Genomic DNA, 57671 nt, shown 5'->3' on the forward strand with positions numbered 1-57671 from the left:
AGCAGGACCGCCTTACCGTCGGCGTTGACCATGGTCTCGCCGTCGCGGTTGGGCAGGGTCGAACCGAGCAGACCGGTCAGCTCCTCCTCGCGGGCGCCATCGAACACCGGGGTGGCGATGTTGGTGTCGGCTTCCTGACCCCACATCTCCTCCGGCAGCGCCTGCGCCCACTCGGGCATGCTGTCCGTATCGGAGCCCTCGACATGCCAGCCGGCCTTGGCGATCCAACCCAGATGGGTTTCGAGCACCTGGCCGATGTTCATACGACGCGGCACACCGTGCGTGTTCAGGATGATGTCGACCGGAGTCCCGTCGGGCAGGAACGGCATGTCCTCCTTCGGCAGGATCTTGCCGATGACGCCCTTGTTACCGTGCCGACCCGCCAGCTTGTCGCCGTCCTGGATCTTGCGCTTCTGCGCCACGTACACGCGCACCAGCTCGTTCACACCGGGAGGCAGATCGTCGTCGTCATCACGCGAGAACACCCGGATACCGATGACCTTGCCGGACTCACCGTGCGGCACCTTCAGCGAGGTGTCGCGCACCTCGCGCGCCTTCTCACCGAAGATCGCACGCAGCAGCCGCTCCTCCGGAGTCAGCTCGGTCTCACCCTTCGGAGTGACCTTGCCGACCAGGATGTCACCGTCACGAACCTCCGCACCGATACGCACGATGCCACGCTCGTCGAGATCGGCCAGGACCTCGTCGGAGACGTTCGGGATGTCGCGGGTGATCTCCTCCGCACCGAGCTTGGTGTCGCGGGCATCGATCTCGTGCTCCTCGATGTGGATCGAGGTCAGGACGTCCTCTTCCACGAGGCGCTGCGACAGGATGATCGCGTCCTCGTAGTTGTGGCCTTCCCACGGCATGATCGCGACGAGCAGGTTCTTGCCCAGCGCCATCTCACCGTTCTCGGTGCAGGGGCCGTCGGCCAGGACCTGGCCGTGCTCCACCCGCTGACCCTCGTCCACGATCGGACGCTGGTTGGAGCAGGTGCCCTGGTTGGAACGGTTGAACTTGCGCATCCGGTAGCTGCGGCGAGTGCCGTCATCGTGCATCACGGTGACGTAGTCGGCCGAAACCTCTTCCACCACACCGGGCTTCTCGTTCACCACGACGTCGCCGGCGTCCACCGCGGCGCGCAGCTCCATACCGGTGCCGACCAGCGGCGACTCGGAACGGATCAGCGGCACGGCCTGGCGCTGCATGTTCGCGCCCATGAGGGCACGGTTGGCGTCGTCGTGCTCGAGGAACGGAATCATGGCGGTCGCGACCGACACCATCTGGCGCGGCGAGACGTCCATGTACGTGACCTCGGTCGGGGCCACGTACTCCATCTCCTCGTTGCCGCGGCGCGCGAGCACCCGGTCCTCGAGGAAGGTGCCGTCGGCGGCGACCGGCGAGTTGGCCTGGGCGCGGACCTCACGGTCCTCCTCGTCGGCGGTGAGGTACTTGACCTCATCGGTGACGCGGCCGTCCTCGACCTTGCGGTACGGGGTCTCGATGAAACCGAACGGGTTGACCCGCGCGTACACCGACAGCGAACCGATCAGGCCGATGTTCGGGCCTTCCGGGGTCTCGATCGGGCACATGCGGCCGTAGTGCGAGGGGTGCACGTCGCGCACTTCCAGGCCGGCGCGCTCACGGGACAGACCACCCGGGCCCAGCGCCGAGAGACGACGCTTGTGGGTCAGACCCGAGAGCGGGTTGTTCTGGTCCATGAACTGCGACAGCTGCGAAGTGCCGAAGAACTCCTTGATCGCCGCCACGACCGGGCGGATGTTGATCAGGGTCTGCGGGGTGATCGCCTCGACGTCCTGAGTGGTCATGCGCTCGCGCACGACGCGCTCCATACGCGAGAGGCCGACCCGGATCTGGTTCTGGATCAGCTCGCCCACGGTACGCAGACGACGGTTGCCGAAGTGGTCGATATCGTCCACGTTCACCGGGACCTCGGCACCCTGCGGGGCCGTCATCGTCCGATCGCCCTGGTGCAGGCGCACCAGGTACTCGATGGTGGCGACAATGTCTTCCCTGGTCAGCGTCGAGCCGGTGACCGGGACATCCAGGTTCAGGCCCAGCTTCTTGTTGATCTTGTAGCGACCCACACGAGCCAGGTCGTAGCGCTTGTCCTTGAAGAACAGGTTCTCCAGCAGGGTCTGCGCCGACTCCTTGGTCGGCGGCTCGCCCGGACGCAGCTTGCGGTAGATGTCCAGCAGCGCCTCGTCCTGACCGGCGGTGTTGTCCTTCTCCAGGGTGGACATCATGATCTCGGAGAAACCGAAACGCTCGGTGATCTCCTCGGCGGTGAGTCCCAACGCCTTGAGCAGCACGGTGACCGGCTGACGACGCTTGCGATCGATGCGGACACCGACGGTGTCGCGCTTGTCGACGTCGAACTCCAGCCACGCGCCACGGCTCGGGATGACGCGCACGCTGTGCAGCGTCTTCTCGGTGGTTTTGTCGATGGACTCGTCGAAGTACACGCCCGGTGAACGCACCAGCTGCGAGACGACCACACGCTCGGTGCCGTTGATGATGAACGTGCCCTTGTCGGTCATCATCGGGAAGTCACCCATGAAGACCGTCTGGGACTTGATCTCACCGGTGTTGTTGTTGATGAACTCCGCGGTGACGAACAGCGGCGCCGCGTAGGTCATGTCCTTGTCCTTGCACTCCTCGATGGAGGCCTTGACCTCTTCGAAGCGCGGATCGGAGAAGGAAAGGGACATGGATCCGGAGAAGTCCTCGATCGGCGAGAGCTCCTCGAGCACCTCCTCGAGCCCGCCATACGGGGTGACCTCACCACGGGCGATCGCCTTCTCCCGCCACTGCGGGGAGCCGACCAACCAGGCGAACGAATCGGTTTGTAGATCGAGAAGCCCCGGAACCTCGAGAGGCTCGCGGATCTTCGCGAAAGACACCCGCTTCGGGGCTCCGGGGATACCGGCCTTGGTCTGGGTGGAGACTGCCAAGATGCGTCCTTCCAGCACCTCACGCGAGTCGCACGGTGGGCCTGCGACCGTCGCTTGTCTGCTTCGTTGTGTGAGATTCCCGCTGGTCACAACCCGAACGAGCCCCATACAGCAGACAACGGAAGTAACACCTGACGGTGGAACTTTCGTAGTGTGCGATCAAAGGTGTGGACAGGAGGCAGCCAGCGCAAAGTCCAAACGTACACCCCCGAAGCAGGGGTGTCAAAGTACCACCAAGGCCCAGCTTCGGCGTATCGGCGCGCCGTACCCGTATTCGCTGGCTGCGTCAGGGTCGGCGGCTGCCTGCACACTCCGAGTCCTGGACCCTGTGACAGCTGCCGCTGTTGTGAATAGCGTGACGGTTCGGACGTAACTCGTCAAGTGGCGGGGCCGCCCCGGTACCCGCGAGATCCACTGGGGCGCTGGACCTTCACGCGATCAGGACAACGTTCGACATCGATAATCCGGCCCTGAACAGCGGTTCCTCGATTCGGGAAGACTCAGCGGTCGGCGATTTCGCTGGCCAGCCAGTGCCCGTTGATCTTCTGCATGCGCAGCACGATCGGACCCGAGGCACTCTCCTGCGGCACGCCGCTCTTGGTCGCGGCCACTGTGAGATCTACCAAAAGCTCGGCGCGATCATCGGTGAGCAAAGTCACACCGATCGGATCGGGCGTCGCCGTGGCGGTCGACTGGGCCTGTTTCACCGCCGTGACGGTGGTGTCGGCGAACTTGTCGAAATCGCCCAGCATCTTTCCGGTGACCACCTTGTGGACCGTGTCCTTGTAGCCGTCGATGTTCTTGACGTCGTAGGAGTAGATCGTCTTGAGCGCGTTGTCGGCGGCGGCGGTGACCTGCTGGGTGGCCGCGGTGTCCACGAACGCCGCGTTCCCGTCGTCCACGCCCGGCCGCAGGAACGCGACCACGGCGAACGCGGTCAGCACGACCGCGCCCACCAGCATGCCGACGCCCATTCCCCAGCCCGTCGCGCGCAAGCGCGGCAGTGAAGGCAGCGTGACCCGCGGCAGCCGGAACGAGGGCCCCGCATCGGCCGCGGATCCGGCGGCCCGGCCGCCGGCGACCTTCGCTTTGGACGCCTTGCTCGCAGCGTTACCCGCAGACGAATCGGGCCGCGACGAACCGGCCGTGACGCGGGAGGTCCGCTTGCGGGTGGTGTTCTCCGCGGCACGTGCCGCGGGCCGCATCCGCGAGGAGATCTTGTTGACGGGACGACGTGAAGTCATTGACGGGTACCTCCTACGAACCCGGTTGGCTCTGCGGCGCGGGTGCGGGAGTACCGCTCGGTGCGGGGGCCGGCGTGGCCGGACCCGGTTGGGCCGAGGGCGCGGCCTGCTGCGGCGACGCGGTCGAACCTGCGTTGTCCAGCGGAACCAGCTGTCCCAGCGAGTTGGCCTGATCGGTCTTCCACAGGCCGCCGACCTTCGACAGGTCCAGGGTCCAGGTGGCCCGGAACGACTGCACCGGCACATTCGGCGCGGTCTGCGTCTGCTGCACGACCACGATCGCCGCGGCCTTGTCCCGCTCGCTGTCCAGCGAGGTCAGCGAGGCACCGAGGATCTTGGCGTCCAGCCTGGTCTTGGACTCTTGCGCGGTCTGCTTGATGCGGTCGTGGTTCTGGTTGAACTCGTCGAGCATCTGCCCGGTCATCGAGGACTGCATCAGCTTGATCGAGCCCTCGACGTCGTCGGGATTCATCGAGCTCAGGTTCAGCGCCGCCTGCCGCGCGGCGTCCAGCGCGCTGTCGCGGGCCTGGGCGCGGGGCGCGTCGGTGAAGAATCCGGCGCGCACCCACCCGACGCCGAACCAGGCCGCCGCCACCACCGCCGCGACCAGCCAGACGGCGGCCACACAGGTCACCACCGTCCGGAGCGGAAATATCTGGGCGGTTACCTCGTACGAGCCGTCAGCAACCTTCGAGTCGGCCTCTTCCGACGGCGTCTGCGCAGCTTCCGGCGCGGCGTTGGACAGATCAGTACTCACAGCGACACCCTAGCGTCGTTATTTTCCCGGACTCGCCACCCCTGCTCGGCCATCACCGCTTCGGGGTCACCCCGATGAGAGTGGCCAGCTGGGTGGCGACCGGGTTCAGGTTCAACTTGTCCGGATCGGTCTTGGGCTTGTTGTCCCACGGCTGTGGAACACTCGGATCGGCCAGTTCGGCTCGGGCTCCGCCCCGCACGTCCGTCGGATTACCTTGCGGCACAGCGCATTTCGCGTCCTTGTTGAACGGGAAATCGTCGCGGGTGTCATCGAAGTTCGGATTCTTCGCCTTCATCTGCGCGAGAATCTTCTGCGTGCCCTCGTACCCGAGAGTACAGGCCGGCGGATTGTTGGTTTCCAGCACCAGCCCGAAGTGCGTGGTCCCGTCTCCCGGCGCGGTGGCCGAACCGCCGATCGACAACAGCGGCAACATCTGCAGCAGTGGTTTGAGCCCGAAGTACTTCGGCGAGACCGCCAGCAGTACCGTCCGCAGATTCGCCAGATCCTTGGTCAGCGGATCACCGCTCTCCTGCAGCAGTTTGCCGATCGAGTTACCGGCGTCGGCGCCGGTGCCGATCAAGCGGCGGATATCGGGATCGTTGGCGCGCAGCTGGGCGGCCACCTTGTCCAGGCCATCGCTGAACTGCCGGATATCCCCACCCTGATCGACCTGGGTCTGCAGGACCGTCTGCGCGTCCTTGATCAGATCCACCGTCTGCGGCAGTGCGTCCAGCCCGGTCACGGAGAACTTGTTCAGCGAATCGATCAGGATGCGCAGATTGTCGCCCTGCCCGTCGAACGCCTTGCCCAGTTCGGTGACCGTCGTGCTCAACGCCTTCAGATCCGTGGTGCTGGCCAGGGTGTTCACACTCGCCAACAGGTCCTGCACCGGAAGCGGCGTCTGGCCGCCGACGATGATCGAACCGTCCCGCAGATACGGGCCCCCCTCACTGGAGGGCACCAGATCCACGTACTGCTCACCGATCGCCGACCGGTTGGCCACGACCGCCTTCGCGTTCGCGGGCACCTTCGGTTTACCCGAATCCAGCTGCAGGTAGATGACCACACCGTCCGGAGTGATGTCCTGCTCGCCGACGGTGCCGACCGGAACACCGCGATAGGTGACCTCCGATCCCTTTGACACATCACCGGTGGTCTGCATCTTCAACTTCACCTGGTACTGGCCGAAACCCAGCATGTGGTCCAGGTGAACGTATTTCGCACCGACGAACACCACGCCGAGCACGGCGATCAGGCCGAACGCGATCAGCTGATAGCGGACGAGTTTGCTCATCTCGGCTTCACTCCCAACTGATTCAGAATCGAGCCGATCGGATCACCCGGCTTGGCGTTGGCGGGAGCCACCACGGTCGGCGGCAGCGGAAGCAGCGAGACCGTGGGCCAGCCCGGCCTCGGGCCGTTGCCGTTGTAATAGGGGTTGGTCGGATCGACCGGCACCGGACGACCCCACTTCGGCGGGATGTACACCGGATTGGGCTCACCCACACCCAGGCCCTTCAACATGGTGCCGATCTGCAGATCCACCGACAGCCAGGTGTTCACCGAGCCGCCGAATTCGGATTTGATCGCCTCGTCGGGGAACGGATAGGTCGGGATCAGCGGGAACGCGGTCACCAGATCCGGTGCGGAGCGACCCAATTCCTGCAGGGTCGGGCGCAGTGCGACCAGATCGTTGATCAGGTTGTCCTTGGACTTGTCCAGCACCGAGATACCGGCTTGCCCGACCCGGTTCAGCTGCTTCAACAGCCCGATCAGCTCGGGACGCTGCTGGTCCAGGATGTGGATACCCGCGGGCAGCTCGTCCAGGATCTTGGCGATCTGATCGTTCTGCTGCCCCACCCGCTCGGACAACGTGCCGAGTCCGTCCAGCGCGTGCTGGATATCGCCGACCTGGTCGTTCAGCCCCTTGATCAGGGTGTCGGTCTGGTTCAGCAGCGAGCGGACCTTGTCCTCACGACCACCGAGGGTCTTGTTCAACTCGGTGACGATCGGCTGCAACTGCGCGACGCCACCACCGTTGAGCAGCAACGACAATGCGCCCAGCACCTGCTCCACCTCGGTGGCGTGCTGGGTGTTCTGCACCGGGATGACCTCGCCGTCGTGCAGCGGCTTGTCGGACGCGCCCGACGGCGGCGAAGTCAGTTCGATGAACTTCTCACCCAGCAGATTCGTCTGCTTCACCTCGGCATGTGCGTTCGAGGGCAGTTTCACCGAATTGTTCACCACGGCACGCACACTCGCGGTCCAGCCGTCGGGTGCGACCTCGATCTTGTCGACGCGGCCGACGGGGATGCCGTCCACCTTCACCGCGGACTGCGGCACCAGGTCCAGCACGTCGTCGAACCGGATGTCCAGATGCAACGGATGATCGCCGACGTTCGCGCCGCCGGGCAGCGGAACGCTGTAGATCCCCGCCGAACCACAGGAACTCACCAGCAGCGTCGTGACGCCCAGAACCGTTGCGGCACAGGCCATCTTGAGCGGCTTCACTTCTGGCCTCCCGGCTTCTGCGAGGGCGGCTGCTGATTCGACGGCGTCCCGGGCACGGTGCCCGGCACCGGCGCGCGCTGCAGGTTCTCACCGCTCAGGATGCCGAACGGCAGGTTCAGCGTCGGCGTCGTCACACCCGATTTGATCTGGTCGGTGATGGTCTTGCACTTGTCCAGGATCGGCCGCAGCTGACGGCTGATCGCGTCGAACTTCGGATCACCCGGACGCAGCTGCCCCAGATCGAGCATCTTGCAGATCGTGCCGAACGGATTCTGCAGATCGGTGAAGTTGGCCCGCATGTCCAGGGTGCCGGTCTCACCGTTGTGCACGTTGATCAGGTTGCTCAGCGCCAGCGGCAGCACCGGCAGCAGATTGGCCACGTCGTTGCGCTGATCGGCCAGGGTCTGGGTCAGCTTGGTCAGCGACGCGGCGTTGCTCGCGACCAGTTCCCGGTTGTCGTCGATGAACCGGGCCACGTCCCCGAGCGCCACCGACAGCAGATTCAGCGCCTGCCCCAGATCGTGCCGCTCCCCCGAGAGGAATCCGGCCAGATCCGCGAGCTGCGTATTGAACTGCCGGACCTGCGCATCGTTCACCGCCAGAGTGTGCACGAAGATCTGCAGATTCTTGATCGTGCCGAAGATGTCACCGCGCGCATCGGACAGATAACTGGCCGCGTGCGAGAGCTGGGTGAGGCTGTTGGACAGCGCGTCACCGTTACCGGCCAGATTCTTCGCACCCGTCTCGACCAGCTGGTTGACCGCGCCGTTCTTGTTGGCGCCGTTGGGCCCCAGTTCGTCGGACAGTTGCGCGATGGACTTGTAGAGCCGGTCCACCTCGACCGGGGTCGCGGTGCGCTCCTTGGGGATGGTCGCTTCGCGGGCCATCTTCGGCCCGCCCTTGTAGACCGGGCTGAGCTGGATGTAGCGGTCCGAGACCACCGAGGGGGTGATCTGCGCGGCCGAGGCGTCCGCCGGGATGTCGTACTTCCGGTCGACCGACATGACGACCTTCACCCGATCGCCCATCGGGGTGATCGAATCCACCTTGCCCACCGGCACACCCAGGATGCGCACGTCCGAACCCTGGTAGATGCCGATCGACTTGTCGAAGTACGCGGTGATCCGGGTGGTGTCGAAACTGTTGAACAGCCACCACACCACCCCGGCCAGCACGACCGCCACCACGGTTACCAGGGAGATGAGAATCTTGGTGGGACGGCCGGATTCGCGCAGGGTGGTCAGCGGATCACGATGACGCCCACCGCCGGATCCGCTGCCGCCCGACGACGCGGCAGCCCCGGAGGACCCACCCGACGCCGCGCTCGTGGCACCGGCGGCAGCCCCGGAGGATCCGGCTGCCTTCGACGACGCGGCCTCGGACGACCCGCGTCCAGCCCCACCGGCTTCAGTCGCCGAAGCCTCCGACGACTGAACCGGAATCTGCTCGGTCGGGGAATCCCCTTCGTTCACAGCATCTTTCGCCGCGGGCTTCTGCACGGGCAGCTGCTCGGTCGGCGAATCGCCGCCTCCCGCAACCTGTTTCCCCTCCGGCTTCTGCGCGGGGAACTTCTCGGTCGGGGAATCGTTCCCGAACTCGGGTTCCATCAGCGGCCTCCCATGTTCCGGATGGGCGGACGGTTGCCCGGGACGTCCGGCAGCGCCGGGGGAATCAGGTTGACGATGACCGCGTCGAACCAGCGGCCGTTACCCAGAACGTTGGAGTAGAGCCCGTAGAACGGCGCGGCCAACGTCAGCGTCTTGGAGATGTTCTGCTGGTTGTCGTTGAGCATGTCGATGGACTTCTGCAGGTTGGTCAGCGCCGGGCCGATCTGTTGCTCGTTGTCGTGCACCAGCGTGGTCAGTTCCGCCGCAATGGTTTTCGCGCCGGTCAACAGCTGTGCGATCGCCTGCTGGCGAACGTTCAGCTCGGCCAGCAGTTGACCGCCGTTGGCGAGCAGCCGTTCGAACTGGACATTGCGGTCGGCGAGCACCTTGGTGGTCTTGTTGGTGGCCGCGAACAGCTGCTTGAGCTGCTCGTCGCGTTTGGCGAGGGTCTCGGACAGTCGCGCGACGCCGTCGATCGAGCTGCGGATATCCGGCGGGGTCTCGGAGAACGCGTCCGAGAGCACCTGCATGCTCTTGGCCAGCTGCGCGGTATCGGTCTGCTCGAGACTCTTCCCGGCGTCCTGGAACGCCTCGGTCACGTCGTAGGGAGAAACCGTGCGCGACAACGGAATCCGCTTGGACGGATTCGCCGGATGGGTGCCCTTGGGATCCAGGGCCAGATATTTCTGCCCGAGCACCGTCTTGATCTGGATCGACGCGGTGGTGTCGTCCCCGATCCAGGCGTCCTTGGTGCGGAAGGAGACCAGAACTCGATCGCCGTCCAGCCCGACGTCGGTCACATCACCGACCTTGACCCCAGCGATGCGCACCTCGTTCCCCTTCTTCAGCCCGGCGGCCTCGGAGAATTCGGCGGTGTACTTGGTGCCCGCGCCGATGATCGGCAACCGGTCCAGGTAGAACGTCGATACCGCGATCAACAGCACCAGGAAAAGTCCGAGCGCACCCATGAACGCGGGGCTGCGCTGGCCCAGGAGCTTGCGCTCATCCATCAGCGACCACCCTTCCCATGGCACCGCGGCGCGGGATTGGTGTAGACCGGCTGATTCACCGTCGGCATATTCGCCGGGAGGTTCAGATTCTGACCGTCCTTCATCCCCGGACCCGCGACGATGTCGATACCGCACAGATAGAACTGGAACCAGGAGCCGTAACTCGCGGCGCGACCCAGTTTCTCCATCTTGATCGGCAGATTCGTCAGCGCCTCGTTCACCTCGGGCGATCGGTCGTTCAGTGTGCCGGTGAGCTGGTTCAATCCCGCGATCGAACCCTGCAGCGTCGGCACCGTCGGCACCAGCAGATCCGCCGTGGCCGAGGCCAGGTTGCCCAGCGAGCTGACCGCCGAGCCGATCGTGCCGCGTTCGGCGTTCAGTCCGCTCACCAGCGCCTCGGTGTTGACGATCAGATCGTTGAGCGCGCCGTCCTTCTTGTTCACCGAATCCAGAATCGCGTTGAGGTTCTTGACGATCTGACCGATCACCGCGTCCTTGTCGGCGATCTTGTTGGTCAGGCTGGCGGTATTGCTCACCAGATCGCTGATGGTGCCCTTCTCACCCTGGAACACCTGGATGATCTCGTAGGACAACTTGTTCACATCATCCGCGGTCAACGTCTGGAACAGCGGGCGGAACCCGTTGAACAGCGTCGTCAGATTCAGCGCCGGACGCGTGTGGTCCAGGCCGATCGTGCCGCCCGCGTTCAGCTTCCGACCCTGCAGGCCGGTGCCCTGCTCGAGCGAAATGTACCGCTGCCCGACCAGATTCCGGTAACGGATGGTCGCGGTCACCGAGGCGGGCAGCCAATCGCGGTCGGTCAGTTCGAAATTCACCATCGCCTGGTCGTGATCCACGACCGACACCTTGGTGACCTTGCCCACGCGCACACCCGCGATGCGCACCTCGTCGCCCGGATTGAGCGAGGTCACATCGCTGAAACGCGCCTTGAACCCGGTGCCGCCGCCGGAATAGTTGGCGATGGTCAACCCGAGCACGATCGTCAGCAGAACGGTGACCACGACGAAGATGAGAAGTTTGGTCAGCGGCCCACCCAGTCCGCGCAGTGCGGCCTTCACTTCACACTCACCTCACTTCCACGCAGCGCGGGCGCGCCGATGCGGCTCACCCAGCTGGGCACCTGGTCCGGCGAAACCCCGTTCGCCGCGCCGTAGATCGCGCCCAGCGCATGCTCCTCGGACGGCGAACCTGCCAGCGAGGTCGACTGCGCGCCGAAGACCGAGAACTGCGCCGGCGGCAGTTGGCCGATGTTCTGCTTGCCCGGATTGCGGGTCGGCGGCTGATACGAACCGTCGTTGGCCGAACCGGTCGGATACTGACCAGCGTCGGTGCCCAGCGGATACTCCGGGAAACACACCGGCGGACGGGTGTCGAACCAGCGCGGCTCGTCCTGATTCGGCAGGTACCGGCCGCGCGGATTGACCAGTTTGATCGACACCCGCGAGCCGGGCAGATCGGTTCCCTTACCGAAGATCTGGTCGATCCGCGGCTTCTGCTGCGCGAAATTCCGCATGGTGCAGGCATATTCGGGGGAATAGGTGGCCAGCAGTTGCAACGCCTCTCGCGAATCCGCGGCCACGTCGATGATGTTGTCGTGGTTGGCCACCAGGAAATTGGCCAGCCGCGAGGAGGTCGGGGTCAGCACCGAGTACAGCGTGTCGATCTGCGAACGCTTCTGCACGATCGTCGCATTGAGCGTGCGCAGATCGTTGAACGTGTCGACCAGCTGCGGCAGCGCGTCGGCATAGGTGTCCGCGACCGTGGCGAAGTTGTGGATGTCGTCCTGCAGGGTCGGCATGACGCCGTTGAGCCCGCGGAAGACCGTGTCCAGCCGGTCCACCGTATGCCCGAGCTCCTCGCCCTGTCCGCCGAGGGCCTGCGACAGCGCACCCAGCGTGGAGGCCAGATACTGCGGCGGAATCGCCTGCAGCAGCGGCAGCACGCTGTCCAGCAGCTGGCTGACCTCGATGGCGTTACCGCTGGCGTCCTGGTGCAAGGTCTGTCCCGCGGTCAGATGCCCGCTCGGATCCTGCGGCCAGACCAGATCTACGTACCGCTCACCGAACAACGTCTTGGGCAGCAGCCGCGCGGTGACGTTGGACGGAATCTCCTTCGCCTTGCCCGGATCCAGCGCCAGATGCAGAGTGACCTTGCTGCCCTGCGGCTGGCTCGACCGGACCTCGCCGACGGTGATGCCGCGCACCTTCACATCGGCGTTGCGCGTCAAGGCGTTTCCGACGGTGTCGGTGATCAGATCGACCTTCACCACTGGGGTGAACGTCTTGTTGTACATAGCGATCGTCGTGCCCAGGAACAGGGCCATCACCACGAAGAACAGCACACCGAGCGTGCGCGTGCGCAATTTCTCCGTAGACCGCCAGAACTGAATTCCGGCCGCGCTCATCCGGCTACTCGCACTGTGGTCGTCGTCCCCCAGATGGCCAGACTCAGAAAGAAATCGAGAATGTTGATCAACACGATCGAGGCGCGGACCGCGCGGCCCACCGCCACGCCCACGCCCGCCGGGCCGCCGGAGGCGTTGAACCCGTAGTAGCAGTGGATCAGGATGATCACGAACGCGAATATCAGCACCTTGAGGAACGAATACAACACGTCCTGAGGTGGCAGGAACAAATTGAAATAGTGGTCGTAGGAGCCTGTTGATTGCCCCTCGAACCACACGCTGATCTGCCGTGAGGCCACGAATGTGCCCAGCAGACCGACGATGTAGAGCGGAATCACCGCGACGAATCCGGCGATCACGCGCGTGGTGACCAGGAACGGCACCCCCGGCACCGCCATCACCTCGAGCGCGTCGATCTCCTCGGAGATCCGCATCGCACCCAATTGCGCGGTGAAACCACACCCGACCGTCGCGGACAACGCCAGCGCCGCGACCAGCGGGGCCAACTCGCGGGTGTTGATGTAACCGGTGAGGAATCCGGTGAGCACCGAGGACCCCAGGGCGTCGAGGGCTTTGTAGCCCTGTAGGCCGACCACCACACCGACCGAGGCCGACATCATCACGACAACGCCGATGGTTCCGCCGATGACCGCCAGCGCACCCGAACCGAAGGTCACCTCGGCCAACAGCCGCATGACCTCCTTGCGGTAGTGCACGACGGTGCGCGGAATCCAGGCGATCGCCTTGGAATAGAAGGACATCTGGTCGCCGGCGCGGTCGATGACAGCGACGGGACCCCGTAGGGCACCGCCGATCCGGCGTAAATTCTTGGAGGATCGCTGCGAAACAACCATGGTCAGGATCCCTTGGCGGGAACGATCTGCAGGTACACCAACGTCAGCAGGAGATTGACGAAGAAGAGCACCAGGAAGGTGATCACCACGGATTGATTCACCGCGTCACCCACTCCTTTCGGTCCCCCCTTCGGACTCAACCCCTTGTACGCGGCGATGACACCCGCGAGCAGGCCGAACAACAACGCCTTGATCTCACCGATCCACAGGTCCGGCAGCTGTGCCAGCGCGGAGAACGATGCCAGATACGCGCCCGGCGTACCGCCCTGCAACATCACGTTGAAGAAATAGCCACCACAGATGCCGACGACCGAAACCAGGCCGTTGAGCAGCAGGGCGACCAGCATCATGCCCAGCACACGAGGAACCACCAGGCGCTGTACCGGGTCGATGCCCAGCACCTCCATGGCGTCGATCTCCTCGCGGATGGTCCGCGAGCCCAGATCCGCGGCGACGGCCGAACCCGCCGCACCGGCGATGATGAGCGCGGTGACGACGGGCGCGGCCTGTTGGACGGTGGCCAGCACACTGGTTGCGCCGGTGAAGGACTCAGCGCCGAGTTGCTTGATCAGTGAACCGGTCTGCAACGCCACGACGGCACCGAACGGGATTGCCACCAGGGACGCGGGCAGGATCGACACACTCGCGATGAACCACGACTGTTCGATGAACTCGCGCCACTGGAACGGCCGGACGAATGTCTTACGCGCAACGCTGATGAGCAGCGCAAAGATATTGCCCGCCTGAGCAAAACCCGACTCGACCGGGGTGCGCAGCCGCGTCAGGGTTAGATTCACGGGAGCGTATGTTACCCGTTGGTTGGGTTTTGTCGCGCGGTGGTGTCGTACGCGTTGCCTGGGTAATCCTGAGGGTTACCCGAATAGGCCGGGAGAACTTGTGTATCACCGTTCTCCTGCATCGATTCCTGGATCGCCACCTGGGCCTGATGCGGCAGGGTGTGCATGATCTCCAGAACGCGACGACGGCGGCGTTCCACGGCCTGGCGCACGGGCATACCGGGCGTGGCCTTCATCTGCGGGATGATGCCCTCGACCTCTTCGGTGCCGTTGTCGTAGTGACCGGCCTCCGCGAGCGCCTGCTCGCGAGCCATCTGCGCCTCGTCCTTCTCCTCGGACATACCGATCGGACCGACCATGCGGCCGTTGAGGAACTGCTTCACCACCGGCTCCTCCGACGTCAGCAGCACCTCGCGCGGGCCGAACATGACCAGCTGGCGGCGGAACAGCATGCCGATGTTGTCCGGCACGGTACGGGCCAGGTTGATGTTGTGCGTGACGATCAGGATCGTCGCGTCGATCTGCGCGTTGATATCGATCAGCAGCTGCGACAGATAGGTGGTGCGGACCGGGTCCAGACCCGAGTCCGGCTCGTCCACGAGGATGATCTGCGGATCCAGCACCAGAGCGCGAGCCAGACCGGCGCGCTTGCGCATACCACCGGAGATCTCGCCGGGCAGCTTGGATTCCGCGCCGAGCAGACCCGTGAGCTCGAGCTTCTCCATGACGATCTTCTTGATCTCGGATTCGCTCTTCTTGGTGTGCTCCCGCAGCGGGAACGCGGTGTTGTCGAACAGGTTCATCGACCCGAACAACGCGCCGTCCTGGAACAGGACGCCGAACAGCTTACGGATCTCGTACAGCTCCTTGTTGGAGCAAGTGGTGATGTCCGTGCCGTCGATGAAGATCGAACCACGCTCCGGGCGCAGCAAACCGATCAACGACTTCAGGAATACGGACTTACCGGTACCGGAGGGGCCGAGCAGCGCGCTGACTTCCCCCGTGGGCAGAGTCAGTGTGACATCCTGCCAAATACGCTGAGAGCCGAAGGATTTGGTGACACCTTCGGTCCGGACCTCGACGCCCACGCCAACCTCCACATAATTCTTTGCAACGAGCGGTCCCGTGCCGTGTCACTGCTCGGCCGAAACCGCTCCAGCGCTGGGCCGATACAACACAGCACGATGTGACGCGTCACACTGGGTGCGGCCACTGTATCGCATGTAAACCGGCATTCCCATCCCTCCCTACCGGAGAGTAAGAAGTAATACGTTCCGGTTTATTCCGGCAAACTTCCCCACCTGGGAAAACCGCTTTCCGGTCCAATGCCCCACCCCGGGCGCGCCGCGGCTCGCCCGGGGTGGGGCCGGACGGAAAGCAGAGCGGGCGGTTCCCCCTCGGGGAACCGCCCGCTCGACGCGTCAGTAACTGAATTACTTGACGGAGACCTTGGCGCCGGCCTCTTCCAGCTTGGCCTTGGCGGCCTCGGCGGCGTCCTTGGCGACCTTCTCCAGGATCGGCTTCGGCGCGGACTCGACGAGGTCCTTGGCCTCCTTCAGGCCCAGGCCCGAGACGATCTCACGCACGACCTTGATGACCTGGATCTTCTTGTCACCGGCGCCCTCGAGCACGACGTCGAACTCGTCCTGCTCCTCGGCGGCCTCGGCCGGGGCAGCACCGCCGGCAACGGCGGCCACGGCGACCGGAGCAGCAGCGGTGACCTCGAACTTCTCCTCGAACTTCTTGACGAAGTCCGACAGCTCGAGCAGGGTCATGCCGCCGATGGTCTCCAGCAGCTCGTCAACGTTGGCCATGATGGCCTCCTTTCAGTGGGGTCTCCCCGCACAGGCGGGAAAAGTGTTGGGGTGGTTGGTTATTCGGCAGCATCGGCCGGAGCCGATTCGCCACCGGCGGCACGCTGCTTGTCCTCGAGCGCGGCGAACAGGCGCGCGACCTGTCCGGCGGGCGCGGCGAACAGGCCCGCGGCCTTGGTGAGGTTGCCCTTCATGGCACCGGCCAGCTTGGCCAGCAGCACCTCGCGGGACTCCAGGTCGGCGATCTTCTCGACCTCGGTCACGGACAGCGGCGCGCCGTCCATGTACCCGCCCTTGATGACCAGCGCCTTGTTGTCCTTGGCGAAGGTCTTCAGCGCCTTGGCGGCGTCGACCGGCTCACCGTGGATGAAGGTGATCGCGGTCGGCCCGACGAACAGCTCGTCCAGGCCCTCGACGCCCGCGTCGGCGGCAGCGCGCTTGACGAGGGTGTTCTTGGCGACGGAGTACGTGGCGTTGTCGCCGAGGGCACGCCGCAGCTCGGTGAGCTTACCGACGGACAGGCCACGGTATTCCGTGATCACGGTGGCGGTCGCGTCCTGGAACTGCTTGGTGATCTCTTCGACCTGGTCGTGCTTCCACTGGATTGCCATACTTCGCCTCCTCTCAGGGGTATCGGTTCGTAAATGAACGACCGAACACCGCGAGGGCCGGCGATAAAACAAACGCCCCGGACGCAGAGCGTTCCGGGGCGCACAAGAAACATCGCGAATCCCTGGGGACTCACGGCTTCCCGACCTCGGCTCTCCCTGCGTGGGCCGCCGGCAATATCGCCGGACCTTCAGCTACCTGCACTCGAACGAGCACCGACAGCGACCAACGGTCTTCGGTAGAACGATTGGGGGTGATCACTGAACTGGTCAGCGACCGTCGACCAGCGTAGCAGAGACCTGCCCACCAGCCAAAACGCCAACGGCCGGTACGGAAATCCGTACCGGCCGTTGATGATTCAGCGTGCTACTACGCGTCCTCTTCGGTGAGGTTGCGGGTGCGGTTCGGATCCACCGGGATGCCCGGACCGGTGTTCGTCGAAATCGTCACCTTCTTGACGTAGCGGCCCTTCGCGGTCGAGGGCTTCACACGCAGGATCTCCTCGAGCGCGGCGCCGTAGTTCTCCACCAGCTTGGCGTCGTCGAAGGACGCTTTGCCGATCACGAAGTGCAGGTTGGCCTGCTTGTCGACGCGGAAGTTGATCTTGCCGCCCTTGATGTCGTTGACGGCCTTGGTCACATCGGGGGTGACCGTGCCCGTCTTCGGGTTCGGCATCAGACCACGCGGACCCAGGACACGCGCGATGCGGCCGACCTTGGCCATCTGGTCCGGGGTGGCGATCGCGGCGTCGAAGTCCAGCCAGCCGCCCTGGATGCGCTCGATCAGATCCTCGGCGCCCACGGCGTCCGCACCGGCGGCCTCGGCCTCGGCGGCCTTGTCGCCGACCGCGAACACGATGACGCGAGCGGTCTTACCGGTGCCGTGCGGCAGGTTGACGGTGCCGCGGACCATCTGGTCGGCCTTGCGCGGGTCGACACCCAGGCGCACGGCGACCTCGACGGTGGCGTCGGTCTTCTTGGTGGAGGTCTCCTTCGCCAGCCGCGCGGCGGTCAGCGGGGAGTACAGCGCGGAGCGGTCGACCTTGGCGGCCGCCTCGAGATATGCCTTGCTTCGTTTTGCCATGATTATCTGTCCTGTTCTGGAGTCAGAAGTGGTAGCGGGACTGGCCATCCCTCCCACTGCGCGAGCGCCGCGACTAGTCCGAGACGGTGATCCCCATCGAACGGGCGGTGCCCGCGATGATCTTCGCCGCGGCGTCGATGTCGTTGGCGTTCAGGTCTTCCTGCTTGGTCTTGGCGATCTCACGGATCTGGTCCATGGAGACCGTGGCGACCTTGTTACGGTGCGGCTCGGGCGAACCCTTCTGCACACCGGCGGCCTTGAGCAGCAGCTTGGCGGCAGGCGGGGTCTTCAGCTTGAAGTCGAACGAGCGGTCTTCGTAGACCGTGATCTCGACCGGGATGACGTTGCCGCGCTGCGACTCGGTCGCCGCGTTGTACGCCTTGCAGAACTCCATGATGTTGACGCCGTGCTGACCCAGCGCGGGACCGACCGGCGGCGCGGGGTTGGCCGCACCGGCCTGGATCTGGAGCTTGATGAGCCCGGCGACCTTCTTCTTCTTGGGGGGCATCTTTCTTCCTTGGTTAGGGTTCCTACGGATTCCCGTAAGCCTTCTCCGGATGACGCCCCGGAAGAATCGACCGCACGACGAAATACGGTCGGCCGGGGCGCAACCCGGCAAGTGTAGTCGAACGCCGTCGGGGGCCCGAAATCGCCCCCGGCCGACTCAGATCTTCGCGACCTGCGTGAACGCGAGCTCGACCGGAGTTTCGCGACCGAAGATCGACACCAGCACCTTGAGCTTCTGCTGCTCGGCGTTGACCTCGGAAATGCTGGCCGGGAGCGTGGCGAACGGGCCGTCCATCACGGTGACCGACTCGCCGACCTCGAAGTCGACCTCGATGGTGGGCTTGGTCAGCGGCTCGGCGGCGGCGGCCTCGGTGCTGGCGGCGGCCGCGGCGGCGGGCTTCTTCTGCTGCTGGTCGGCGGGGACCAGGAACTTCACCACGTCGTTGATGGACAGCGGCGACGGACGCGAGGTGGCGCCGACGAATCCGGTGACGCCGGGGGTGTTGCGAACCGCGCCCCACGACTCGTCGTTGAGGTCCATCCGGACCAGGATGTAGCCGGGCAGCACCTTGCGCTGCACGTTCTTGCGCTGACCGTTCTTGATCTCGGTGACCTGCTCGGTCGGGACCTCGACCTGGAAGATGTAGTCCTCGAGTCCGAGGTTCTGCACGCGGGTCTCGAGGTTGGCCTTGACCTTGTTCTCGTAACCGGCATAGGAGTGGATGACGTACCAGTCACCGGGTGCGCGGCGCAGCGCGGCCTTCATCGCGGCGACGGGATCGACTTCCTCGTCGACAGGCGCGTCACCAGGGGCGGACTCCGCGATCGGCGCGGAATCCGCGGACTCCTCGACCTCCGGCGCGGCGATCTCTTCAGCCACGTCGTCGACCGGGAATTCCTCGGTTGTGCCGTTCTCCGGGGTGCTCACTGGGCACTCGCTTCCTGTGTCGTCACTAACTTCCTCTGCGTTCCGGACGTCGATTCACCGCAGATGACATCCGCGCCCATGCGCTGGGACCGGTCACCGGCGCCGACGGCCGACTAGCCGAACAGCCAGTTGACGCCCTGGTTGAACGCGATATCCAACAAGAAGATGAACCCGACCGTGAAGATCACGAACACCAGGACCACCGTCGTATAGGTGACCATCTGCTTGCGGTTGGGCCAGATCACCTTGCGCAGTTCCTGAACAACCTCTTTCAGGAACTTCACCAAGCGTTTCAGCGGATTGCCCGTACCACCGGCCTTCTTCTTACCGGAAGGCTTGGACGTCTTGCGCGATCCCGCGTCGTCCCGCTCGATCGTCGCGACAGAGCCCGTCTCGTGATCCGAAAAACCGGAACGAGCTCGCCGAGACGACCGTTTGCCGGTCGGACGACTCACCGCGCGGGTGTCATCGTCATCGGACACGTCGATCCTCTCTCGTCGCTGGCATCCTTGCAGGGGTGACAGGACTTGAACCTGCAACCTGCGGTTTTGGAGACCGCTGCTCTGCCAATTGAGCTACACCCCTTCGGCTGGACTCTCGATCCAGCACGGTGCTGTTCAGTTGTACCCGGGTAGCCACACAACACGCGCGCCACCCCTGCAGTGTTCCGGCACCGGCGGAAATCCGCCCGGAACCGGGCCCTTCGGAGCAGCGCGCAGCGGCTGGTGACCCCAGATTCCCGAGTGTACGGTACGCCCCCCTCGCACCGCCAATCCGGGCCCGGCGGTCACCTCCACCGCCCGATCCGCGCAGCGTGCGCGGCTCACGCCAACTGCACGGTGGCCGTCGCACGACCGAAGATCTTGCGTCCGGCGGACTTGGCGACCATCGCGATCACCGCGGTGCGGGTCTCGGGATCGACCGACTTGATCTTGCCGGTGTACTCGATCTCGGCCGGCTCGTCGGCCGCGACGTAGACCGGGCTGGTGAACCGGACGTTGTACTCCTTGATCGCGCCCGGATCGCCCAGCCAGGAGGTGACGAAGCCGCCACCCAGGCCCATGGTGAGCATGCCGTGCGCGACCACGTTGTCCAGACCGGCGAGCTTGACCATCTCGTCGCTCCAGTGGATCGGGTTCGCATCGCCCGAGACACCGGCGTAGTTGACCAGATCGCCACGGGTGAGCCGGACCACCCGCGCGGGCAGTTCGTCACCGGCGCTGACGTCCTCGAAGCGCACCGCGCGGGTGCTGGCCGGCAGTTCGGGCAGGGTGGCGACCGGCACGGGCGGCTCGCTGACCGGCGGAGTGGTGCGCGGGTGATGCCCGGGAGCCTCGCCGATTCCGTGCATCAGCACGTTGCGCACGGCCTCGGAGATGTTCGGGTCGACGTCGCCGCCGCTGCGGCCGACCAGGGTGGTGTACGTGGTGAGCACCAATTCGTCCCGCGAGGTGACGATGTTCTTCGTCACGATGATGTCGCCGCCGAAGGCCTGCCGGAACGAGTGCAGATAGACGTCGCAGACCAGCTGATCGCCGACCTTGATCGGCCGGTGGAATTCCAGGATCTGGTCGGTCTGCATGATCTGGCTCAGGTCGTAACCCGTGACGACCTGCTCGAACAGCTTGCGCTGAGCCAGGATGCCGACCAGCGAGATGAACGTCACCGGGGCGACGAGACCGTCGTAACCGTATTCCTGGGCGACGTCCTCGTCCCAGTGCACCGGGTGGTAGTCCTGCACCGCGCGGGCGTATTCGCGCACCTTCTCGCGGCCGACCTCGTAGTAGTCGTCCACGCGGTAGTGGTGGCCGACCATATCGCGCGCGTGCGCGGCCGGGTCGAAATCCTCGACGGTATCGGTCCCGGTATCGGTGGTCCCGGCTTGTGTAGTCACGGAAGAAAGTCCCTATCTGACCCCGCTACGGGATCTGCCGAAGCACACACTGCCGCGGATACACCAAATGCCGGAGCGGGTTCACACCCTGCTCCGGCACTGAAGGCTGACTCGAGTTGCGACATGCGCGGGGACCTGGCAGCTACATGAGCTTCCTGCGGCCTCACCGACGTCGCACGCGGCAGTGGCACGCGTGGAGTATCAGCGAGATTCGCGGTGCGCCCGGTGGGTGCCGCAGTTCGGGCAGAACTTCTTCAGCTCCAGCCGATCCGGGTCGTTACGCCGGTTCTTCTTGGTGATGTAGTTGCGGTGCTTGCACTGCTCGCAGGCCAAGGTGATCTTTGGCCGGACATCGGTGGACTTCGCGGCCACGATATGCCTTCTTTCGGGTCTACCTGACGGAGGTATCGGTCTTTGTAGCGATGGCCGGACTTGAACCGGCGACACAACGATTATGAGTCGTTTGCTCTACCGACTGAGCTACACCGCCATAAGGGTCGGCTTGCGATGGTGCCTGACCCTGGAGATGCCGTCGGTCACCACCGGCAATCCGGCGAGCCCCCTAACGGAATCGAACCGTTGACCTTTTCCTTACCATGGAAACGCTCTGCCGACTGAGCTAAGGGGGCATGACTACATGCGCTCCCGATCGCGATCGCTCGCACCCGGGGCGCCGAAGCCTTGAACGAGGTTACACACTCATCCGCCGAGTTACCAAACCGGCAGCTCAGGGCCGACTTTCCAAGCCCGCGCAGAGAAGGGAACGCCCGGCCCGAACACCACCCTCGAACAAAAACAGGGCCCTCTCCGATTGGAGAGGGCCCTGAGAGTGTGGCGGATGAAGGATTCGAACCTCCGAAGCTTGCGCGGCTGATTTACAGTCAGCTCCCTTTGGCCGCTCGGGCAATCCGCCTAACACGCTGAGTGAGCGCGCTGAGCAGAATACAACGATCAGGGCCCCTGGATGCAAACCGGCAGGCCAGCGGGGTAGCGTCGGGCCCTCGGCGGCTAGTGGCGGGGCGATGCCCGCGGCGCTAGCGTCGAAGCCGGAATTCGCGAGACAGGAGCGCAGTGTGGCCGATTCGTCATTCGACGTCGTCAGCAAGGTCGATCACCAGGAGGTCGACAACGCCCTCAACCAGACGGTCAAAGAGCTCTCGACCCGATACGACTTCCGCGGCACCGGCGCGAGCATCGAATGGTCCGGCGAGGAGAAGATCGTGCTGTCCGCCGAGTCCGAGGACCGGGTCAAGGCCGCGCTGGACGTGTTCAAGGAGAAGCTGATCCGCCGCGACATCTCGCTCAAGGCGTTCGACGCCGGTGAGCCGCAGGCGTCCGGAAAGGTGTACAAGATCACAGGATCCCTGATTCAGGGCATCTCCACCGAGAATGCGAAGAAGATCGCCAAGAAGATCCGCGACGAGGGCCCCAAGGGCGTGAAGGCGCAGATCCAGGGCGACGAGCTGCGGGTGAGCAGTAAGAAGCGGGACGATCTGCAGGCCGTCATCGCGCTGCTCAAGGGCAGCGATTTCGATCTGGCCCTGCAATTCGTGAACTACCGATAGTTCTTCGGGCCGCCCGCCATGTGTTCGAGGCGGGCTATCCGCTCGGCCATCGGGGGGTGGGTGGAGAACCAGCGGGCCATCTGGTCACCGGGGCGGAACGGGTTGGCGATCATCAGGTGTGATTGGGCGGTCAGCCGCGGTTCGGGGGGTAGCGGGGCCGCCGCCACACCGCGTTCGAGTTTGCGCAGGGCCGAGGCCAGGGCCAGCGGGTCGCCGGTGAGCTGGGCGCCGTCCTGATCGGCCTGGTACTCCCGGGACCGCGATACGGCCAGTTTGATCAGCGTCGCCGCGATCGGGCCGAGTAGCGAAACCAGAAGTACGCCAAGGATGTTCGGGCCTTCACCGTCGCGATTGCCGCCGCCGCCCAGGCCCGCGAAGAAGGCCAGATTGGCCAGGCCGGAGATCACCGCGGCCAGGGCGCCGGCCACCGAGGAGATCAGGATGTCGCGGTTGTACACGTGCGAGAGTTCGTGGCCCAGAACCGCGCGTAACTCACGTTCGTCGAGCAGCTGCAGGATGCCGCTGGTGCAGCAGACCGCGGCGTGCCGGGGATTGCGGCCGGTGGCGAAGGCATTGGGGGCGGCGGTGGGGCTGATGTACAGCCGCGGCATGGGCTGACGTGCCGCGGTCGCCAATTCGCGCACGATCCGGTACATCACCGGGGCCTCGAGTTCGGAGACCGGCTGCGCGTGCATCGCCCGCAATGCCAGCCGGTCGCTGTTGAAGTAGGCGTAGGCGTTCATGCCCACGGCCAGCAGAATGGCGATCACCAGGATCGTGGGATTGCGGAACAGCGCGCCGATGAACACGATCAGCGCCGACATGCCGACCATCAGGCCGAACGTCTTCAGCCCGTTCGCGTACCCACCGTGCATGGCCGGTCCTCCATCTCAGCACCCCATCACTCATTATCCGTTACACCAGGTCAACGAAGCAGGGGCCACCCAGAGTTCCAGGCCGCAGCAGTGTGTCCGGGCGCGCTGATACCCGATCATTCCGCCGACACCGGACGACGCCGACACCGTGTTTGCGGCGCGGCTTGCCGCCCGGACGCGTGGCGGGTGCGAGGAACGAGTGCCCGACACGGGGCCGGGCGGTAAGCCTTCGGGCGCCGCAAACCGCCGGAGCGAAGCGGAGGCAAATCAAACAGAGCGTTCGATGGTGTAGCGGACCAGGCGCTCGAGGGCCGCGTTGGCGGGGCCCGCGGGCAGCGCGGAGAGTTCGGCGTGTGCGAGGTCGGCGTAGCCCTGCAGTTTCTCCTTGGCCAGGACCATGCCCCGGGAGCGGGACAGCAGGTCCAGGGCCTCGGTGACCTCGTCGTCGGTCTGCAAGGGGCGGGCCAGCAGGGTGCGCAGGCGGTCGCCCTCGGCGCCCTCGTCGCGCAGGGCGTACAGCACGGGCAGGGTGTGCACGCCCTCGCGCAGGTCGGTGCCCGGTGTCTTGCCGGACTGTTCGGCGGCCGAGGAGATGTCGATGATGTCGTCGGAGATCTGGAAGGCGGTGCCGACCAGGTCGCCGAGCCGGGCCACGCGTTCGACGTGTTCGCGATCGGCACCGGAGAAGGTGCCGCCGAAACGCCCCGAGGCGGCGATCAACGATCCGGTCTTCTCCCACACCACCTGCAAGTAGTGTTCGACCGGGTCCTGGGATTTCTTGGCGCCCAACGTCTCTCGCATCTGACCGGTGACCAGTTCGGCGAAGGTCTCGGCGATGATCCGCACCGCGTCCGGCCCCAGGGTGGACACCAGCCGCGAGGCGTGCGCGAACAGATAGTCACCGGACAGGATGGCCACGCTGTTTCCCCAGCGCGAGTTCACGCTCGGCGCGCCGCGCCGCATCGGGGCCTCGTCCATGACGTCGTCGTGGTAGAGCGTGGCCAGATGCACCAGTTCGATCACGGTGCCCGCGGTGATCAGATCCGGATCGGTCGGGCGCGGACCCAACTGCCCGGTCAGGATGGTGAACAGCGGCCGGAACCGCTTGCCGCCCGCGCGAGCCAGGTGCAGCGCCGCCTCCTGCAGGAATTCCTCCCCGTCGGACAGCTCGGCGATCAGCAGTTTCTCGACTTCGACCAGACCGTTGCGCACGGTCGACGCGAGCTCGTGGTCGCCGAGATCAACCCCGGCCACCACCGTGCTCTCATCGCTGATCGCCGATGCACTCATGTCGTCTCCCAATGCCGCGTCCGTCCCCACGCCCCACAACCTAGCGTGTCGGGTTCGGAGTCCCCATGAACACCATCACAACATCGCCATTGTGGGACGAATCCGACACCGGCGCAGCACCGTGTCGCCCCGGCGCGCCCGGCCCGTGACACCACACGGCCCCGTCGACACTGTTCTTGCAGCCCTGCGAGGATGGGGCCCATGGGTTCACCGGATGCCACCATCGGGAGCGAGCGCGAACCGCATGCGCTGCCCGCACATGCCGACGTGCTGGTCGTGGGCGCGGGACCGGCGGGCTCGGCGGCGGCGGCCTGGGCCGCGCGCGCCGGGCGAAACGTGCTGCTCACCGATGCCGCGGCCTTCCCGCGTGACAAGACCTGCGGCGACGGGCTGACCCCGCGCGCCACCGCGGAGATGGAACATCTCGGGCTGGGCGAATGGCTGCGGGCGCACACGGTGAACCGCGGTCTGCGGATGGGCGGATTCGGCCGCGAGGCGCTGCTGCCGTGGCCGGGCGGGTCGTTCCCCACCTACGGAAGTGCGGTCCCCCGGCTCGAACTCGACGACAAACTGCGCGAAACCGCCGTCAAGTGCGGTGCACGGATGGTCGACGGGGCGCGGGTGAGCGCGGTGTCCCGCGACGGCGACCGGGTCACCGGCGTCAGCGTGCGCACCGACGCGGGCGTGCACGACATCACCTGCCGGACATTGATCGTCGCCGACGGCGTGCGCTCTCCGGTCGGCAAGCTGCTCGGCCGCACCTGGCATCGTCGTTTCGCCTACGGCGTGGCCGCGCGCGCCTACATCCGTTCCGCACGCAGCGACGACGAGTGGATCACCTCGCATCTGGAGTTGCGCGACGCCGAGGAGACCCTGGTGCCCGGCTACGGCTGGGTGTTCCCGCTGGGCAACGGCGAGGTGAACATCGGCGTCGGGTCGCTGGCCACCGAACGCCGCCCCTCCCATATCGCGTTGAAACCGCTTCTGCAGCACTATATTTCGCTGCGACGGGAGGAATGGCAGTTCGACGGTGACGCGCGCGCGGTCGCCTCGGCGCTGCTGCCGATGGGCGGTGCGGTCTCCGGTGTGAGCGGGCGCAACTGGGCGCTGGTGGGCGATGCGGCGGGATGCGTCAATCCGCTCAACGGCGAAGGCATCGATTACGGCCTCGAGGGCGGACATCTGCTGGCCGGACTGCTCGACGAACCGGATCTGACCACGCTGTGGCCGGATCTGCTGCGGGCCCGCTACGGCCGCACGTTCTCGGTCGCGCGCCGGATCGCGGCCCTGGCCACCCACCCGCGCATGGTGCCGACCGGCGGGCCGCCGATGATGCGTTCGAAGTTGTTGCAGCACACCGCGGTCCGGGTGATGGGCAATCTGGTCACCGAGGAGGACGCGGATCTCACCGCGTGGCTGTGGCGCACGGCGGGCCGCGCGTCCATGCGTTTCGACGACCTGACGCCGTTCAGCTGATCTCGACGCCGAGCAAACGCCCATGGCCGACACCCCGCCGCGACCGGTCCCCGAGGACCTGCTCCCCCACCTGCGCCGCGCACGCGACCTGGCCGATCGCCACTATGCCGAACCGCTGGACCTGGACGGTCTGGCCGCCGCGGCCGGGGTCTCGAAATACCATTTCCTGCGCTGTTTCGCCGCGACCTACGGCAGGACCCCGGCCCTCTACCTGGCCGAACGCCGGATCGAACGCGCCCAGGACCTGCTGCGCGCGACCAACGTCACCGTCACCGAGGCGTGCATGCTCGTCGGCTACAGCAGCCTGGGCTCGTTCAGCCGCAAATTCACCGACCTGGTCGGCATGTCCCCCTCGGCCTACCAGGCCAAATTCGCCATCGAGGGCGCACCCCACATCCCGGGCTGCTACATCTTCATGCACGGCCTGTCGGACCGGAAGCGCACCTGAGAATCAGCAATTTCGGAGAAGCGATCCGCACTTCGACCCCATAGCCTGATGACATGACAACCATCACCAATGTGTCTCTGGTCACCGTGCACGTGACCGATCAGACCGCCGCGAAGAACTGGTACATCGAGAAGCTGGGCTTCGAGGAGATGACCGATATCACCATGGGGGACAACGGATTCCGCTGGGTTTCCATCGCACATCCCGATCATCGGGAACTGGAGATCACGCTGATGCTGCCCGGACCCCCGCTGGCCGAGGATGTGGCCGAGGCGATTCGGCGCGCACTGGCCAACGGCACGAACGGCGGGCTCGGCCTGCGCACCGACGACTGCCACAAGGCGTACGAGGAACTGACCGCCAAGGGCGTGGAATTCGTTCAGCCGCCGTCGGATCGGCCGTACGGCGTCGAGGCGATCATCCGCGACAACTCCGGCAACTGGCTGGTTCTGGTGGAGCCCAGGGAATTCCGGCCGGGCGACTTCGGACCGGGGGCGCAGTAGGAAATCCACCGCGCGATTCCTTGCATGCGAGCGTTCGGAATCGGCTCGCATGCAAGGTTTTCAGCTCAGGCGCCGGCCTTGTCGGCGAACCACTTCTCGATGAACTTGCCTTCGCTTTCGACGACGCGGCGCTGCAACTGTTCGGCCAGCGGCTCGATCGCGCCGCCGACCAGCGGCACCTTCACCGATACGCTGCCCGCGACCACGACCTCCGAACCCGTTGCCGCGGGCCGCATTTCGTAGGTGCCGGACATCTTGGTGGTGATGCCCTGCGACGTTCCGGTGAACACACCCCGGGCGGTGTCGCCGTCGAGCAGACCCCAGTTGTCGGTGCGCTCGACGACGAGATCGTTCCTGAGCACCTTGCGCACGAGCGCCGGAATCTTGTCCGGCCGTACGGTTTCGGTCATGTGGACGCGGATGGTGCCGGGACCGTCGTCGTGGGAAAGGTCCAGGGTCGCCGTGGTCGCGCCCTCGAAACGGGCCTGCCACAACTCGTCACTGGTGATCGCCCGGTGGAGCTCCTCGACCGGGACGCTGTATGACACGGTGAAGCTGAATTTTCGGGACATGGGCGCACACGCTATCGGAGCAATGCAATAGCCTGAAGTCGTGTCGGAGAACAGTCAGCCCGCACATCGGCGTACGCGGCGTCTGCGACGGATTCGGCTCGGTGTGCTCATCGCCGCGACGGCGATCAGCACCCTTGCGGTGCTACTGGTCCTGGCAGCCTGGCGCGACGACCTGCGGATCGCCTCGGACAAGGGCGTGGCCAGCGCCGAAGTGCTCTCGGCGGGCCGACTGCGTTCCGCGGTGACGTTCGTCACCCCCGACGGCGTCACCCGCAATCCTCGCCTGGGCGTGCTGTACCCGACCAAACTGACCGCCGGTGAACGGATCAACGTCGAGTACAGCCGGGCCGATCCGGAACTCGTGCGGGTCGCCGGTCGCGACGCGCGGGTGGCGATCGTGCCGGCGCTGTCGGTGATCGTGGTGGTGTGGGCGATCGCGCTACCGGCGTTGTGGCTGGTGCGGCGGTTGCGGATGCGCGGTCCGGTCCCCGTCCCCGAGGTCGCCAGCGCGCCCTGAGCAGGCCCCGCGTCCACCGGCACCGCGCGGCGAACGCAGATGTTCGCCGGAACTTCGCATTCGCGTCACATGGTCGTGGCGGCTTCGCGTCGCCGCTCGAGCACACTCGAAGTGTGCGTGTAGCGATCGTTTCGGAGTCGTTCCTGCCGAATATGAACGGCGTCGTCAACTCCGTGCTGCAGGTGCTCGGGCATCTGGAACGGCACGGCCACGACGCGCTGATCATCGCCCCCGACACCCCGCGCGGCCAGGCGCCCGCGCCGCGCTCCTACGGCCGGTTCCCGGTGGTGCGGGTGCCCGCGGTGATGGTGCCGAAGATCAGTTCGCTGCCGGTCGGGCTGCCGCAGCCCGGAATCACCGCGGCGATCGAGGAGTTCGACGCCGATATCGTGCATCTGGCCTCGCCGTTCCTGCTCGGGGCCGGTGGGATGTCCGCGGCGCTGCGGCTGGATCTGCCCGCGGTGGCGGTGTACCAGACCGACGTCGCCGGATTCGCACAGAGCTATGGGCTCGGCCCGGCCCGGCGGGCGGCGTGGGCGTGGACACGGCGCATCCACCAACGCGCCGCCCGCACTCTCGCCCCGTCCTCGGCTGCCGCGGAAGATCTTGTCCAGCACGGAATTCCGCGCGTGCACCGGTGGGCGCGCGGCGTGGACATCGCGCGATTCACCCCATCGGCGCGTTCGGCGGAGCTGCGCGAGGCGTGGTCGGCCGACGAGCGGCTGGTGGTCGGTTTCGTGGGTCGGCTGGCCCCGGAGAAGCATGTGGAACGCCTGGCGGTGCTGGACGGCGATCCGGAGATTCAGCTGGTCATCGTGGGTGACGGCCCCGACCGCAAACGTCTGGCCGAACTGATGCCCTCGGCGATCTTCACCGGTGAGCTGGGCGGCGACGAATTGGGCCGTGCCTACGCGAGCCTGGACGTGATGGTGCACGCCGGCGAACACGAGACGTTCTGCCAGGGCGTGCAGGAGGCGCTGGCCAGTGGCCTGCCGGTCGTCGGCCCCGATGCGGGCGGCCCGCGCGATCTGATCGCGCACTGCCGCAACGGATATCTGCTCCCGGTGGACCGTTTCAGCGAACTGCTGCCCAGTGCCGTAGCAGCCCTGCAGGATCCGGGACACCGCGCCCGATTCGCCGCCGCCGCACGCAAATCCGTGCTGCACCGCACCTGGCCCGCCATCTGTACCGAGCTGATGGGGCATTACGCGGATGTGCTCGGCACGACGGCCCAGGACATCAGCCGCAGCGCATAGCGGCAGCCCGACACCACCTCCGACGCTGCGCGCGGACCACGCTAGGGTCTGCAGACGTGGCGAAAACAGAGTCGTTCCGTGCCTCGCTGGACAAGGAACCGCACGAGGTCGCGTCGATGTTCGATGGGGTCGCGAAGCGGTACGACCTGACCAACACGGTGATCTCCGCGGGCCAGGACAGATATTGGCGTTGGGCGACCCGTAAGGCGCTGGCGCTGCGGCCCGGTGAACGGGTGCTGGATCTGGCGGCCGGGACCGGGGTGTCCACGTTGGAGTTCAGCAAGTCCGGCGCGTGGTGCGTCGCGGCGGATTTCTCCCGGGGGATGTTGGACGCGGGCCGCTTCCGCAAGGTGCCGATGGTCGCCGCGGACGGCACCCGGCTGCCCTTCGCCGACGAATCCTTCGACGCGGTCACCATTTCCTACGGGCTGCGCAACTTCTCGGATCCGGATCTGGCGATGCGCGAGATGCTGCGCGTCACCAAACCGGGCGGACGCCTGGTGATCGCGGAGTTCTCCACGCCGGTGTTCGGCCCGTTCCGCACCGTGTACATGGAATACCTGATGAAGGCCCTGCCCAGGGTGGCGCGCGCGGTCAGCAGCAATCCGGACGCCTACGTCTACCTCGCCGAATCCATTCGCTCCTGGCCCAATCAGCGCCAACTCGCACTCCGGATGGCCGACGCGGGCTGGTCCTCGGTCAAATGGCGCAACCTCACCGGCGGCATCGTCGCGCTGCATCGCGGCTACCGACTCGGCTAGGACCGGCGTGGTCCGGACCGCGTTCTGTCCTGGAGTAGCACTCCCGGGCGGGAATTTCCGCTGCGCCGGCGGGTTTTCCGGTGATATCGCTCACTCCTCACAAGGTCGACTTCGGGCTGTGCGGACCTTTGTCACTCGCCGATAACGTTCGGTAAATCCGGCGCAATCGCCGATGGCGATGATCGAGTCATGTCCCCTCCTCCCTCCGGCCCGGCGAACGTCGACACCACGTGTTCGTACTGCGGCGTGGGGTGCGGGATCACCGTGGAGACCAAGGTGGACGAGTCCGGTGCGCCGGTCATCGCGGCCGTGCGCGGTAACAAACTGCATCCGGTCAACGCCGGACGGCTGTGCACGAAGGGGGCCACGCACGCCGAGATGATGCGCGCGCCGGGCCGGATGACCACGGCCCTGCGGCGCGCGGAACGCGGGCACGAACCCGCCCCGATCGCCGTGGACGATGCGGTCCGCGAGGTCGCCGGGCGGCTGCGGAACATCCTGGACACGCACGGCCCCGATGCGATCGCGCTGTACGTCTCGGGGCAGATGTCGCTGGAAGCGCAGTACCTGGCGACCAAACTGGCCAAGGGATATCTGCGCACCGTGCACATCGAATCGAATTCACGGCTGTGCATGGCCAGCGCGGGCACCGGATACAAACAGTCGCTCGGCGCGGACGGACCGCCGGGATCCTACGACGATATCGATCATGCCGATCTGTTCCTGGTGATCGGCGCGAATATGGCCGACTGCCATCCGATTCTGTATCTGCGCCTGGCCGATCGGCGCAAGAGCGCCGGGGCCAAACTGATCGTGGTCGATCCGCGTCGCACCGAAACCGCCCGCAACGCGGACCTGTTCCTGCAGATCACGCCCGGCACAGATCTGGCGCTGCTCAACGGATTGCTGAATCTGCTGGTCGAAAACGGTGATATCGACGCCGATTTCATCGCCGCGCACACCGAGGGATGGGAGGCGATGGGTGAATTCCTCGCCGACTATCCGCCGGATCGCGTGGCGGAGATCACCGGTCTGGCGCAGGACGACATCCGCACTGCCGCACGGTGGATCGGCGAGGCGGGCGAATGGATGTCGCTGTGGACGATGGGGCTGAACCAGTCCACACACGGCACCTGGAACACCAACGCGCTGTGCAATCTGCATCTGGCCACCGGCACGATCTGCCGCACCGGCAGTGGCCCGTTCTCGCTGACCGGGCAACCGAATGCCATGGGCGGCCGGGAAATGGGCTACATGGGCCCGGGACTGCCCGGTCAGCGCAGTGTGCTGTCCGAGGCCGATCGCACGTTCGTCGAAACCGCCTGGGGTCTCGGGCCTGGGACGATCCGGACCGAATCGGGGCCGGGCACCATCGAGATGTTCCGGGAACTGGCCGACGGGAAGATCCGAGCGTGCTGGATCATCTGCAGTAATCCCGTTGCGTCGGTGGCGAATCGCAAGACCGTCATCTCCGGGCTGGAGGCGGCCGAGCTGGTTGTCACGCAGGACGTCTACACCGAGACCGCCACCAACGCCTACGCCGATGTGCTGCTGCCCGCCACGCTGTGGGCCGAGACCGACGGGGTGATGGTGAATTCCGAACGCAATGTCAGCCTGTTGCAGCGCTCGATCGATCCGATCGGCGATGCCCGTCCGGATTGGCTGCTGATCGCGCAGGTCGCCACGGCGATGGGATTCGAGGGGTTCGAATTCGGTTCCAGTGCGGAGGTTTTCGAGGAGATTCGGCAATTCGCCAATCCGGCCACCGGATACGATCTGCGCGGAATCGAATACGAGGAGCTGCGAGCCGGTCCGCTGCAGTGGCCGTGTCCGGATCCGGCGCGGCGCCGCAACCCGATTCGCTATCGCAACGACGGGGTGAGCCAGCATCTGTTCACCGACGAATCGGGGAACACTCCGGAGCTGGCCTTCGCGACGCCGAGCCGACGCGCGGTGTTCTGGCCGCGGCCGCATATGGAACCCCGCGAAATGCCCGACGACGATTACCCTTTCGTTCTCAACACCGGGCGGCTGCCGCATCAGTGGCACACCATGACCAAGACCGGCAAGGTCGCCAAGCTGACCAAGCTGAACGGCAAACCCTTCGTCGAGGTGCATCCCGAGGACGCCGGACGATTGGGCGTGCGGCCGGAGGATCAACTCGAAATCACCTCTCGCCGTGGGCGTGCCGTGCTGCCGGTGCAGATCAGTGACCGGGTGCGGCCCGGTAACTGCTTCGCGCCCTTCCACTGGAACGACGAGCAGGGGGAATACCTGACGGTGAATGCGGTCACCAATGACGCGGTGGACGACGCGTCGCTGCAGCCGGAGTTCAAGGCGTGCGCGGTGTCCTTGCGTCGCATCGCGGCCGAGCCCGCCGCACCGGCCCAACCGCCGGTCGCTGTTCCCGTGGCATCGGAAGGCGGACATCCCCTGGCCCGCATGCTCGGATTGGATACCGCCGCCGCGCCGATGCTCAGCGATACCGAGCGGATCTATCTGGGCGGATATCTGGCGGCGCTGGAATCCCTTCCGGTGCAGGGGCAACCGGTCCTGCCCGAATCCGCGCCACTGGCGCGCAGCAGTCGTCTGTGGATCGACGGATTGCTGGCGGGGATGTACTCGCGGGCGGCGGGCGGGCCGGTCCGCGAGGCGGAACCGGCCGGGGCCGCCGCGGAACCGCGCGTGGTCACCGTCCTGTGGGCTTCGCAGACCGGCACCGCCGAAGAATTCGCCGCCGAGGTCGCCCAGCGATTGTCCGAGTCCGACTGTGCGCCGCGACTTCTGGAGATGAACTCCTGTGCGGTAACCGATCTGCACGGTGACGTGCTGGTGATCACCAGCACGTTCGGTGACGGCGGGCCGCCGGACAATGGCACGGAGTTCTGGGATCTGCTGTCCGGCAGCACGGCTCGCCTGAACGATCTGCGGTACGCCGTCTTCGCGATCGGCGACTCCTCCTACGACGACTTCTGCGGTCACGGACGCAAACTCGACGAGTTGTTCGCGAAATGCGGTGCCACCAGGTTGCTTACGCGGGTGGACAGCGAACCCGATCACGGCGAGCTTTCGGCGAAGTGGCTCGAGGACGTGCTCGGGGTGCTGGGTACCGGAGAGTCGGGCTCGGGTTCGGCCACAGGGGCACCCGGCGATTCGGGACCGGGCGGAATGCGACCTGGCCCAGCGGGATCGGGCGGGGCGGAACTCGGCTCGCCCTCCGGTGTCGCGGTGCTGAGTTCCGCTCGTACCGAGCCGGTTCCGTCGTCCGCGCCGAAGGCGAGCCCGGCCGCACCGGCGTTCACCCGCAACGCCCCCACTCCCGCCCCGCTGGTCCGCAACGAGTTGCTCTCCCGCCCCGGTTCGTCGAAAGAGGTGCGGCAGTTCGGATTCGACCTGCGCGACCGCGATGCCACCTACGAGGTCGGGGACTCCCTCGGCGTCTGGCCCACCAACGACGAGACATTGGTCGCGCAATGGCTCGACGCGACCGGACTGGACCCGCGGCACGCCACCGAGATCGACGAACGCGAAGTCTCGCTGGAGCAGGCGCTACGCACCCATTACGACATCACCCGGGTCAGCAACGACCTGCTGAATTTCGTCGCGACACACAATCCGAGCCCGCAACTGGCCAAACTCCTGCGCCGCGACAACCGCACCGAACTCGACGGCTACCTGTGGGATCGACAGGCCGTGGACGTCCTGCGCGATTTCAAGGTCCGCGCCGATCCGGTGGACTGGCTCGGCATCCTGAAAAAGCTGCAGCCGCGGCAGTATTCGATCTCCTCGAGTCCGCTGGTCGATCCGCACGAGGTGCAGTTGACCGTCGGCGTGGTGCGCTACGGCGATCCGGCCGCACAGCGCGGCGGGGTCTGCTCGACCTTCCTGGCCGACCGGGGCGCGGATGCGCAGATTCCGATATTCCTGCAGCGCGCACCGCATTTCCGCCCGCCGCTGGATCCGAATGCCCCGATGATCATGATCGGGCCCGGCACCGGTATCGCTCCCTTCCGCGGCTTCCTGCACGAACGCCGCGCGCTGGGCTGCCGCGGCCGCAACTGGCTGCTGTTCGGCGACCAGCACGCCGCGGACAACTTCTACTACCGCACCGAACTCGAGGACATGTTCCGCGACGGCTTCCTCACCCGCCTCGACCTGGCCTTCTCCCGCGACCAGCGGGAACGGATCTACGTCCAGCACCGCATGCTCGAGCACGGCGCGGAACTCTGGTCCTGGCTCCGGTCCGGTGCGCACATCTACGTCTGCGGCGACGCCAGCCGCATGGCCCGCGACGTCGACCAGACGCTGCTCACCATCGCGCAGATCCACGGCAATCTCACTCCCGAGGCCGCCGCCGCATTCAAGAAGCAGCTCACCACCGAGAAGCGCTACGTCCGCGACATCTACTGACCGGCTCGCGAATCGCACGCGGGTATGGGCGATTTCGGGCACTGCGCGCCGACCAGTGCATGTCGATCGGCGCGACCCCCTACGACTGCACGGCATCACACGGCGGGCGGGTTCAGGCGCGCGAAGTCCGGTAGCCGGTAGTAGGGGTAGTACGGATACGGCGGGGTGCGCATGCTGACCTTGTCCAGGCGGGCGATCTGGTCGGCGTCGAGTTGCCAGCCCACCGCGCCCAGATTCTGGCGCAGTTGCTCCTCGGTGCGTGCGCCGATGATCACGGTCGAGACCGTGGGCCGGGACAACAGCCAGTTCAACGCGATCTGCGGAACCGTCCGGCCGGTCTCGGCAGCCAGCTCGTCCAGGACGTCGACCACGTCGTACAGCAGTTCGTCCGGCACGGGCGGACCGGCTTCGGCGGTCTTGTGCAGTCGGCTGCCATCCGGAAGCGGTTGTCCGCGACGGATTTTCCCGGTCAGCCGTCCCCAGCCCAGCGGGCTCCAGACGACCGCGCCGACGCCCTGATCCAGCCCGAGCGGCATCAGTTCCCACTCGTAGTCGCGGCCGACCAGCGAGTAGTACACCTGGTGCGCGACATAGCGGACGTGGCCGTGCCGATCCGCGGCCGCAAGGGATTTCATCAACTGCCATCCGGCGAAGTTGGATGCGCCGACGTACCGGATCTTGCCGCTGTGCACCAGATCGTCCAGTGCGGCAAGCACTTCCTCGACCGGGGTGCCCGCGTCGAAAGCGTGCAGCTGGAACAGGTCGAGGTAGTCGGTGCCCAGGCGTCGCAGTGCGCCCTCCACCGCGCCGATCAGCCGGGCGCGGCCCGAACCGGCCTCGTGCGGTCCGGGACCGGTAGGCAGAGATGCCTTGGTGGACAGCAACACCCGATCCCGCCGACCCCGAATCGCCTCGCCCAGCACCTGTTCCGACGCGCCTTCGGAGTACACGTCCGCGGTGTCGAACATGGTGACGCCCGCGTCCAGCGCGACGTCGACCATCCGGCGTGCCTGCCGGGCATCGGTATCGCCCCACGCGCCGAACAGTTCACCGCGCCCGCCGAAGGTGCCCGCACCGAAACTCAGCGCGGGAACCGTCAACCCGGACGCGCCCAACCGGCGATACTCCATGACCCACTCCTAACGGGACTCCAGTTTCATTAACAATTCGAACGCTACACTCATTCGGTTGCTAACGGAACTGGAGGACCGTTATGAATCAGGACACGGCCACCCCGGGCTCGGTACGTCCGGGCGGCCGCACCGCCCGCGTCCGCGAATCGGTCCTGCGAGCAGCCGGTGACCTGCTGGCCGAGCGCGGTTTCGCCCACCTGGACCCGGCCGAGGTCGCGACCCGCGCGGGAGTGGGCAAAACCACCGTCTACCGACGCTGGCGCACCCCCGCCGGCCTGGTCGCCGATCTGCTGACCGAGATGGCCGAGACCTCACTCCCGCACGCCGACACCGGATCCCTGCGCGGCGATCTACTCGCCAACGCCCGCCTGGTCGCGCACACCCTCAACGACCCCCGCCAGGGCAGGGTCTTCGCCTCCCTCGTCGCCGCCGCGACCTGCGACCCCGCCACCGCCGCAGCACTGCGCCACTTCTACGACGCCCGCCTCGCCGAATGGTCGCCCTGCATCGACGCGGCAGTGGCGCGCGGCGAACTCCCACCCGAAACCGACCCTCGCGCAGTTCTTTCCGCGGTATCGGCACCGCTGTACTACCGACTGCTGAACACCGGCGACCCCATCGGCGACGACGCCGCGACCACGGCCGCCGAAGCCGCCGCACTCGCCGCCCGCGCCGGATTGTTCACCCGCTGAGTCCCTCGCCGCCGCTACCCCTCGATCGAGCGGCAGCGCGGGATCAGTCGGCCTGCCACACCGGATCGCGACCGGTCAGGCCGATCACGCGGTCCAGCAGTGTGGCGTCCGGGGCGACCGGGACTCGGGGGCCGAACAGGCCGGGGATGCCCTCCGGCGGGGTGTCGGCGAGCATCTCCAGCAGGATCACCAGGTCCTGCTCGGTGGGCGCGAAGGGCTGTCCGGTGGCGCGGGCCAGATCCCAGCCGTGCACGATCAACTCGTCCAGTGCGAAGCAGGCCATCTGCGGGGCCGGTCCGGTCGCACCGCCGACCTCGGTCTCCCCCTCCCAGGCGGCGGGTTCGCGCCACGCCTCGACCAGGGCCTTGCACTGCGCCGGAACCTGTGCGCGCCAATCCTGCGGCAGGGACTGCGGTGCGGCGGCCGAGGGCGGCAGCGATGCGCCGATGCCCTCCTTGGTGGCCCCGCGCCGGAACCCCTCGGTGAAGCCGAGCACATGCTGCACCATGTCGCGAACCGTCATGGCGGTGGGCGTGGGCCCGGCGAGCCGATCATCGGCGATCCCGGCCACCACTCCTTCCAGCAGCGTCGCGGCATTCTCCAGATCGAACATCGTCGTGCTCATGGCTCTCCTCGCCGGCTGTGGCCCGGACGCGACCGGGTCCTTCGAGGTGTAGACGAACCACGCACGCCGAATTCATCGCCGCACGTGCGGATATGCGTGCGACAAGGCCCCGAAACACCCTCGTCGGCAATGACAAGCGCAGCTTGCCAGGCGCGCGTGAACGGAGGATTCTCGACAGTGCCGCAGTAACCGGCAATCGGCCCACTACGGACAGGAGGACCCGATGACCGAGCACACCATCGCAGCCATCGACACGGTTCCGGAGGCCGATCGCGCAGAACAGTCCGCCCCGGCCTATCTCGACGACAGCGAACTCGAACCCGAGTTCCCCACCGCCGCCACCGATCGCGAGGCCGCCGAGGCCGACGTCATCGAGCAGTACCTCGAGGTCCCGCTCGACGACGACTACGCCGAGAATCCGGCCGACGAGTACTGATTCGCGCCGCTACGCGCCGATCCCGGCCCGCACGGTGGAGTGCAGCTCGCGCAGGCTGGAGCGTTCGGTCGCTACCTCGAGCACCCGCATACCGTGCGCGTGCCGGGTCAGCTCCACCGCGAGTTCGGCCGGATCGACCTGGCGGTGCGGGACGCGGTAGGCCGCGCACATGGCCGCCAGATCCATCCCGTGCGGCGTGCCGAACACCCGCTCGAAGACCCCGGCATACTGCGGATCGCCCTGTTCCAGCAGTTCGAAGATGCCGCCGCCGTCGTCGTTGGCGACCACGATGGTCAGATCTTCCGGGCGGGGTTCACCGGGGCCGATGAGCAGGCCCGACGCATCGTGCAGAAAGGTCAGATCGCCGATCAGGGCGATGGTGCGACCGGGGTGGCTCAGCGCCGCGCCGACCGCGGTCGACACCGTGCCGTCGATACCCGCGACGCCGCGATTGGACATCACCGTGATCCCGGGCCGCGGATGCGAGACCAGCGCCGCGTCCCGCACCGGATTCGACGCGCCCAGCAGCAGCTGATCACCCTCCTGCAGGGCGTCCATCACGACCGCGGCCACGTGCAGGCCGGTCGGCTTGGGATGCCGGGCCAGCTCGTCGCGCACGACACCGACGGCCTTGGCATTGAGGGTGCGGCAGTGCTCCAGCCATTTCGGATCGGGTGCGCCGCGGGTGACCGCGCGAGTTCCGGTGCCGATCACATTGCCCGACACGTCGGGCCAGCGCGGACCGGTGGTCAACGCGAACACCGCGACCTCCGGATCGGCGAGCACCCGGGACACCTGCCGGTGCAGGGTCGGCCGCCCGGTGATGATCGCCTGACGCGGCCGCAGCAGCGGCAGCGCCAGCGGATGCAGGGCCGGACCATGCCGCGGCGCGGTCGGTTCGGCCACGGTCGGCAGATCGGCCAGTTCGGGCCGCAGACCCGCGCCGTGGCCGGAGATGACCACGGTGTCCGGGGTCAGATCGAGTTCCAGTGGAACGTCGAGTGTCGCGTATTGCGTTGCGGTCCACGGGGATCCGTCGGGACGCCCGGTGGGAACGAGCTCCCCCGGCGCGAGATCGGGAACCAGCGGCTCCCGCAGTGGAATATCGAGCTGCACCGGTCCCGCATTGCCCGAACGGGTACCGCGCGCCGCGGCCAGAACTCGGCACACGGCCGCGCGCCAGACGCTGTTCTGCCGCCGGTAGCCGTCCTCCTGTTCGGCCAGCCCGAGGCTGTTCGACAGCCGCACCTGTGACCCGAACAGACCGAACTGCTCGACGGTCTGGTTGGCTCCGCTGCCCAGCATCTCGTAGGGCCGATTGGCGCTGAGCACGATCAGCGGCTGTCGCGCGTAGTTCGCCTCCAACACCGCCGGGCCCAGATTGGCCACCGCGGTTCCCGAGGTCATCACCACCGGCACCGGACTGCCACTGGCCACGGCCAAGCCGATCGCCAGGAATCCGGCCGTACGTTCGTCGACGCGCATGTGCAGCCGCAGCCGACCGGCCGCATCGGCGGCCTCGAGCGCGAAAGCCAGGGGCGCATTGCGCGAGCCGGGACACAACACGACGTCCCGCACGCCACCGCGCGCCAATTCGTCGACGACGACCTGGGCCTGCGCTGTCGAAGGATTCACATCCCCCAGCCTGTCAGACTGTTCCCTGTCGTGGTGCGTTGACCCGCTCACACCCGGCCAGGGAGGAGCCTTCGGGCCGCGTGAAGCGACGCCGAAGGCTGTGCACCGATCAGCCAGCGTGACGCTGCACCAGGTCACCGACGCGCGGAAGCGCCTCGGCGACATTCTTCTTGGCCGAGGACCGCAGCGAGGAGTAGACCTTCTGCAGTGCCGGACGCGAGGAGCTGTCGGCCCGTGCGTCGGTCACCGACAGCAGCGCCTCGGCGACCTCGTCCTGCTTGGCGACGAGCAGATCGGCAAAGCTGCCGCCGCCGTTGCCCTGGAATTCGGCCCAGTACGGCTCGAGCTTCTCGACGAACTTGGGTGCGAACGATTCCAGCGCATCCGAGACGATCGTCGGGCTGACCTTCTTCACCGCGGCGTATCCACCCTTGACGGCGAGGCCCGACGCGCCACCCTTATCCGACACCTCTGCGTCCAGCACCTCTTTGGCGTCGGCCAGGAAGGCCGTGCGCTTGGCGTCGTCGAGCAGGGATTCAGACAGTGCTGCAACCACTTTCAGGTTCCTCCGGATTGATTTTCGATGAGCGAGCGCACGCAACTATACGCACCGGACGTTCCAGGCACACTGTCCTACAACCAACTACGGCTGCCAGGGCAGCAATTGCACCATCAGCCCGTCACATTCGGCCAGCAGATTATCGGATTCGTCGCGCAGCCGCGCGCTGACGAAACTCTTGCGTCCCTCGACCCGATCGATCGTTCCCTCGACCTTCAGCGGCGTGTGCAGCGGCGTGATCTTGCGGTAGTCGACGTGCAGAAACGCCGTGCGGCTGATCGGACGTCCGGCGTAGTGCACGAGCGAACCGAACAGATCGTCGAACAGCAGCGGCAGGACGCCGCCGTGCACGGCGCTGTTGCCGCCGAGGTGATAGCGACGGAATTCGCCGCGCATCGACACGCCGGTCGGCCCCGCCTCGACGATCTGCCACGGCGGCATGAGCAGACTTCCCCGCCCCGGCAAGGTGCTGACCCGTCCGGCCGGGCCGACCGTTTCCGGCGCGCGATACGGCTCGAGCAGATCGTTGAGTCGGCGCACACGCTCGAGGGCCTCGCCGAACACCTCGTCCGGGCAGTCCACCGAGACCGCGAGGTCCTGCAGCGTACGCAAGGCGTCCACGAACGGCGCGAAGTTCGGGCCCGGCTCGGCCTCGGCGACCTTGGGAAATCCGCCGTGCTCGGCGTAACGATCCGGATCGATCGCACTGCGGTCGATCACCGGCTCGGTGCGTTCACTCATATCTGCACGGTAACTCGCCTTCTTACACCGTCCAATCGAACTGGCCGGTAGGTGATATTTCAGACAGGGCGTTGAACTGGGATTTCAGAAGTACCAGGGGTACGGGGACCAGTCGGGAGCGCGCTTCTCCAGGAAGGCGTCGCGGCCCTCGACGGCCTCGTCGGTCGTGTACCCGAGGCGGGTGGCCTCACCGGCGAACAGCTGCTGACCGACCAGACCGTCGTCGGTGAGGTTGAACGCGTACTTCAGCATCCGCTGCGCCTGCGGGGACTTGCCCAGGATCTGCGCGGTCCACTCCAACGCCTCGTCCTCGAGCCGATCATGATCGACCACCGCGTTGACCGCACCCATGTGGTGCATCTCCTCCGCGGTGTACGGACGACCCAGGAAGAAGATCTCCCGCGCGAACTTCTGTCCCACCATCTTCGCCAGATACGCGCTGCCGTACCCGGCGTCGAAACTGCCCACATCCGCGTCGGTCTGCTTGAACCGGGCGTGCTCCCGGCTGGCCAGAGTCAGGTCGCACACCACGTGCAGGCTGTGCCCGCCACCCGCGGCCCAGCCGTTGACCAGCGCGATGACCACCTTCGGCATGAACCGGATCAGCCGCTGCACCTCCAGAATGTGCAACCGTCCCGCGCGCGCCTTGTCGACCGTCTCCGCGGTCTCCCCCGACGCGTACTGATATCCGCTGCGTCCGCGGATCCGCTGATCGCCACCCGAGCAGAACGCCCACCCGCCGTCCTTGGGACTCGGCCCGTTCCCGGTCAGCAGCACCGCGCCCACGTCCGAGGTCATCCGCGCGTGATCCAGCGCCCGGTACAACTCGTCCACGGTATGCGGCCGAAATGCGTTGCGCACCTCGGGCCGATCGAACGCCACCCGCACGGTGCCCTGCTCGATGTGCCGGTGATACGTGATGTCGGTCAGATCCTCGAACCCGTCCACGGGCTTCCACAGCTTCGCATTGAACACATCGCCATCTTGCCCCCGCGCCGCCGCGCTGCGGACCGCACCCGCCGACATGCCTCGCGGTATCCCGGTGGCGTGCGGACGAAATGCGCGTCGCGCCGGGGAGGCCGCCCTTACGCTCGAGGGGTGGACATACTGAGCAGTCGAGTCATTCTGCGGCCGGTGGATTACGAGCGAACGGTGGAGTTCTATCGGGACGGGCTGGAGCTGGCGATTGCGCGGGAGTATCCGGGCGGGACGGTGTTCTTCGCGGGGCAGTCGTTGATCGAGGTGGCCGGGCATGCGCGGGCCGCGGACGCCCGGACCGGCTTCGCCGGGGCGCTGTGGTTGCAGGTGCGCGATGCGGACGAGACAGCGGCCGCCCTGGTCGCGCGGGGTATCGCACTCGATCGGGGGCCGGTGCGGGAGCCGTGGGGATTGATCGAGATGTGGTTGCGCGACCCGGACGACGTGCCGATCGCGCTGGTGCAGGTACCCGGGGACCATCCGCTGCGCCGAGACACCCGACCGCACAGAGACTGAAGCACAGCAAATTTTCAGCATACGAAGCGCACAACATCTACGAATAATCTCGATCCAGCAGAACCCACTGGTCGGTTTTACCCCCCATATTGCACACTGAGAGCGTGTCCGCCGAACTGATCGTTCTGCTCATCGTCATCGTCACCGCCCTGGTTTTCGATTTCACCAATGGTTTTCACGACACCGCGAACGCGATGGCCACCTCCATCGCCACCGGAGCGCTCAGACCGCACGCGGCCGTCATCCTGTCGGGCAGCCTGAATCTGGTCGGCGCGTTCCTGAGTGTGGCGGTCGCCGCGACCGTGGCCGAAGGGATCGTCCGGTTGGACGAGGTCAGCGGCAGCGATCTACTCGCAATCGTCTTCGCCGGACTCGTCGGCGGCATCCTGTGGAACCTGCTGACCTGGCTGTTCGGACTGCCGTCGAGTTCGTCGCACGCCCTGTTCGGTGGCCTCATCGGCGCCACCATCGCCGCGCTGGGCTGGCACGGAGTGATCTGGAGCGCCGGCAACCAGGGCGTGCTGACCATGATCGTGGTCCCCGCGGTGCTCTCGCCGGTGGTGGCCGCGCTGATCGCCACGATCGGCACCTGGCTGGTGTACCGGATCACCCGCGGCAGCGACACCGGAGTGGTGAACCGCGGATTCCGCTGGGGCCAGATCGGTTCGGCCTCACTGGTTTCGCTCGCGCACGGCACCAACGACGCGCAGAAGACGATGGGCATCATCTTCCTGGCCCTGATCGCCTACGGCTCCCGCACGCCGTCGGACTCCCTGCCGCTGTGGGTGATCGTGGCCTGCGCCGCGGCCATCGCGGCCGGAACCACACTGGGCGGCTGGCGGATCATCCGCACCCTGGGCAAAGGTCTGGTCGACATCAGCCCGCCACAGGGTCTGGCCGCGGAATCGACCAGTGCGGCAATCATTCTCACCTCCGCGCATTTCGGCCTGCCGCTCTCGACGACGCAGACCGTCACCGGCGCGATCCTGGGCACCGGACTGGGCCGTCCGGAAGCCGAGGTCCGCTGGAACGTCCTGGGCCGGATGGTGGCGGCCTGGCTGTTCACCCTGCCGCTGGCGGGAGTCGCGGGTGCGATCTGCTGGGCGCTGGCACACGGCATCGGCGGTCTGCCCGGCGTGGTGGTTGTCTTCGCACTACTGGTGGTGCTGTGGGGTTACATGTATCTGCGCTCGCGCCGGGACCCGATACACGCGCGCAACGTCAACGACCACTGGCGCAGCCCGGCCGACCACCCCGACCCGCCCGACGCTCCGGCGGCGACACGATCCTCCTCGGCCGGGAGGGCCTGATGCATGCTCTGCTGACCGATCTGCGGGAGTTGTGGCGGGTCACCCTGGCCGCGCTGATATTCGGCGCCGGGCTGCCCGCGATCTTCGCGGTGGGCATCCGATTCCAGTCCCTCGCCCGCGTGGGCGTAACCGGAACGACCGACGTCGCTCCGCTGTCACGCCGACGAGCCGCGGCCGCGGTGGCCGTGCTGTGTTACGCCATCGTCCTGGCGGTGGTGATCGCCGGAGTGTTGTTCGTCGCCAAGGCTTTTCTCGCTTCCCGTCTCGGCATCCATCTGTTCGGGCAGGAATGACCACGGAAAGGACGTTCCGTGACCAGCGGACCGGAACCCTCGCGTGAACCGGAGCAGTCGCATGCCCCGGACCATTCGCGGGAATCAGCGCAGTCGGGCGAATCAGCGCAGTCGCAGAGCCCCGAGGCGGCGCAGTCGATGCTGCAGAAGGTCCTGGGCTGGCTGCGCGCCGGTTATCCACAGGGCGTCCCGCGGTCGGACTACGTCGCGCTGCTCGCGGTGCTGCACCGGCGGCTCACCGACTACGAGGTCCACCTCGTCGCGGACGAGCTGGTTCGCGAGCGCGACAGCGACGACGAGATCGCCCGGCACGAAATCGAGGACACGATCGGCCGAGTTGCCAAAGAGCTGCCGGGCGAGGACGATATCGCACGAGTGACCTCCCGGCTCGAGGCCGGTGGCTGGCCACTGGCGACACCGACGTCCGAAAGACCCCTCGACCCCTGAGTTAACCGAAGGGAGGCGGGGACCCGTAACCGGGTCGTCGGCCCCGACATGACACCATCGCGAACGTGAGCACTCTGCGGACCCTCCCCATGCCTACCGGAGCCGCGGTGGGTGATGTCCTGCCGCATCTACGCGACGCCCTGGCGGGCAGCGGTCCGGCATGGCTGCCCGTGCCGGGCGGCGACCGGCGGGAGACGACCCGGCTGTCCAGCGCCCTCGGTCCGGGCGAATCGATCGATGACGACGTGGCCCTGGTGGTCACCACCTCCGGCACCACCGGCGTGCCCAAGGGCGCCATGCTCACCGCGGCCGCACTGCGCGCCAGCGGCGAGGCCACCCACGAACGTCTGGGCGGACCGGGCCAGTGGCTGCTGGCGCTGCCCACCCATCACATCGCCGGACTGCAGGTGCTGATGCGCGCCATCCAGGCCGGAACCGAACCCGCCGTCCTGGACGTCTCGGACGGATTCCTGCCCGGCGGTCTGGCCAGCGCGATCGCCGGGATGACGGGCGAACGCCGCTACACCTCCCTGGTCCCGACCCAGCTGATCAAGGCCCTGGACGATCCGGAGTGCGCGGCGGCGCTGGCCACCCTGGACGCGATCCTGGTCGGTGGCGCGGCGACCCCGCGGCCGGTGCTCGACCGCGCCCAGGCCGCCGGAATCACAGTCGTGCGCACCTACGGCTCGAGCGAGACCTGCGGCGGCTGCGTCTACGACGGCGTGCCGCTGACCGGAATGCAGGTCCGCATCCAGGACGGGCGCGTGCTGCTGGGCGGCGCGATGCTCGCCAAGGGCTATCGCGGTATCCCGGATCATCCGGCCTTCGCCGAACCGGGCTGGTTCCGCACCGACGACGCCGGCACGTTCACCGACGGCGTACTCACCATCACCGGACGTCTGGACGAGGCCATCACCACCGGCGGCCTGCTGGTTATCCCGCAGGTCGTGGAGGCCGTACTGGCCCACCATCCGGCCATCGCGGAGTGCGTGGTCCTGGGCCTGCCCGACGAACGCCTGGGTCAGCGCGTGGCCGTGGTGGTGGTTCCGACGCCGGGTGCGACGCCGACGCTCGAGGAGATCCGCGATTTCGTGATCGCCGAACTCGACACCACCGCCGCGCCGCGCGAGCTGGCCCTGGTGGAGGAGATCCCGATGCGCGGACCGGGCAAACCGAACCGCGCAGCCCTGCGCGAACGCCTGCTCAGCGGTGAAATTCGGCCTCCGCTCCGCTCCGGCGGGGTCGGGGCCCCCTAAGGCCCGAGCCCCGACCACGTTGCTGGTGTTGCCGGCCCTTGCACGCACCCGCAATGTGGACGCAAGCGGTGTGCAAGAACCGGCCCGCACAGTAAGGGCATGACATCCAACGCACCTGCTGATGCACTCGCCATCGAGGCGGACGGGCTGGTCAAGGTCTTCGGGGAGCAGCGCGCCGTCGACGGCGTGAGCCTGGCGGTGCCGCAGGGCGCCGTGTACGGCGTGCTCGGCCCCAACGGGGCCGGTAAGACCACCACCATCCGCATGCTCGCCACCCTGCTGCGCCCGGACGGGGGCAGCGCCCGGATCTTCGGCCACGACGTGGTCGCCGAGCCGACCGCGGTCCGCTCGCTGATCGGAGTCACCGGGCAGTACGCCTCGGTGGACGAGAAGCTCAGCGCCACAGAGAACGTGATCATCTTCTCCCGGCTGCTGGGGCTGAGCCGGTCCGAGGCGCGACGTCGCTCGGCCGATCTGCTCGAGGAGTTCGGGCTGACCGAGGCCGCGAGCAAGCCGCTGGAGAACTTCTCCGGCGGTATGCGCCGCCGTCTGGATCTGGCCGCGAGCCTGATCTCGACCCCGCCGCTGCTGTTCCTGGACGAGCCCACCACCGGCCTGGATCCGCGCACCCGCGCGCAGATGTGGGAGACCATCCGGCGGCTGGTCCGCGAGGGCGCGACCGTGCTGCTGACCACCCAGTACCTGGACGAGGCCGATCAGCTGGCCGACCGGATCGCGGTCATCGACCACGGCAAGGTCATCGCCGACGGCACCTCCGACGAGCTCAAAAGTTCGGTGGGCACCTCGTCCCTGCAGATCACCGTGGCCGATCCGACGCGAATCGAGCGGGCCCGCACCCTGATCGGCGAATTCCTCTCGCATGCCGACGGCAAGCTCGTCGAAGCCAGCATCACCCCCGAGGCGGGCCGCGTCACCGCGCCGCTGAACGATCCGAGCGTCACCGCGGATCTACTGATCCGCTTGCGGGACAACGATATCCGGGTCGACGAGATCACCGTGAGCAAGCCGAGCCTGGACGAGGTGTTCTTCGCACTGACCGGGCACGGCGCCGAATCCGACACCACCGACACCGAAGAGAGTGCCGCATGACCACCACCATCACCGCCCCCGCCAGCGGCGGCAAACAGGCGGTCCGGGCCGCGATACCCGAGGTCAGCAACCACATCGGCCTGCGGCAGACCATGGCGAATTCGCTCACCATGGCCTACCGCGGCCTGCTGAAGATCAAGCACAACCCCGAGCAGCTGTTCGACGTGACGATCCAGCCGGTGCTGTTCACCGCACTGTTCGCCTACATCTTCGGCGGCGCGATCGGCGGCAGCGTGCAGGCGTACCTGCCCGTGCTCATTCCCGGCATCCTGGTGCAGACCGTCGTGCTGACCTCGGTCGTCACCGGCACGCAGTTGCGCGAGGATATGGACAAGGGCGTCTTCGACCGCTTCAAATCCCTTCCGATCGCCCGAGTTTCGGCACTGGCCGGCGCCCTGCTGGCCGATATGGTCCGCTACGGCATCGCGACCATCCTGACCGTCGTGGTCGGCCTGATCCTGGGCTACCGTCCCGGCGGCGGTTTCGCCGGTGTGCTGGTCGCGGGCCTGATCGTGGTGTTCTGCTCGTTCGCGGTCAGCTGGATCTGGGCGCTGGTCGGCGTCACCGGTAAGAGCGCGGCCGCGGTGCAGGGCATCTCGATGATGATCATGTTCCCGCTGACGTTCATGTCCGGCGCCTTCGCTCTGGTCAAGACCATGCCGGGCTGGCTGCAGGCGATCAACAAGGCCAATCCCGTGTACTACATGGTCAATTCGTGCCGCGACCTGATGAACGGCAACGTCTACTCCAGCAATATCGCCTGGTGCCTGATCGGCTCGGTGATCGTCATCGCGGTCTTCGCGCCGCTGGCCATCCGCGCCTACATGCGCAAGGCTTGAGTTTTGGCCTCCGCTTCGCTGCTGTGTTTTTGGCCTCCGCTTCGCTCCGGCGGGTTTTCGGCGCTGTAAGGCTCGTCGCTGCGCCCTCGAGACTCGGCCTTCGGCCATGCGCTTCGAGGGCGCAGCGACGAGCCCGCGCCGAAAACCTAGGAGTTGGCCTTGTTGAGCCTTTCGCTTCGCGGGCGACTTCCAGCGGACAGAGACGCTTCGGCGCTGGCGTTACATTTGCCCTCCGGACACGAAAGTGTCCGGAGGGTTCAGCGTTTCAGCCGACCTTGCCCGAAAGTTCTTCCAGCAGAGCCATGATGCGGTGCGCGGCGGGGCGGCGACCGGTGCGGGCGGCACGGGCGTAGGGCTCTGCCATCAGATCCGGGGTGACCACCGCGGCATGGTGGGCCAGGTGACGATCGATCCGCATGCTGGGGGTGTCCTGACGGGCCATCGCCTTGGGGGCCAGTGCGATCAGCTCCCGTCCGATGTCCGGAGAACGTTGGACGGCAAGTAGATACGAGCCGATCGCCAACGCGACCGAACCGATCTGCGGAATATCGATGTAGTGGCCGAGATGTTCGCGGCCGTTGTCGATCAGTTCCTGCGCCAGGGCGGGCACCGCGTCCAGGGCGTCGTGCAGCACGTGGGCGTCCAGGACTCCGGCGGCGACGGCGATCGCGCCGGGACCGCCCCGCATGGGCATGTCCGGCCAGCCGTGCATCTCCAGCACACTGCGCGAGCGCCGCAGCCCGGCCTCCCGATCACCCTGTGCCAGAGCGAGTTCGGACCAGCCGACCTGCACGGTCGCCCGGCGATGATTCGGGCGCGGGACCGGATCGTCCGGACCCGCGCCGCCCTCCACGAATCCGGTCGCCATCTCCAGTTCCCACCGGGCCTGTTCCAGATCGCCAGTACCGACCAGCACGACGGCGAGGAAACTGGCTATCTCGGCGACCTCGTCGAAGGAGTGCAACTGCCGCAGCGCCTCGACCGAACGCCGATAGTTGACCGCCGCCTCGCCGTATCGCGCGGTCTGCGACATCAGCTGGGCCAGATGCTGATACAGCATCGCCGAGCCCCATACGTCACCCGGAGCCAGATCCCGCAGGGCGCCCTGCGCATCCCGCATCGAACCGCGCACATCACCGGCGTTCTCCCGCACGTTCGCACGCAACAGCCGTGCTGCCCAACGGACCTCCCGATCCGTGGACCGCACGCCCGCGGTGAGCCGACGCGCCGCGCGGACCGCGGTCGGGCGTTCGCAGATCAGTTCGCCGATGAAGCCGGTGCTCGGCGACAGTACCACCGCCGGGGACCGCAGCAAGCGCCGCAACCGAATTCGCAGCAGCGCCGCATCGCGCAGCCGGCTATCGCCGAACGCCAGGTGCATACCCACCAGCGCATGCGCGATCACCTGCAGGTCATCGGCCGTGGTTCCGGCGGCCGGGGGCGGCGCAACGGCCAGCACCCGGCCCGACCAGCCCACGAATTCGCCGTGCGCCCCGCGCATCACCCACAGCATCCCGGGCAGCGGGAACACCATGTAGACGGTGACCGCGTCACCGATATCGCAGGCGTGGCGCAGCACCGCGAGCAGGTTGTCCAGCTCGATGCTCACCCGCCCCACCATCCGAACCTGCTGCTCCGCGGCATAGTTGTTCAGCATCTCGACCGCGAATTGCCTTGCCCACCCGGACATCCGGCTCATCACCAGACCCCCTTCACCGGCGGCGCCCAACTGCTCCTCGCCGAATTCCCGGACGGTCTCCAGCATCCGATAGCGGATCCCGCCGTGTTCGTCGTCCAGCACGGACAGCAGCGACTGACTCACCAGACCGTCCACGGCGGCGGCGATATCGCCGATATCGGGACCGTCGGCCACGATCTCGGCCGCGCCGAAGGTGAATCCGGCCGGGAACCGGCACAACCGCCGCAGGGCGATGCGCTGCGGTTCGTCCAGCAGATTCCAGCTCCACTCGATCACCGCGTGCAGAGTCCGATGGCGTTGCGGTGAGGTGCGATCTCCGCTGCGCAACAACGTGAATCGGTGTTCCAGGCGCGCGTCGATCTCCTCGACGCTCATGGTGCGCACCCGCGCCGCAGCCAGTTCGATCGCCAGCGGCAGTCCGTCGAGTGTGCGGCACAGTCGCGCGACCACCTCCGGATCCAGGCGCACCGACGGCCGCACCGCGCGGGCCCGGGTCTCGAACAGTTCGGTGGCCGGCGAGCCGTGCGCGTCGATCGCCAAGGGCGGCAACGGATACACCGTCTCCGCGGTGATCTCCAGCGGCGCGCGGCTGGTGGTGAGCACGGTGAGCCGATCGCACGCGCCGACCAGATCGGCGACCACCTCGGCGACGGCATCGATGAGATGTTCGCAGTTGTCCAGGATCAGCAGCATCGGACGCGCGGCCACCGCATCCCGAAGACGTTGGCGCGCATCGATTTTGCGACCGGGTCGCAGGCCGGTGGTGTCCCGGGCCGCCTCGGCGACGCCGAGCGCGGCGCTGATCGCGGCCTCCACCTCGGCGCGGGCGTCCTCCGGCGCGGCACGCACCGAGGCCAGCTCGATCAGCGCGACCGGCACGGCCGTGGTCATCCGCAGGCCCAGTTCGTTGGCCACCCTGGTCTTTCCGGTGCCGCCCGGACCGAGCACGGTGGTCACCCGGGACGCGGCGAGCAGATCCTGCAGCGCGCCCAGATCGACGGTGCGGCCCAGCAGCGGATTCGGCGCGGCGCGCAGCCCGATCGCCGCACCCGCCTGGCCGGAATCATCCGGTGCCACATCGGTTTCGACCTCCCGGGGCGCGGCTTCCGGCCGCACCGAGCGAGCCCCGGCCATCGGCTCGCCGCGCAGGATCGCCGCGTTCAGCTCGACCAGCGCCGGGCCCGGATCCGCGCCGAGTTCGGTCACCAGACCCGCGCGCAGGGTCACGAAGACCTCCAACGCCTCGTTGGCGCGTCCGGCCGCGGCGAGCAACCGCATCAGCGTGCCGTGCGCGGGTTCGTCCAGCGGCCTGGCGGCGGCGATCCGCTTGGCCATCCGCACCGCGCCGTCCAGATCCCCGGACGCCTCACGGGAGGCGAGTTCCAGTTCGTCCAAGGCGTGCCAGCGGGTCACGGCCAATTCGGCCAGTTCGTCGGCGACCGGTCCGGGCGGCAGATCCGCACCCGGTTCGCCGCGCCACAGCGCCCGCGCGCGGGCCACCAGCTCGAGGCAGTGGTCGTCGCGTCCGGCGGCGTGCATTTCGCGGGCCTGGCGTTCGAGGCGGCGGGCCAGGGTCAGGTCGACCTGCTCCTCGCCGAGGGCGAGCCGATATCCGGCCGGACCGACCTCGAGTGCGCCGTCGGGCAGCGCCGAGCGCAGCCGGGAGACCTGGGTGTGCAGGGCGTTCATCGGGGCGCGCGGGGGCTGTTCGCCCCAGATGTCCTCGATCAGCCCTTGGGCGCTGCGGCTGCGGCCCGGATGCAGGGCCAGGGCGGCCAGCAGCAGCCGGGCCCGCGCACCCGGCACCGCGGCCAGGACGGAGCCCGCGCGACACAGCGCGATCTCACCCAGGACCGACACTCGCACCGAGGCGTCCGCGGGTAACCCGTCGGCCCGGTCCCGACCCGACCGGGTGTTCGTCGTCCCGGCGCCCGCGGAGCCGCTCTGATCAGGAATCATGCCGTTCACCATCGTATGTGAGCAGTCCACCGATTATTCGGCTCACAGCGCCGGGACCACCCCTACCAGCATGCGCCGTGAACCCCGCCATCATACTCCGATATATCGAAATAGTTCTACCGATAGGGTGGCCGACGCCATCCCACCCGCGGCACGTCCTCGGCGCCGCGATACGCATAGGCTTCGACCCATGGCTAGTGCAGCACAGTGGCTCGAAGGCGCGCGACCGCGAACCCTCCCCAACGCGATCGCCCCGATCCTGGTCGGCACGGGTGCGGCCGCATCCCTGGACGCCGCGATCTGGTGGAAGGCTCTGCTGTCGCTGGTGGTCTCGCTGGCGCTGATCATCGGCGTGAACTACGCCAACGACTATTCCGACGGCATCCGCGGCACCGACGACGAACGTGTCGGGCCGCTGCGCCTGGTCGGCTCGGGCGTGGCCTCGCCGGGTGCGGTGCGCGCCGCAGCGATCGCGAGTCTGAGCGTGGGCGCGGTCGTCGGGCTGGTGCTGGTATTCACCACCGCGTGGTGGCTGCTGCTGATCGGCGCGGGCTGCCTGGCCGGCGCCTGGTTCTACACCGGCGGCCGGAAACCCTACGGTTACAGTGGTTTCGGCGAGATCGCGGTCTTCGTCTTCTTCGGCCTGGTCGCGGTGCTGGGCACCGAATTCGTACAGGCGCACCGGATCGACTGGGCCGGTGTGGTCGGCGCGGTGGCGGTCGGCGCGTTCTCCAGCGCGGTACTGGTCACCAACAATCTGCGCGACATCCCCACCGATTCGGTGACCGGCAAGACGACCCTGGCCGTCCGCCTGGGCGACACCCGCACGCGCACACTGCATCTGGTGCTGATGGTGGTGCCGTTCATCGCCTCGCTGGTCCTCGTCGCGCGCACCCCGTGGGCCCTGCTGGGCCTGCTCGCCGTACCGCTCGCGGTGCGCTCGAACAACCCGGTACGCGGCGGCCAACAGGGCCCCGGTCTCATCCCGTCGCTGCGCGACACCGGCCTGGCGATGCTGCTGTGGTCGATCCTCTCGGGAGTCGCGCTCGCCCTCGGCTGATGCTCCTACCATGAGATATGCCTGTCGAACGGGTCCGTATCGCCGACGCCGAAGTGGATGTCGCGATGCCCTCGCCCACCGACCGGCTGCCCGGACTGAGCATGGCGGGCTTCCACGGACGAGCCGAGGACGCACTCGCCCTGGACGTGGTCCCGTACCCGGCCCTGACCATGTTCATCGACCTCGGTGACGACGCGCTGATCATGGACGACGGCACCGGCGAGCGGCGCCACGGCAGCGTCGTCGTCGGCGTCGCGCCGGGCGGTATCCGCGGCTGCGCGCGGGAGGTGGAACTCCTACAGATCCGGCTGTCTCCGCTGCTGGCACAGGCTGTTTCGGAGGTCGCGCCACAGCTCGGCGGGGAATTTCTGGACCTGGCCGAATTCTGGGGACCCGACGCGGAACTCCTGCACGAGCAGTTGCGCGCCGCCCCGTCGTGGGACGCCCGCTTCACACTCACGCGACGCGCGCTCATGCTGCGCTGCGCGACCGGCCGCACCGCCGACCCGGAACTCACCTGGATCTGGGCTCGCATGGTGAGCGGTCACGGGCGGGTTCGGGTGGACCGGCTGGCCGACGAGGTCGGCTGGAGCCGCAAGCGCCTGTGGTCCCGGTTCCGCGCGCACACCGGCCTGACCCCGAAATACGCCGCGAATCTGATCCGCTTCGACCACGCCGTTCATCTCCTGGCGGCCGGGCGCACCGCCGCGTCGGTCGCGGCGGACTGCGGTTTCGCCGACCAGTCGCACCTGCACCACGACGTCCTGGCCTTCACCGGGCTGACACCGGCGAAGGTGGCGCGAGCGCCCTGGCTGACCGTCGACCCGGTCGCGTGGCAACCGCAGGCCGGAACATTTCTTCAAGACCCGCCCCGGCGCGGCGGCCCATGCTGACGGTGCTGCAACACAATTCACAGTGAGGTACCGATGAGCAACGATGTGACGAACGTTCCGGACGCGTCGCGATTGCGTCCGCGCCGCGGCGAATACGGCCTGGACGGCGACTACGGGACGGTGTCCGCGCGCGGACAGGCGATCATCGCCGCGGCGATCCTGACCGTCCTGATCGCGCTGACGGTGTATTTCGCGGTGACCGGAGTCGTGGTCGGCGCGGTGATACCCGCGGTGTGCGCCCTGGGGCTCGTGCTGTTCGTGGGCTCGTTCCTGCGGACCACGAAGGTCGGGAAATACGAAGTGTGGGAACGGATTCTGACCGGTCTGCGGCTGCGCGGGAACGAGCGGCTGCTGGAGCTGGGCTGCGGCCGCGGCGCGATCCTGTGCATGGCCGCCGAACTCCTGCCCGGCGGACGTGCGGTCGGCATCGATATCTGGCAGGCGGACCAGACCGGCAACAGTCCCGAATCCGCCCGGCGCAACGCCGAACTCGAGGGCGTGGGCGGCCGGGTCGAGCTGGTGACCGGCGATATGACCCGGATGCCGTTCTCCGACAACGAGTTCGACCTGATCATCAGCAACGTCGCGATCCACAACATCCCCGACGCCACGGGCCGTCGCACCGCCATCGACGAGGCGTTCCGCGTGCTGCGGCCCGGGGGACGGCTGGTCGTCGCGGATCTGGCGTTCACGAACCGCTATCGGGCGCGACTGAGTGAGCTCGGCATGGTCGATCTGGAACTGCGCAACCTCGGCTGGCGGATGTGGTGGGGCACCCCGCTGCTGCCGACCCGGCTGCTGACCGGGACCAAACCGTCGGGAAGTTAGTCCCGGCCGCCCTCGGGCACGAAGATACCCAGCACCCAGTTGACCACCGTGATGATGATCGCTCCGGCCACCGCCGCGAAGACGCCGTGCACACGCAGGCCGTACTCGGTGGTGGCGGTGATCGCGGCGGTCAGCCACAGCATCAGGGCGTTGATGACCAGCAGGAACAGGCCCAGGGTGACGATCACCAGCGGCAGGGACAGCAGTTTGACGATCGGCTTGACCAGCGCGTTCACCAATCCGAAGATGACCGCGACGATCAACACCACGATCACCTTGCCGCTGGTGCCGTGCTCGGCGGGGCTGATCAGCTCGATATTGCTGACCAGGGCGGACGCGAGCCAGATCGCGACGGCATTGATGATCAGGCGTAGCAAGAGGGCCATGGCGCCATGCTAACCGGCACGACGCCCGGCCACCGGGTACGCGAATCAATCGGCCTCCACCGCCTCAGGCGGCCCGGTCCAGCAGATCGTGCACCGCGCGGCGAATCCCCTCGACGCCCTCGTCGCCGCCGAGCAATTCGACGGTGCGCGGGGTGGGCGCGCGCAGCACACCGAGCAGAACGTGCGCGGCCTCGATTCGATTGTCGCTGCGCGTAATTGCCTCCCGAAGTGACAATTCGAGCACCTTCTTCGCCGCCTTGGTGAACGGGATGTGCCCGAAATTCGTCCCACCATTCCCGCCGAAACCGAAACGCCCGCGCGGCTTTTCCGGTGCCGCCGCGCGATCGAGCGCATCCGCGCCGAAGGTCGCGTCCAGACTTTCGCGAACGGCGTCGAGATCTATGCCGATGGATCGCAGTGCGGCAGCGTCCTCTTCGCCCAGCGGCTCGGCGGAACGCTTGCGAGACAGCGATTCCCGGATCGTTGCTGCGGTAATTCCACCACTCGCCAATACTTTCCGAATTCCGTCGTCGGGCCCGGCGGCCAGTCCCAACAGCAGATGTTCGACGTCGATGTTCGGCGCGCCCAGCATGCGCGCCTCCTCCTGCGCCATCACGACCGCATACCGCGCCGCCTTGGTGAACCTCTCGAACATCAGCCGATCCCGCCTCTCCGGTTGTACTTCTGATGGACCGCCTGCCGGCTGACCTCGAGCGCCTCCGCGATCGCCTGCCAGGACCACCCCTGGGAGCGGGCATTACCCACCTGGATCGCCTCGAGCCGCTCGAGCAACCGCCGTAAGGCCAGCACCGCACGCAGGCCGACCGTGGGGTCGGGACTGCCGGCGGCGGCCGCCAGGGTTGTCGCTTCACTCATAGACGTCAATTTACGTTGACACTCGGCGCGCGTCAACGAAAATTGACATCACAAGGAAGTCGTTCACCAGGAGCGAATACGAAGAGAGTGCGGCGCTCGGACGCCGCGTTCGGGCGCTACTCGCCGCGCATGCGGGCGCGCAGCTGCGCCTTGTCGGTGCGACGTCGCTCGTCGACCGCGGCGATGTCCTGATTCACCCGGGAGCGCAGCCGCTTGAACAACAGCAACGACAGCGGCATGGCGACGATCAGGGCGAACAGCAGCGCAACGATCACCGGAATATCGACCTTCACCACGTGCGCGACCAGCACGATGACGGCGGCGATGATCGCGACCAGCGCCAACCGGGCCACGGTGTACAGCGCCAGATTGCGCGCCAGCCGCCGCCCCGGCGAACCGGAGACTCCACCGGCAGGCGCGTCGTCCGGACGGGATGCTGCATCACTCACATGCACCAGCCTAGGCGACGCGCCCGAATGCCCTCGATCGGCCACGGACCACACCGCATCGATCGCTGAAGATTCGCCAGAAGAGTGAAACGTTCCAAATCACCAAGCCGTACGCTTATCCGATTTGTCTATTACTTCCCCTTTACCAACGTTAGATCATTCGAGTACGTGGGGGGTCCGGTGCAACGATGTCGCTATCTGATGAGGGAACTGTCGATTACGGAAAGGTTTGCGAATGACTGCGATCACCGCGGCGAGCCGCACGTTTGGTTCCGTCAACGGCCAGGAGGCCCTCCTGACCCCAGGCCAAGTTGCGGCGTTGTTCCATGTTGATCCGAAGACGGTCACCCGTTGGGCACATGCCGGGCGACTGGGCTCACTGCGCACGCCGGGTGGCCACCGGCGCTTTCGCGAGACCGAGGTGATGCAGTTGCTGCGGTCCCTGACCACCGAGGCGACCCGGGTATAACCTCTTTTCGACGTCCACGGTGCCGCAGGTACGTCCACGGGATTACCCTCGATAGAGGAGGTGAGCGACGTGACGTACCTGTTGGCACTCATCGCTGTGGTGGCTGTTGCGGTGCTGTGCTGGAAGGCGTTCGGACCGCAGCGAGCGAACCGTATCGGTGCCGGCCATACGGTTTCCCGACGCAAACGCGTCATCGGCCCTGATGACGACCCAGAATTCCTCTGGCGCATCTCACACAAGGGCCACGACGGCGACCCCGGTTCGGGCGAGTAGCCCTCGCCCGGCCGCATACTTTCCGAGCGTCTCTCGCTGGGGCGTCTCAGTCCAAGGCAACGCTGTGCCGGGGTAGCTACACCCCGATCAGGTCGTATGCCTCCAGAGCGGCGTGCCTCGCCGCATCACTCGCCGCGAGCAGCGGCAACCGCACCGCCGCACTCGGGATCCTGCCCTGTGCCGCCAGAACCGCTTTGAGCACACCGGGATTCGGCTCGGCGAACAATGCCGAAGCCAGGGGTGCGAGCCGATTGCCCAGTTCACGGGCCCGCTCGAGCGATCCCGCGCGCCAGGCCGCAATCAGTGCCGCATAACCCGCCGGGGCCACATTTCCGCAGGCCAGGATGGCGCCCCGCGCGCCCAGAGCCAGCAGCGGCGCGGCGAACAGATCGTCGCCCGAGAGCACCGCAACCTCCCCGCGTACCCGGCTGAGGAATCCGATCGTGGCCTCGTCGATGCCGCCGACCGCCTGTTTTAATCCCACGACGTTCGGCAATTCCGCCAGCCTGCACAGCGTTTGCGCGCCGAGCGGGCGGCCGGTGCGCTGCGGAACGTTGTAGACCAGCACGGGAACCGGTGCGGCCGCGGCGATTCGACGGAAATGTTCCACCACACCGTCTTCCGAGGGGCGGGTGTAATACGGGACCACGACCAGCGCGGCCGAGACCTCGGGAGGGAGCGCGGCAAGCGAGTCCGCGGAATCCTCGGTCGAATTCGATCCCGCTCCAGCGATGAGCGGGACGCCGCGAGTCCGGCACACCGTCGCGCAGATCTGCAGAACTCTGTGACGTTCGACACTCGTGAGCGTCGCAGGCTCGCCTGTCGTGCCCAATGCGACGATTCCGGCCGCGCCTTCGTCGAGGATGTGATGGGCGAGGCCCTCCAATGCGTCGTCGGCGAGTTCGCCCGCGGCGGTGAAGGGAGTGATCAGCGGAACGAACAGGCCGGTGAGTTTCATGAGCCCAGCCTGACGGAATCAATACATTACGTCTATTACGCATTTCTTGCGGCGAACGTAAGCTGAACTGATGCTCGACGTGCGAAGACTGCGATTGTTGCGCGAGTTGGCCCGGCGCGGCACCATCGCCGGGGTGGCCGAGGCGCTGTCCTACACCCCGTCGGCGGTCTCCCAGCAGTTGTCCGCGCTGGAACGTCAGGCCGGGGTGCCGCTGCTCGAACGCACCGGCCGCAGTGTGGCTCTCACGCCCGCCGCGCTACGTCTGGTCGAACACGCCGACACCGTGCTCGCGGTCCTGGAACAGGCCGCCGCCGAACTGGCCACGGCCCGAACCGAACTCACCGGTACGCTTCGCATCGGCGCGTTCCCGAGCGCGGTCCACGCGATCCTGTCTCCCGCCCTGGTCACCCTCAGCCGTGAACATCCCGGCCTGGAGTTGTCGATCACCGAACTGGATCCGGCCCGCGCCCCCTCGGCCCTGCACGCGGAGAGCCTGGACATCGCGCTGGTCCAGGAATACGACTACGTCCCCCGCGATCCCGAAATCGGTTTGGACACCGAGG

The 57671-nt window shown here is 66.9% G+C and carries 58 protein-coding genes and 4 tRNA genes (1 of these 62 running past the window's edge); 23 read left to right on the forward strand and 39 right to left on the reverse strand.

All coding sequences use genetic code 11. The features are described 5' to 3' along the window. The 24 genes from rpoB to ON40_RS29370 all read right to left on the reverse strand — a co-directional run. Positions 1-3083 (reverse strand): DNA-directed RNA polymerase subunit beta (gene rpoB / locus ON40_RS29255; protein ID WP_157186459.1); only part of this gene is annotated, 3083 nt, incomplete at its 3' end. A 392-nt stretch (positions 3084-3475) separates the two neighbouring features. Further along, positions 3476-4219, reverse strand: a complete 744-nt coding sequence (locus ON40_RS29260) for a hypothetical protein (RefSeq protein ID WP_040828115.1) — start codon at positions 4217-4219, stop codon at positions 3476-3478. 13 nt (positions 4220-4232) lie between these two features. Further along, complete coding sequence (locus ON40_RS29265) at positions 4233-4976, reverse strand: hypothetical protein (protein ID WP_051193712.1); 744 nt, start codon at positions 4974-4976, stop codon at positions 4233-4235. Positions 4977-5028: 52 nt separating this feature from the next. Further along, a complete protein-coding gene (locus ON40_RS29270) occupies positions 5029-6270 on the reverse strand; it encodes an MCE family protein (protein ID WP_040828116.1) in 1242 nt (413 codons plus the stop codon). Beyond that, positions 6267-7472, reverse strand: a complete 1206-nt coding sequence (locus tag ON40_RS29275; RefSeq protein ID WP_040828407.1) for an MCE family protein — start codon at positions 7470-7472, stop codon at positions 6267-6269. Before ON40_RS29275 ends, ON40_RS29270 begins: the two co-directional genes overlap by 4 nt. 11 nt (positions 7473-7483) lie before the next feature. Further along, positions 7484-8722, reverse strand: a complete 1239-nt coding sequence (locus tag ON40_RS29280) for an MCE family protein (protein ID WP_040828409.1) — start codon at positions 8720-8722, stop codon at positions 7484-7486. A 371-nt stretch (positions 8723-9093) separates the two neighbouring features. Beyond that, entirely contained in the window at positions 9094-10104 is a 1011-nt protein-coding gene (locus ON40_RS29285; RefSeq protein WP_040828117.1) for an MCE family protein, read from the reverse strand. After that, a complete protein-coding gene (locus ON40_RS29290; RefSeq protein WP_040828410.1) occupies positions 10104-11171 on the reverse strand; it encodes an MCE family protein in 1068 nt (355 codons plus the stop codon). Before ON40_RS29290 ends, ON40_RS29285 begins: the two co-directional genes overlap by 1 nt. Positions 11172-11179: 8 nt before the next feature. Further along, complete coding sequence (locus ON40_RS29295; RefSeq protein WP_051193714.1) at positions 11180-12529, reverse strand: MCE family protein; 1350 nt, start codon at positions 12527-12529, stop codon at positions 11180-11182. After that, positions 12526-13383: an MlaE family ABC transporter permease gene (locus ON40_RS29300; RefSeq protein WP_040828118.1), complete on the reverse strand. Its 858-nt coding sequence runs from the start codon at positions 13381-13383 to the stop codon at positions 12526-12528. The genes ON40_RS29295 and ON40_RS29300 overlap by 4 nt, the downstream gene beginning before the upstream one ends. A 2-nt stretch (positions 13384-13385) precedes the next feature. Beyond that, the gene (locus ON40_RS29305) at positions 13386-14180 is read right to left on the reverse strand and encodes an MlaE family ABC transporter permease (RefSeq protein WP_051193715.1); all 795 of its coding nucleotides are present in this window, start codon (positions 14178-14180) and stop codon (positions 13386-13388) included. A gap of 11 nt (positions 14181-14191) precedes the next feature. Then, positions 14192-15268: an ABC transporter ATP-binding protein gene (locus ON40_RS29310; RefSeq protein ID WP_040828119.1), complete on the reverse strand. Its 1077-nt coding sequence runs from the start codon at positions 15266-15268 to the stop codon at positions 14192-14194. A gap of 345 nt (positions 15269-15613) precedes the next feature. Beyond that, positions 15614-15994: a 50S ribosomal protein L7/L12 gene (rplL, locus tag ON40_RS29315; protein ID WP_040828120.1), complete on the reverse strand. Its 381-nt coding sequence runs from the start codon at positions 15992-15994 to the stop codon at positions 15614-15616. A 59-nt stretch (positions 15995-16053) separates the two neighbouring features. Then, positions 16054-16605: a 50S ribosomal protein L10 gene (gene rplJ / locus ON40_RS29320; protein ID WP_040828122.1), complete on the reverse strand. Its 552-nt coding sequence runs from the start codon at positions 16603-16605 to the stop codon at positions 16054-16056. A gap of 367 nt (positions 16606-16972) precedes the next feature. Further along, the gene (gene rplA, locus ON40_RS29325; protein WP_040828123.1) at positions 16973-17686 is read right to left on the reverse strand and encodes a 50S ribosomal protein L1; all 714 of its coding nucleotides are present in this window, start codon (positions 17684-17686) and stop codon (positions 16973-16975) included. 73 nt (positions 17687-17759) lie between these two features. Further along, positions 17760-18194 carry a 50S ribosomal protein L11 gene (gene rplK, locus ON40_RS29330; RefSeq protein ID WP_040828125.1) on the reverse strand — a complete coding sequence of 145 codons (435 nt, stop codon included), beginning with the start codon at positions 18192-18194 and terminating at the stop codon, positions 17760-17762. 156 nt (positions 18195-18350) lie between these two features. Then, on the reverse strand, positions 18351-19121 hold the full coding sequence (gene nusG, locus ON40_RS29335; RefSeq protein WP_040828126.1) for a transcription termination/antitermination protein NusG: 771 nt from the start codon (positions 19119-19121) through the stop codon (positions 18351-18353). A gap of 113 nt (positions 19122-19234) precedes the next feature. Next, a complete protein-coding gene (secE, locus tag ON40_RS29340; protein WP_245568046.1) occupies positions 19235-19603 on the reverse strand; it encodes a preprotein translocase subunit SecE in 369 nt (122 codons plus the stop codon). A 30-nt stretch (positions 19604-19633) separates the two neighbouring features. After that, positions 19634-19706, reverse strand: a tRNA-Trp gene (locus ON40_RS29345). A 238-nt stretch (positions 19707-19944) separates the two neighbouring features. After that, entirely contained in the window at positions 19945-20937 is a 993-nt protein-coding gene (locus ON40_RS29350) for a fused (3R)-hydroxyacyl-ACP dehydratase subunits HadA/HadB (RefSeq protein WP_083896046.1), read from the reverse strand. A gap of 279 nt (positions 20938-21216) precedes the next feature. Then, positions 21217-21387 (reverse strand): 50S ribosomal protein L33, encoded by a 171-nt coding sequence (gene rpmG / locus ON40_RS29355; RefSeq protein ID WP_011211653.1) that lies wholly within the window; start codon positions 21385-21387, stop codon positions 21217-21219. A 45-nt stretch (positions 21388-21432) separates the two neighbouring features. Further along, a tRNA-Met gene (locus ON40_RS29360) sits at positions 21433-21505 on the reverse strand. Positions 21506-21571: 66 nt separating this feature from the next. Next, positions 21572-21644, reverse strand: a tRNA-Thr gene (locus tag ON40_RS29365). A gap of 203 nt (positions 21645-21847) precedes the next feature. Beyond that, positions 21848-21928 (reverse strand) — tRNA-Tyr (locus ON40_RS29370). Between the two features lie 160 nt (positions 21929-22088). On the opposite strand from ON40_RS29370, the gene ON40_RS29375 reads away from it, so the two are divergent. After that, positions 22089-22580: a YajQ family cyclic di-GMP-binding protein gene (locus ON40_RS29375; protein WP_040828128.1), complete on the forward strand. Its 492-nt coding sequence runs from the start codon at positions 22089-22091 to the stop codon at positions 22578-22580. On the opposite strand, the gene htpX is transcribed toward ON40_RS29375, so the two are convergent. Next, positions 22571-23455, reverse strand: a complete 885-nt coding sequence (gene htpX / locus ON40_RS29380; RefSeq protein WP_040828129.1) for a zinc metalloprotease HtpX — start codon at positions 23453-23455, stop codon at positions 22571-22573. The two genes, ON40_RS29375 and htpX, sit on opposite strands and share 10 nt — an antisense overlap. Positions 23456-23722: 267 nt before the next feature. Next, complete coding sequence (locus tag ON40_RS29385) at positions 23723-24745, reverse strand: polyprenyl synthetase family protein (RefSeq protein ID WP_040828415.1); 1023 nt, start codon at positions 24743-24745, stop codon at positions 23723-23725. 201 nt (positions 24746-24946) lie between these two features. Between ON40_RS29385 and ON40_RS29390 the strand changes: the two genes are divergently transcribed. From ON40_RS29390 to ON40_RS29400, 3 genes are read left to right on the forward strand one after another with little or no spacing between them, the layout of a single operon-like run. After that, entirely contained in the window at positions 24947-26221 is a 1275-nt protein-coding gene (locus tag ON40_RS29390; RefSeq protein ID WP_040828130.1) for a geranylgeranyl reductase family protein, read from the forward strand. Between the two features lie 22 nt (positions 26222-26243). Further along, positions 26244-26669: a helix-turn-helix transcriptional regulator gene (locus ON40_RS29395; protein ID WP_040828131.1), complete on the forward strand. Its 426-nt coding sequence runs from the start codon at positions 26244-26246 to the stop codon at positions 26667-26669. Positions 26670-26722: 53 nt separating this feature from the next. After that, the gene (locus ON40_RS29400; RefSeq protein ID WP_040828132.1) at positions 26723-27172 is read left to right on the forward strand and encodes a VOC family protein; all 450 of its coding nucleotides are present in this window, start codon (positions 26723-26725) and stop codon (positions 27170-27172) included. Between the two features lie 65 nt (positions 27173-27237). On the opposite strand, the gene ON40_RS29405 is transcribed toward ON40_RS29400, so the two are convergent. Beyond that, positions 27238-27744, reverse strand: coding sequence for a DUF2505 domain-containing protein (locus ON40_RS29405; RefSeq protein WP_040828133.1), 507 nt, complete (start codon positions 27742-27744; stop codon positions 27238-27240). A gap of 40 nt (positions 27745-27784) precedes the next feature. On the opposite strand from ON40_RS29405, the gene ON40_RS29410 reads away from it, so the two are divergent. The 4 genes from ON40_RS29410 (at position 27785) to ON40_RS29425 (ending at position 34688) form a co-directional block, all read left to right on the forward strand. Then, positions 27785-28261, forward strand: coding sequence for a DUF3592 domain-containing protein (locus ON40_RS29410; protein ID WP_051193718.1), 477 nt, complete (start codon positions 27785-27787; stop codon positions 28259-28261). Between the two features lie 113 nt (positions 28262-28374). After that, entirely contained in the window at positions 28375-29517 is a 1143-nt protein-coding gene (locus ON40_RS29415; RefSeq protein WP_040828134.1) for a glycosyltransferase family 4 protein, read from the forward strand. 56 nt (positions 29518-29573) lie between these two features. Beyond that, a complete protein-coding gene (locus tag ON40_RS29420; RefSeq protein WP_040828135.1) occupies positions 29574-30278 on the forward strand; it encodes a demethylmenaquinone methyltransferase in 705 nt (234 codons plus the stop codon). Between the two features lie 189 nt (positions 30279-30467). Next, positions 30468-34688: a bifunctional nitrate reductase/sulfite reductase flavoprotein subunit alpha gene (locus ON40_RS29425; protein WP_040828136.1), complete on the forward strand. Its 4221-nt coding sequence runs from the start codon at positions 30468-30470 to the stop codon at positions 34686-34688. Positions 34689-34783: 95 nt separating this feature from the next. On the opposite strand, the gene ON40_RS29430 is transcribed toward ON40_RS29425, so the two are convergent. Next, positions 34784-35818, reverse strand: coding sequence for an aldo/keto reductase (locus ON40_RS29430; RefSeq protein WP_040828137.1), 1035 nt, complete (start codon positions 35816-35818; stop codon positions 34784-34786). Between the two features lie 83 nt (positions 35819-35901). Here ON40_RS29430 and ON40_RS29435 point away from each other — a divergent pair, with 83 nt between their 5' ends. Further along, entirely contained in the window at positions 35902-36513 is a 612-nt protein-coding gene (locus ON40_RS29435) for a TetR/AcrR family transcriptional regulator (RefSeq protein WP_040828138.1), read from the forward strand. A gap of 43 nt (positions 36514-36556) precedes the next feature. Here ON40_RS29435 and ON40_RS29440 read toward each other — a convergent pair whose 3' ends face one another. Continuing rightward, positions 36557-37138: a TIGR03086 family metal-binding protein gene (locus ON40_RS29440; protein ID WP_040828139.1), complete on the reverse strand. Its 582-nt coding sequence runs from the start codon at positions 37136-37138 to the stop codon at positions 36557-36559. Positions 37139-37361: 223 nt separating this feature from the next. On the opposite strand from ON40_RS29440, the gene ON40_RS29445 reads away from it, so the two are divergent. After that, on the forward strand, positions 37362-37574 hold the full coding sequence (locus ON40_RS29445) for an Rv3202a family protein (protein ID WP_040828140.1): 213 nt from the start codon (positions 37362-37364) through the stop codon (positions 37572-37574). A gap of 9 nt (positions 37575-37583) precedes the next feature. Here the strand turns inward: ON40_RS29445 and menD are convergent, their stop codons facing one another. From menD to ON40_RS29465, 4 genes are all read right to left on the reverse strand, one after another. Next, positions 37584-39209, reverse strand: coding sequence for a 2-succinyl-5-enolpyruvyl-6-hydroxy-3-cyclohexene-1-carboxylic-acid synthase (gene menD, locus ON40_RS29450; RefSeq protein WP_040828141.1), 1626 nt, complete (start codon positions 39207-39209; stop codon positions 37584-37586). A 109-nt stretch (positions 39210-39318) separates the two neighbouring features. Further along, on the reverse strand, positions 39319-39765 hold the full coding sequence (locus tag ON40_RS29455) for a DUF6918 family protein (RefSeq protein ID WP_040828143.1): 447 nt from the start codon (positions 39763-39765) through the stop codon (positions 39319-39321). Between the two features lie 87 nt (positions 39766-39852). Continuing rightward, on the reverse strand, positions 39853-40509 hold the full coding sequence (locus tag ON40_RS29460) for a PaaI family thioesterase (RefSeq protein WP_040828144.1): 657 nt from the start codon (positions 40507-40509) through the stop codon (positions 39853-39855). Positions 40510-40593: 84 nt separating this feature from the next. After that, complete coding sequence (locus ON40_RS29465) at positions 40594-41535, reverse strand: 1,4-dihydroxy-2-naphthoyl-CoA synthase (protein ID WP_051193719.1); 942 nt, start codon at positions 41533-41535, stop codon at positions 40594-40596. A gap of 72 nt (positions 41536-41607) precedes the next feature. Between ON40_RS29465 and ON40_RS29470 the strand changes: the two genes are divergently transcribed. The 7 genes from ON40_RS29470 to ON40_RS29500 all read left to right on the forward strand — a co-directional run bounded on the left by ON40_RS29470 (position 41608) and on the right by ON40_RS29500 (position 47258). Further along, the gene (locus tag ON40_RS29470; RefSeq protein WP_040828145.1) at positions 41608-42003 is read left to right on the forward strand and encodes a VOC family protein; all 396 of its coding nucleotides are present in this window, start codon (positions 41608-41610) and stop codon (positions 42001-42003) included. Between the two features lie 104 nt (positions 42004-42107). Further along, the gene (locus ON40_RS29475) at positions 42108-43313 is read left to right on the forward strand and encodes an inorganic phosphate transporter (RefSeq protein ID WP_040828146.1); all 1206 of its coding nucleotides are present in this window, start codon (positions 42108-42110) and stop codon (positions 43311-43313) included. Beyond that, positions 43313-43606: a hypothetical protein gene (locus ON40_RS29480; RefSeq protein ID WP_040828147.1), complete on the forward strand. Its 294-nt coding sequence runs from the start codon at positions 43313-43315 to the stop codon at positions 43604-43606. The genes ON40_RS29475 and ON40_RS29480 overlap by 1 nt, the downstream gene beginning before the upstream one ends. A gap of 18 nt (positions 43607-43624) precedes the next feature. Next, positions 43625-44053: a DUF3349 domain-containing protein gene (locus ON40_RS29485; protein WP_373281992.1), complete on the forward strand. Its 429-nt coding sequence runs from the start codon at positions 43625-43627 to the stop codon at positions 44051-44053. Between the two features lie 65 nt (positions 44054-44118). Further along, positions 44119-45309, forward strand: coding sequence for an o-succinylbenzoate--CoA ligase (menE, locus tag ON40_RS29490; RefSeq protein WP_051193720.1), 1191 nt, complete (start codon positions 44119-44121; stop codon positions 45307-45309). Between the two features lie 99 nt (positions 45310-45408). Next, on the forward strand, positions 45409-46419 hold the full coding sequence (locus tag ON40_RS29495) for a daunorubicin resistance protein DrrA family ABC transporter ATP-binding protein (protein ID WP_040828148.1): 1011 nt from the start codon (positions 45409-45411) through the stop codon (positions 46417-46419). Continuing rightward, a complete protein-coding gene (locus ON40_RS29500) occupies positions 46416-47258 on the forward strand; it encodes an ABC transporter permease (protein WP_040828149.1) in 843 nt (280 codons plus the stop codon). The genes ON40_RS29495 and ON40_RS29500 overlap by 4 nt, the downstream gene beginning before the upstream one ends. A 265-nt stretch (positions 47259-47523) precedes the next feature. Here ON40_RS29500 and ON40_RS29505 read toward each other — a convergent pair whose 3' ends face one another. Next, the gene (locus tag ON40_RS29505) at positions 47524-50916 is read right to left on the reverse strand and encodes an AfsR/SARP family transcriptional regulator (protein WP_051193758.1); all 3393 of its coding nucleotides are present in this window, start codon (positions 50914-50916) and stop codon (positions 47524-47526) included. 190 nt (positions 50917-51106) lie between these two features. Between ON40_RS29505 and ON40_RS29510 the strand changes: the two genes are divergently transcribed. From ON40_RS29510 to ON40_RS29520, 3 genes are read left to right on the forward strand one after another with little or no spacing between them, the layout of a single operon-like run. Next, complete coding sequence (locus tag ON40_RS29510; protein WP_040828151.1) at positions 51107-51976, forward strand: 1,4-dihydroxy-2-naphthoate polyprenyltransferase; 870 nt, start codon at positions 51107-51109, stop codon at positions 51974-51976. A 17-nt stretch (positions 51977-51993) separates the two neighbouring features. After that, a complete protein-coding gene (locus ON40_RS29515) occupies positions 51994-52869 on the forward strand; it encodes a helix-turn-helix domain-containing protein (RefSeq protein ID WP_051193721.1) in 876 nt (291 codons plus the stop codon). A 33-nt stretch (positions 52870-52902) separates the two neighbouring features. After that, on the forward strand, positions 52903-53697 hold the full coding sequence (locus ON40_RS29520) for a class I SAM-dependent methyltransferase (RefSeq protein WP_051193722.1): 795 nt from the start codon (positions 52903-52905) through the stop codon (positions 53695-53697). Here the strand turns inward: ON40_RS29520 and ON40_RS29525 are convergent. From ON40_RS29525 to ON40_RS29540, 4 genes are all read right to left on the reverse strand, one after another. Continuing rightward, positions 53694-54083 carry a phage holin family protein gene (locus ON40_RS29525; RefSeq protein WP_040828152.1) on the reverse strand — a complete coding sequence of 130 codons (390 nt, stop codon included), beginning with the start codon at positions 54081-54083 and terminating at the stop codon, positions 53694-53696. The genes ON40_RS29520 and ON40_RS29525 overlap by 4 nt on opposite strands. 64 nt (positions 54084-54147) lie before the next feature. After that, entirely contained in the window at positions 54148-54738 is a 591-nt protein-coding gene (locus ON40_RS29530; protein ID WP_040828153.1) for a Clp protease N-terminal domain-containing protein, read from the reverse strand. After that, entirely contained in the window at positions 54738-54959 is a 222-nt protein-coding gene (locus tag ON40_RS29535) for a hypothetical protein (RefSeq protein ID WP_040828154.1), read from the reverse strand. The genes ON40_RS29530 and ON40_RS29535 overlap by 1 nt, the downstream gene beginning before the upstream one ends. A 116-nt stretch (positions 54960-55075) precedes the next feature. Beyond that, entirely contained in the window at positions 55076-55408 is a 333-nt protein-coding gene (locus ON40_RS29540) for a DUF4229 domain-containing protein (RefSeq protein ID WP_040828155.1), read from the reverse strand. Between the two features lie 235 nt (positions 55409-55643). On the opposite strand from ON40_RS29540, the gene ON40_RS29545 reads away from it, so the two are divergent. Beyond that, positions 55644-55877, forward strand: a complete 234-nt coding sequence (locus tag ON40_RS29545; protein ID WP_040828156.1) for a BldC family transcriptional regulator — start codon at positions 55644-55646, stop codon at positions 55875-55877. Between the two features lie 69 nt (positions 55878-55946). Continuing rightward, the gene (locus ON40_RS29550) at positions 55947-56150 is read left to right on the forward strand and encodes a hypothetical protein (protein ID WP_040828427.1); all 204 of its coding nucleotides are present in this window, start codon (positions 55947-55949) and stop codon (positions 56148-56150) included. A gap of 76 nt (positions 56151-56226) precedes the next feature. On the opposite strand, the gene dapA is transcribed toward ON40_RS29550, so the two are convergent. After that, positions 56227-57108, reverse strand: coding sequence for a 4-hydroxy-tetrahydrodipicolinate synthase (gene dapA / locus ON40_RS29555; protein WP_040828157.1), 882 nt, complete (start codon positions 57106-57108; stop codon positions 56227-56229). Positions 57109-57178: 70 nt separating this feature from the next. On the opposite strand from dapA, the gene ON40_RS29560 reads away from it, so the two are divergent. Then, on the forward strand, positions 57179-57671 hold the 5' portion of the coding sequence (locus ON40_RS29560; RefSeq protein ID WP_040828158.1) for a LysR family transcriptional regulator. The gene runs 425 nt beyond the window's last position; the window shows 493 of its 918 coding nt (coding positions 1-493); its start codon is at positions 57179-57181; its stop codon lies beyond the right edge, outside the window.

The sequence above is a fragment of the Nocardia jiangxiensis NBRC 101359 genome (assembly GCF_000308615.1).
GTDB lineage: Bacteria > Actinomycetota > Actinomycetes > Mycobacteriales > Mycobacteriaceae > Nocardia > Nocardia jiangxiensis.

Excerpts from the sequence above, each read along its gene's own strand:
- ON40_RS29270 (WP_040828116.1), bottom strand. The coding sequence starts at position 6,270 with ATGAGCAAACTCGTCCGCTATCAGCTGATCGCGTTCGGCCTGATCGCC.
- ON40_RS29390 (WP_040828130.1), top strand. The coding sequence starts at position 24,947 with ATGGGTTCACCGGATGCCACCATCGGGAGCGAGCGCGAACCGCATGCG.
- ON40_RS29350 (WP_083896046.1), bottom strand. The coding sequence starts at position 20,937 with ATGGTCGGCCACCACTACCGCGTGGACGACTACTACGAGGTCGGCCGC.
- ON40_RS29435 (WP_040828138.1), top strand. The coding sequence starts at position 35,902 with ATGAATCAGGACACGGCCACCCCGGGCTCGGTACGTCCGGGCGGCCGC.
- dapA (WP_040828157.1), bottom strand. The coding sequence starts at position 57,108 with ATGAAACTCACCGGCCTGTTCGTTCCGCTGATCACTCCCTTCACCGCC.
- ON40_RS29500 (WP_040828149.1), top strand. The coding sequence starts at position 46,416 with ATGACCACCACCATCACCGCCCCCGCCAGCGGCGGCAAACAGGCGGTC.
- ON40_RS29505 (WP_051193758.1), bottom strand. The coding sequence starts at position 50,916 with ATGATTCCTGATCAGAGCGGCTCCGCGGGCGCCGGGACGACGAACACC.
- htpX (WP_040828129.1), bottom strand. The coding sequence starts at position 23,455 with ATGCACGGTGGGTACGCGAACGGGCTGAAGACGTTCGGCCTGATGGTC.
- ON40_RS29525 (WP_040828152.1), bottom strand. The coding sequence starts at position 54,083 with ATGGCCCTCTTGCTACGCCTGATCATCAATGCCGTCGCGATCTGGCTC.
- ON40_RS29430 (WP_040828137.1), bottom strand. The coding sequence starts at position 35,818 with ATGGAGTATCGCCGGTTGGGCGCGTCCGGGTTGACGGTTCCCGCGCTG.
- ON40_RS29445 (WP_040828140.1), top strand. The coding sequence starts at position 37,362 with ATGACCGAGCACACCATCGCAGCCATCGACACGGTTCCGGAGGCCGAT.
- rplA (WP_040828123.1), bottom strand. The coding sequence starts at position 17,686 with ATGGCAAAACGAAGCAAGGCATATCTCGAGGCGGCCGCCAAGGTCGAC.
- rplL (WP_040828120.1), bottom strand. The coding sequence starts at position 15,994 with ATGGCCAACGTTGACGAGCTGCTGGAGACCATCGGCGGCATGACCCTG.
- rplK (WP_040828125.1), bottom strand. The coding sequence starts at position 18,194 with ATGCCCCCCAAGAAGAAGAAGGTCGCCGGGCTCATCAAGCTCCAGATC.
- ON40_RS29545 (WP_040828156.1), top strand. The coding sequence starts at position 55,644 with ATGACTGCGATCACCGCGGCGAGCCGCACGTTTGGTTCCGTCAACGGC.
- ON40_RS29530 (WP_040828153.1), bottom strand. The coding sequence starts at position 54,738 with ATGTTCGAGAGGTTCACCAAGGCGGCGCGGTATGCGGTCGTGATGGCG.
- rplJ (WP_040828122.1), bottom strand. The coding sequence starts at position 16,605 with ATGGCAATCCAGTGGAAGCACGACCAGGTCGAAGAGATCACCAAGCAG.
- ON40_RS29260 (WP_040828115.1), bottom strand. The coding sequence starts at position 4,219 with ATGACTTCACGTCGTCCCGTCAACAAGATCTCCTCGCGGATGCGGCCC.
- ON40_RS29395 (WP_040828131.1), top strand. The coding sequence starts at position 26,244 with ATGGCCGACACCCCGCCGCGACCGGTCCCCGAGGACCTGCTCCCCCAC.
- ON40_RS29465 (WP_051193719.1), bottom strand. The coding sequence starts at position 41,535 with ATGTCGGCGGGTGCGGTCCGCAGCGCGGCGGCGCGGGGGCAAGATGGC.
- ON40_RS29495 (WP_040828148.1), top strand. The coding sequence starts at position 45,409 with ATGACATCCAACGCACCTGCTGATGCACTCGCCATCGAGGCGGACGGG.
- ON40_RS29385 (WP_040828415.1), bottom strand. The coding sequence starts at position 24,745 with ATGAGTGCATCGGCGATCAGCGATGAGAGCACGGTGGTGGCCGGGGTT.
- ON40_RS29405 (WP_040828133.1), bottom strand. The coding sequence starts at position 27,744 with ATGTCCCGAAAATTCAGCTTCACCGTGTCATACAGCGTCCCGGTCGAG.
- ON40_RS29460 (WP_040828144.1), bottom strand. The coding sequence starts at position 40,509 with ATGAGTGAACGCACCGAGCCGGTGATCGACCGCAGTGCGATCGATCCG.
- ON40_RS29425 (WP_040828136.1), top strand. The coding sequence starts at position 30,468 with ATGTCCCCTCCTCCCTCCGGCCCGGCGAACGTCGACACCACGTGTTCG.
- ON40_RS29515 (WP_051193721.1), top strand. The coding sequence starts at position 51,994 with ATGCCTGTCGAACGGGTCCGTATCGCCGACGCCGAAGTGGATGTCGCG.
- ON40_RS29400 (WP_040828132.1), top strand. The coding sequence starts at position 26,723 with ATGACAACCATCACCAATGTGTCTCTGGTCACCGTGCACGTGACCGAT.
- ON40_RS29440 (WP_040828139.1), bottom strand. The coding sequence starts at position 37,138 with ATGAGCACGACGATGTTCGATCTGGAGAATGCCGCGACGCTGCTGGAA.
- ON40_RS29295 (WP_051193714.1), bottom strand. The coding sequence starts at position 12,529 with ATGAGCGCGGCCGGAATTCAGTTCTGGCGGTCTACGGAGAAATTGCGC.
- ON40_RS29480 (WP_040828147.1), top strand. The coding sequence starts at position 43,313 with ATGCATGCTCTGCTGACCGATCTGCGGGAGTTGTGGCGGGTCACCCTG.
- ON40_RS29510 (WP_040828151.1), top strand. The coding sequence starts at position 51,107 with ATGGCTAGTGCAGCACAGTGGCTCGAAGGCGCGCGACCGCGAACCCTC.
- ON40_RS29520 (WP_051193722.1), top strand. The coding sequence starts at position 52,903 with ATGAGCAACGATGTGACGAACGTTCCGGACGCGTCGCGATTGCGTCCG.
- ON40_RS29300 (WP_040828118.1), bottom strand. The coding sequence starts at position 13,383 with ATGGTTGTTTCGCAGCGATCCTCCAAGAATTTACGCCGGATCGGCGGT.
- ON40_RS29535 (WP_040828154.1), bottom strand. The coding sequence starts at position 54,959 with ATGAGTGAAGCGACAACCCTGGCGGCCGCCGCCGGCAGTCCCGACCCC.
- ON40_RS29285 (WP_040828117.1), bottom strand. The coding sequence starts at position 10,104 with ATGGATGAGCGCAAGCTCCTGGGCCAGCGCAGCCCCGCGTTCATGGGT.
- ON40_RS29275 (WP_040828407.1), bottom strand. The coding sequence starts at position 7,472 with ATGGCCTGTGCCGCAACGGTTCTGGGCGTCACGACGCTGCTGGTGAGT.